The 57,485-nt window shown below is 58.4% G+C and carries 52 protein-coding genes and 1 pseudogene (1 of these 53 running past the window's edge); 26 read left to right on the forward strand and 27 right to left on the reverse strand.

Going from position 1 to position 57,485, the window contains the following annotated elements:
* Positions 1–155 precede the first annotated feature (155 nt).
* Entirely contained in the window at positions 156–896 is a 741-nt protein-coding gene (locus BSF44_RS03110; protein WP_095942236.1) for an SDR family oxidoreductase, read from the reverse strand.
* A 120-nt stretch (positions 897–1,016) separates the two neighbouring features.
* Here BSF44_RS03110 and BSF44_RS03115 point away from each other — a divergent pair, with 120 nt between their 5' ends.
* Together BSF44_RS03115 and mgrA are read left to right on the forward strand one after the other, a co-directional pair.
* Entirely contained in the window at positions 1,017–1,907 is an 891-nt protein-coding gene (locus tag BSF44_RS03115; RefSeq protein ID WP_095942237.1) for a LysR family transcriptional regulator, read from the forward strand.
* 134 nt (positions 1,908–2,041) lie between these two features.
* A complete protein-coding gene (gene mgrA / locus BSF44_RS03120; RefSeq protein WP_095942238.1) occupies positions 2,042–3,079 on the forward strand; it encodes an L-glyceraldehyde 3-phosphate reductase in 1,038 nt (345 codons plus the stop codon).
* Between the two features lie 129 nt (positions 3,080–3,208).
* On the opposite strand, the gene tauD is transcribed toward mgrA, so the two are convergent.
* The 7 genes from tauD to BSF44_RS03160 form a co-directional block, all read right to left on the reverse strand.
* Complete coding sequence (gene tauD, locus BSF44_RS03125) at positions 3,209–4,051, reverse strand: taurine dioxygenase (RefSeq protein WP_095942239.1); 843 nt, start codon at positions 4,049–4,051, stop codon at positions 3,209–3,211.
* Between the two features lie 144 nt (positions 4,052–4,195).
* Positions 4,196–5,029, reverse strand: a complete 834-nt coding sequence (tauC, locus tag BSF44_RS03130; RefSeq protein ID WP_095942240.1) for a taurine ABC transporter permease TauC — start codon at positions 5,027–5,029, stop codon at positions 4,196–4,198.
* Complete coding sequence (tauB, locus tag BSF44_RS03135; protein ID WP_095942241.1) at positions 5,026–5,820, reverse strand: taurine ABC transporter ATP-binding subunit; 795 nt, start codon at positions 5,818–5,820, stop codon at positions 5,026–5,028. The genes tauC and tauB overlap by 4 nt, the downstream gene beginning before the upstream one ends.
* Positions 5,821–5,835: 15 nt before the next feature.
* Entirely contained in the window at positions 5,836–6,813 is a 978-nt protein-coding gene (gene tauA / locus BSF44_RS03140; protein WP_095942242.1) for a taurine ABC transporter substrate-binding protein, read from the reverse strand.
* 247 nt (positions 6,814–7,060) lie between these two features.
* The gene (gshA, locus tag BSF44_RS03145) at positions 7,061–8,644 is read right to left on the reverse strand and encodes a glutamate--cysteine ligase (protein ID WP_095942243.1); all 1,584 of its coding nucleotides are present in this window, start codon (positions 8,642–8,644) and stop codon (positions 7,061–7,063) included.
* Between the two features lie 287 nt (positions 8,645–8,931).
* Positions 8,932–9,315 carry a PaaI family thioesterase gene (locus tag BSF44_RS03155; protein ID WP_056726920.1) on the reverse strand — a complete coding sequence of 128 codons (384 nt, stop codon included), beginning with the start codon at positions 9,313–9,315 and terminating at the stop codon, positions 8,932–8,934.
* Positions 9,315–11,639, reverse strand: a complete 2,325-nt coding sequence (locus BSF44_RS03160) for a Tex family protein (protein WP_095942245.1) — start codon at positions 11,637–11,639, stop codon at positions 9,315–9,317. Before BSF44_RS03160 ends, BSF44_RS03155 begins: the two co-directional genes overlap by 1 nt.
* A gap of 361 nt (positions 11,640–12,000) precedes the next feature.
* Here BSF44_RS03160 and ompR point away from each other — a divergent pair, with 361 nt between their 5' ends.
* Entirely contained in the window at positions 12,001–12,741 is a 741-nt protein-coding gene (ompR, locus tag BSF44_RS03165) for a two-component system response regulator OmpR (protein WP_046040787.1), read from the forward strand.
* 115 nt (positions 12,742–12,856) lie between these two features.
* Entirely contained in the window at positions 12,857–14,170 is a 1,314-nt protein-coding gene (locus BSF44_RS03170) for an ATP-binding protein (RefSeq protein WP_095942246.1), read from the forward strand.
* Between the two features lie 157 nt (positions 14,171–14,327).
* Here BSF44_RS03170 and rimK read toward each other — a convergent pair whose 3' ends face one another.
* Both rimK and BSF44_RS03180 read right to left on the reverse strand, forming a co-directional pair.
* On the reverse strand, positions 14,328–15,233 hold the full coding sequence (rimK, locus tag BSF44_RS03175; protein WP_007972871.1) for a 30S ribosomal protein S6--L-glutamate ligase: 906 nt from the start codon (positions 15,231–15,233) through the stop codon (positions 14,328–14,330).
* On the reverse strand, positions 15,230–15,691 hold the full coding sequence (locus tag BSF44_RS03180; protein WP_080925313.1) for an ATP-dependent zinc protease: 462 nt from the start codon (positions 15,689–15,691) through the stop codon (positions 15,230–15,232). The genes rimK and BSF44_RS03180 overlap by 4 nt, the downstream gene beginning before the upstream one ends.
* 234 nt (positions 15,692–15,925) lie before the next feature.
* On the opposite strand from BSF44_RS03180, the gene BSF44_RS03185 reads away from it, so the two are divergent.
* The 4 genes from BSF44_RS03185 to BSF44_RS03210 all read left to right on the forward strand — a co-directional run bounded on the left by BSF44_RS03185 (position 15,926) and on the right by BSF44_RS03210 (position 20,928).
* Positions 15,926–16,333, forward strand: a complete 408-nt coding sequence (locus BSF44_RS03185; protein ID WP_095942247.1) for an RNA-binding S4 domain-containing protein — start codon at positions 15,926–15,928, stop codon at positions 16,331–16,333.
* Positions 16,334–16,696: 363 nt separating this feature from the next.
* Positions 16,697–17,599, forward strand: coding sequence for an Hsp33 family molecular chaperone HslO (gene hslO, locus BSF44_RS03195; protein ID WP_095942248.1), 903 nt, complete (start codon positions 16,697–16,699; stop codon positions 17,597–17,599).
* 180 nt (positions 17,600–17,779) lie between these two features.
* The gene (locus BSF44_RS03205; RefSeq protein ID WP_095942249.1) at positions 17,780–19,321 is read left to right on the forward strand and encodes a phosphoenolpyruvate carboxykinase; all 1,542 of its coding nucleotides are present in this window, start codon (positions 17,780–17,782) and stop codon (positions 19,319–19,321) included.
* A gap of 314 nt (positions 19,322–19,635) precedes the next feature.
* Complete coding sequence (locus tag BSF44_RS03210) at positions 19,636–20,928, forward strand: hypothetical protein (protein ID WP_172435300.1); 1,293 nt, start codon at positions 19,636–19,638, stop codon at positions 20,926–20,928.
* Between the two features lie 156 nt (positions 20,929–21,084).
* On the opposite strand, the pseudogene BSF44_RS03215 reads toward BSF44_RS03210, so the two are convergent.
* From BSF44_RS03215 to BSF44_RS03240, 6 genes and pseudogenes are all read right to left on the reverse strand, one after another.
* Positions 21,085–21,959, reverse strand: a pseudogene (locus BSF44_RS03215) (EamA family transporter).
* A gap of 43 nt (positions 21,960–22,002) precedes the next feature.
* The gene (locus BSF44_RS03220; protein WP_095942251.1) at positions 22,003–22,356 is read right to left on the reverse strand and encodes a DUF1493 family protein; all 354 of its coding nucleotides are present in this window, start codon (positions 22,354–22,356) and stop codon (positions 22,003–22,005) included.
* Entirely contained in the window at positions 22,353–23,630 is a 1,278-nt protein-coding gene (locus BSF44_RS03225) for a type II toxin-antitoxin system HipA family toxin (RefSeq protein ID WP_095942252.1), read from the reverse strand. Before BSF44_RS03225 ends, BSF44_RS03220 begins: the two co-directional genes overlap by 4 nt.
* Entirely contained in the window at positions 23,627–24,118 is a 492-nt protein-coding gene (locus BSF44_RS03230) for a helix-turn-helix domain-containing protein (RefSeq protein WP_095942253.1), read from the reverse strand. The genes BSF44_RS03225 and BSF44_RS03230 overlap by 4 nt, the downstream gene beginning before the upstream one ends.
* Positions 24,119–24,322: 204 nt before the next feature.
* Positions 24,323–24,619: a hypothetical protein gene (locus tag BSF44_RS03235; RefSeq protein WP_095942254.1), complete on the reverse strand. Its 297-nt coding sequence runs from the start codon at positions 24,617–24,619 to the stop codon at positions 24,323–24,325.
* 403 nt (positions 24,620–25,022) lie between these two features.
* Positions 25,023–25,313, reverse strand: a complete 291-nt coding sequence (locus tag BSF44_RS03240; RefSeq protein ID WP_095942255.1) for a hypothetical protein — start codon at positions 25,311–25,313, stop codon at positions 25,023–25,025.
* A gap of 331 nt (positions 25,314–25,644) precedes the next feature.
* Between BSF44_RS03240 and BSF44_RS03245 the strand changes: the two genes are divergently transcribed.
* From BSF44_RS03245 to BSF44_RS03255, 3 genes are all read left to right on the forward strand, one after another.
* Complete coding sequence (locus BSF44_RS03245; protein ID WP_095942256.1) at positions 25,645–27,579, forward strand: ATP-dependent DNA helicase RecQ; 1,935 nt, start codon at positions 25,645–25,647, stop codon at positions 27,577–27,579.
* 232 nt (positions 27,580–27,811) lie between these two features.
* Complete coding sequence (locus tag BSF44_RS03250) at positions 27,812–29,038, forward strand: 3-hydroxyacyl-CoA dehydrogenase (protein ID WP_095942257.1); 1,227 nt, start codon at positions 27,812–27,814, stop codon at positions 29,036–29,038.
* Between the two features lie 170 nt (positions 29,039–29,208).
* On the forward strand, positions 29,209–29,631 hold the full coding sequence (locus BSF44_RS03255) for a thioesterase family protein (RefSeq protein WP_095942258.1): 423 nt from the start codon (positions 29,209–29,211) through the stop codon (positions 29,629–29,631).
* 67 nt (positions 29,632–29,698) lie between these two features.
* Here the strand turns inward: BSF44_RS03255 and BSF44_RS03260 are convergent, their stop codons facing one another.
* The 4 genes from BSF44_RS03260 to BSF44_RS03275 all read right to left on the reverse strand — a co-directional run bounded on the left by BSF44_RS03260 (position 29,699) and on the right by BSF44_RS03275 (position 34,678).
* Positions 29,699–30,187 (reverse strand): glycine zipper domain-containing protein, encoded by a 489-nt coding sequence (locus tag BSF44_RS03260; RefSeq protein ID WP_095942259.1) that lies wholly within the window; start codon positions 30,185–30,187, stop codon positions 29,699–29,701.
* A 326-nt stretch (positions 30,188–30,513) separates the two neighbouring features.
* On the reverse strand, positions 30,514–32,862 hold the full coding sequence (locus BSF44_RS03265) for an FdhF/YdeP family oxidoreductase (protein ID WP_095942260.1): 2,349 nt from the start codon (positions 32,860–32,862) through the stop codon (positions 30,514–30,516).
* The gene (gene fdhD / locus BSF44_RS03270) at positions 32,859–33,698 is read right to left on the reverse strand and encodes a formate dehydrogenase accessory sulfurtransferase FdhD (protein ID WP_095942261.1); all 840 of its coding nucleotides are present in this window, start codon (positions 33,696–33,698) and stop codon (positions 32,859–32,861) included. The genes BSF44_RS03265 and fdhD overlap by 4 nt, the downstream gene beginning before the upstream one ends.
* 92 nt (positions 33,699–33,790) lie before the next feature.
* On the reverse strand, positions 33,791–34,678 hold the full coding sequence (locus tag BSF44_RS03275) for a LysR family transcriptional regulator (RefSeq protein WP_095942262.1): 888 nt from the start codon (positions 34,676–34,678) through the stop codon (positions 33,791–33,793).
* A 128-nt stretch (positions 34,679–34,806) separates the two neighbouring features.
* Here BSF44_RS03275 and lysM point away from each other — a divergent pair, with 128 nt between their 5' ends.
* The gene (gene lysM, locus BSF44_RS03280) at positions 34,807–35,247 is read left to right on the forward strand and encodes a peptidoglycan-binding protein LysM (protein ID WP_095942263.1); all 441 of its coding nucleotides are present in this window, start codon (positions 34,807–34,809) and stop codon (positions 35,245–35,247) included.
* A gap of 121 nt (positions 35,248–35,368) precedes the next feature.
* On the opposite strand, the gene yrfG is transcribed toward lysM, so the two are convergent.
* Positions 35,369–36,031 (reverse strand): GMP/IMP nucleotidase, encoded by a 663-nt coding sequence (gene yrfG / locus BSF44_RS03285; protein ID WP_095942264.1) that lies wholly within the window; start codon positions 36,029–36,031, stop codon positions 35,369–35,371.
* A gap of 88 nt (positions 36,032–36,119) precedes the next feature.
* Here yrfG and nudE point away from each other — a divergent pair, with 88 nt between their 5' ends.
* Positions 36,120–36,686, forward strand: coding sequence for an ADP compounds hydrolase NudE (gene nudE, locus BSF44_RS03290; protein ID WP_095942265.1), 567 nt, complete (start codon positions 36,120–36,122; stop codon positions 36,684–36,686).
* A complete protein-coding gene (cysQ, locus tag BSF44_RS03295; RefSeq protein ID WP_095942266.1) occupies positions 36,683–37,510 on the forward strand; it encodes a 3'(2'),5'-bisphosphate nucleotidase CysQ in 828 nt (275 codons plus the stop codon). Before nudE ends, cysQ begins: the two co-directional genes overlap by 4 nt.
* A gap of 73 nt (positions 37,511–37,583) precedes the next feature.
* Here the strand turns inward: cysQ and BSF44_RS03300 are convergent, their stop codons facing one another.
* The 4 genes from BSF44_RS03300 to rfbC form a co-directional block, all read right to left on the reverse strand.
* Positions 37,584–38,039: a YiiD C-terminal domain-containing protein gene (locus BSF44_RS03300; RefSeq protein WP_008003181.1), complete on the reverse strand. Its 456-nt coding sequence runs from the start codon at positions 38,037–38,039 to the stop codon at positions 37,584–37,586.
* A gap of 40 nt (positions 38,040–38,079) precedes the next feature.
* A complete protein-coding gene (locus tag BSF44_RS03305; protein WP_095942267.1) occupies positions 38,080–39,474 on the reverse strand; it encodes a sigma-54 dependent transcriptional regulator in 1,395 nt (464 codons plus the stop codon).
* Positions 39,471–41,279, reverse strand: a complete 1,809-nt coding sequence (locus tag BSF44_RS03310; RefSeq protein ID WP_095942365.1) for an ATP-binding protein — start codon at positions 41,277–41,279, stop codon at positions 39,471–39,473. Before BSF44_RS03310 ends, BSF44_RS03305 begins: the two co-directional genes overlap by 4 nt.
* 106 nt (positions 41,280–41,385) lie before the next feature.
* Entirely contained in the window at positions 41,386–41,931 is a 546-nt protein-coding gene (rfbC, locus tag BSF44_RS03315) for a dTDP-4-dehydrorhamnose 3,5-epimerase (RefSeq protein ID WP_095942268.1), read from the reverse strand.
* 188 nt (positions 41,932–42,119) lie between these two features.
* On the opposite strand from rfbC, the gene BSF44_RS03320 reads away from it, so the two are divergent.
* The 12 genes from BSF44_RS03320 to BSF44_RS03375 all read left to right on the forward strand — a co-directional run bounded on the left by BSF44_RS03320 (position 42,120) and on the right by BSF44_RS03375 (position 55,206).
* Positions 42,120–45,032 carry an aminotransferase gene (locus BSF44_RS03320; RefSeq protein WP_095942269.1) on the forward strand — a complete coding sequence of 971 codons (2,913 nt, stop codon included), beginning with the start codon at positions 42,120–42,122 and terminating at the stop codon, positions 45,030–45,032.
* Positions 45,033–45,305: 273 nt separating this feature from the next.
* Positions 45,306–46,412: an agmatine deiminase gene (gene aguA / locus BSF44_RS03325; protein WP_095942270.1), complete on the forward strand. Its 1,107-nt coding sequence runs from the start codon at positions 45,306–45,308 to the stop codon at positions 46,410–46,412.
* A gap of 243 nt (positions 46,413–46,655) precedes the next feature.
* The gene (locus BSF44_RS03330) at positions 46,656–46,868 is read left to right on the forward strand and encodes a hypothetical protein (RefSeq protein WP_057712441.1); all 213 of its coding nucleotides are present in this window, start codon (positions 46,656–46,658) and stop codon (positions 46,866–46,868) included.
* 290 nt (positions 46,869–47,158) lie between these two features.
* Complete coding sequence (locus tag BSF44_RS03335) at positions 47,159–47,830, forward strand: DsbA family protein (RefSeq protein ID WP_095942271.1); 672 nt, start codon at positions 47,159–47,161, stop codon at positions 47,828–47,830.
* Between the two features lie 261 nt (positions 47,831–48,091).
* Positions 48,092–49,378 (forward strand): OprD family porin, encoded by a 1,287-nt coding sequence (locus tag BSF44_RS03340; RefSeq protein ID WP_095942272.1) that lies wholly within the window; start codon positions 48,092–48,094, stop codon positions 49,376–49,378.
* Positions 49,379–49,549: 171 nt separating this feature from the next.
* Positions 49,550–49,864 (forward strand): hypothetical protein, encoded by a 315-nt coding sequence (locus BSF44_RS03345; RefSeq protein WP_095942273.1) that lies wholly within the window; start codon positions 49,550–49,552, stop codon positions 49,862–49,864.
* Complete coding sequence (locus BSF44_RS03350) at positions 49,864–50,154, forward strand: DNA-binding transcriptional regulator (RefSeq protein WP_095942274.1); 291 nt, start codon at positions 49,864–49,866, stop codon at positions 50,152–50,154. The genes BSF44_RS03345 and BSF44_RS03350 overlap by 1 nt, the downstream gene beginning before the upstream one ends.
* Positions 50,155–50,421: 267 nt before the next feature.
* The gene (locus BSF44_RS03355) at positions 50,422–50,643 is read left to right on the forward strand and encodes a 4-oxalocrotonate tautomerase family protein (RefSeq protein WP_007972813.1); all 222 of its coding nucleotides are present in this window, start codon (positions 50,422–50,424) and stop codon (positions 50,641–50,643) included.
* A complete protein-coding gene (locus BSF44_RS03360; protein ID WP_095942275.1) occupies positions 50,640–51,284 on the forward strand; it encodes a DsbA family oxidoreductase in 645 nt (214 codons plus the stop codon). The genes BSF44_RS03355 and BSF44_RS03360 overlap by 4 nt, the downstream gene beginning before the upstream one ends.
* Before the next feature lie 44 nt (positions 51,285–51,328).
* A complete protein-coding gene (locus tag BSF44_RS03365; protein ID WP_095942276.1) occupies positions 51,329–52,039 on the forward strand; it encodes an SDR family NAD(P)-dependent oxidoreductase in 711 nt (236 codons plus the stop codon).
* A gap of 546 nt (positions 52,040–52,585) precedes the next feature.
* A complete protein-coding gene (locus BSF44_RS03370; protein WP_095942277.1) occupies positions 52,586–53,065 on the forward strand; it encodes a hypothetical protein in 480 nt (159 codons plus the stop codon).
* A 311-nt stretch (positions 53,066–53,376) separates the two neighbouring features.
* Positions 53,377–55,206 (forward strand): hypothetical protein, encoded by a 1,830-nt coding sequence (locus BSF44_RS03375; protein ID WP_095942278.1) that lies wholly within the window; start codon positions 53,377–53,379, stop codon positions 55,204–55,206.
* Between the two features lie 239 nt (positions 55,207–55,445).
* Here the strand turns inward: BSF44_RS03375 and BSF44_RS03380 are convergent, their stop codons facing one another.
* Positions 55,446–56,291, reverse strand: coding sequence for a TIR domain-containing protein (locus BSF44_RS03380; protein ID WP_095942279.1), 846 nt, complete (start codon positions 56,289–56,291; stop codon positions 55,446–55,448).
* A gap of 569 nt (positions 56,292–56,860) precedes the next feature.
* Positions 56,861–57,485 carry the 3' portion of a hypothetical protein gene (locus tag BSF44_RS03385; RefSeq protein ID WP_095942280.1) on the reverse strand. The gene runs 38 nt beyond the window's last position, so only the last 625 of its 663 coding nucleotides appear in the window; its start codon lies off the right edge, out of view; its stop codon occupies positions 56,861–56,863.

Below are 57,485 nucleotides of genomic sequence, written 5' to 3' on the forward strand. Positions count from 1 at the left end.
GTCAATGGTGGGTTGGTTTAACTATGCTCAGACAAATACCGCAGTGACCCTATCGCGAGCAGGCTCGCTCCCACAATGATCTGGTGTACACAAATCTACTTTGTAGGAGCGAGCCTGCTCGCGATAGGGTCACTGCGGTATTTGTCTGAGCATAGTTAAACCAACCCACCATTGACCCGCAAAATCTGCCCATTGACCCAAGTCGAATCCGGCCCGGCGAGGAAGGACACGACTCGGGCAATGTCTTCTGGCTGACCCAGGCGTTCCAGCGGCGCCATCTTCGCGAAACTCTGAATCTGCTCCTCACTCTTGCCGTGCAAAAACAGCTCAGTCGCTACCGGCCCCGGGGCCACCGCATTGACGGTGATGTTGCGCCCGCGCATTTCTTTGGCGAACACCTGGGTCAGGGATTCCACCGCCGCTTTGCTGGCGATGTACACCGCATAGCCCGGCAGGTTCATGCCGACGGTGCTGCTGGAGAAGTTGATGATCCGGCCACCGCTGTTCAGGCGGGTCGCCGCTTCGCGCAGGGTATTGAAGGTGCCGCGGGCGTGGATGTTGAAGGTCTGCTCGAATAGTTCGTCGCTGTGTTGCGCCAGCGGCAGGACCTTGAGGATGCCGGCGTTGTTCACCAGCACATCGACCTTGCCGAACTGGGTTTCAACCTCGTCGAACATCCGGCGCACGTCATCGGCATTGGCCACGTCAGCCTTGATCGCTATGGCTTGGTGACCGGCCTGACGCAGCTCCACCACCAGTCTCGAGGCTTCGGTGGCGCTGCTGGCGTAGTTGATGGCAACGGCGAAACCTTCGCTGGCCAGTTGTTTGGCGATGACCGCGCCGATGCCGCGGGAGGCACCGGTCACGATGGCAACTTTCGGAGTTTGATGAGTCATGTTGGTGTTCCTGTTGACGGGGTATGAAGCCAATTTCACATGTTTACTCAGGTCGATAAATGCACGAGAGTTGCCTTGACTATTCAATAACCGCCAACAATCGAGCGCCTGGAGTGAGCTGTGGACCAAGTCAAAGCGATGAAGGTTTTTGTGCGGATCTACGAGCGCAGCAGCTTCACGCAGGCTGCCGATGACCTGAACCTGCCACGCGCGACACTGACCCACACCTTGAATCAGTTCGAGGCCTGGCTGGGTACGCGTTTGCTGGAGCGCAGCACGCGTAAAGTGCGCCCGACGCTGGATGGCGAGGCGTACTACCTGCGTTGCGTGCAACTGCTGGCAGAGCTGGAAGAGGCGGAGTTGGCGTTTCGCGGCGTGGCGCCTAAGGGGCGGCTGCGGGTGGACTTGCATGGGACATTGGCCAAGCACTTCGTGATCCCGGCATTGCCGCAATTCATGGCGCGTTATCCCGACATTGAGCTGTCCATCAGCGAGGCTGACCGCCAGGTCGACCTGATCACCGAAGGTATCGATTGCGTGTTGCGCGCAGGAACATTGGGTGACTCCACGCTGATCGGCAAACGTGTCGCCAACCTGCGTCAGATCACCTGCGCCAGCCCCGCCTATTTGCGCCAATACGGCGAACCGAAAAGCCTTGCCGACCTGAGCCGGCACCGTGCGGTGAACTACGTTTCACGCACGACGGCCAAGTTGTTCCCGTTTGAATTCATGGTGGACGGTGAACTCAAGGAAGTGGCCATCGACGGCGCGGTCTCGGTGTTCGGCGCAGAAATCTACGCTGCCTCGGCGATTGCCGGGCTGGGCCTGATCCAGTGCCCGCACTACCGAATGGAAACGCAGATCTCCCAAGGCCTGGTGCAGGAAGTCCTCGTCGACACCCCTCCGCCATCAATGCCGGTATCGGTGTTGTACCCGCACAACCGACACATGTCGCCCAGGGTCCGGGTGTTTGTGGACTGGTTGGGAGAGGTGTTTGCGGGGGCACGGTAGCTTGTTGGCGGGGAAATACGTGAAACGTTTCAGTCATTAGTCGAATCAGGGGTTTTCTGGTGTTTGTCCGGGCGTATGCTGGGCGACTGGCAAAGCAGTCGATACCAGATTCAAGACCGACAAGAGAGGATTCGATGACCTACACCGCTGCCGAAAACCGCTACGACTCCATCCCCTACCGCCGCGTGGGCCGCAGCGGGCTGGTGCTGCCGGCGTTGTCATTGGGCCTGTGGCACAACTTCGGCGACAGTACGCCGATCGATACTCAGCGCGCGTTGTTGCGCACGGCGTTCGACCTGGGCATCAACCATTTCGACCTGGCCAACAACTACGGCCCGCCGTATGGCAGCGCCGAGATCAACTTCGGCCGTTTACTGCGTGAAGACTTCAAGCAGTACCGCGACGAGCTGATCATTTCCAGCAAGGCCGGTTGGGACATGTGGCCTGGTCCATACGGTCAGGGCGGCGGTTCGCGCAAGTACGTGCTGGCCAGCCTCGACCAGAGCCTGCAACGCCTGGGCGTGGACTACGTCGACATCTTTTACTCCCACCGTTTTGACCCGGACACCCCGCTGGAAGAAACCGCCAGCGCACTCGCCACCGCAGTGCAGCAGGGCAAGGCGCTGTACATCGGCATCTCGTCCTATTCCGGGGTGAAAACCCGCGAAATGGCGGCGTTGCTCAAAGAATGGAAGGTGCCGCTGCTGATTCACCAGCCGGCCTACAACCTGCTCAATCGCTGGGTGGAAAAAGACCTGCTCGATACCACTGACGAACTCGGCACCGGTGTGATTGCCTTCACGCCACTGGCCCAAGGTTTGCTGACCGACAAATACCTCAACGGCGTGCCGACGGATGCGCGGGTCAACCGTCCGGGCGGTGGTTCGTTGCAGGCGTCGCACTTGTCCGAGGCCAACATTGCCCAGGTGCGGGCACTCAACGAAATCGCCAGGCGTCGTGGCCAGAGCCTGGCGCAACTGGCGCTGGCCTGGACCCTGCGCGATCCTCGGGTCACTTCGGCCTTGATTGGCGCGAGCCGGCCGGAGCAGATCGTCGAGAACGTCGGGGCGCTGAAGAACCTGAGCTTCAGTGCGCAGGAACTGGCGGAGATTGACCGGTTTGCCCAAGAGGGCGGGATCAATCTTTGGGAGAAGCCTTCGACGGCTGAGTAATTTGCCGGCGTCTGTTCCGCCCCCATCGCGAGCAGGCTCGCTCCCACATTGGATCTGCGTCAAGCACATACCCTGTGAGAGCGAGCCTGCTCGCGAAGGGGCCGGATCGGCCAACAAAAAAATCAGAGTTCAGCGAAAAAACGGCACATCCCCCAACACCGTCGCCCGCTGCATCACCCGCCGCGCCGGTCGGTAATCGTTCACCGCGTAATGCTGGGTCACGCGGTTGTCCCAGAATGCAATATCGTCCTGCTGCCAGCGCCAGCGAATGGTGAACTCCGGCCGCGTTGAATGGGCGAACAGGAACTTCAGAATCGCCTCGCCTTCGGTTTCCGACAGCTCGTTGATCTTCGAGGTGAAACCTTCGTTGACGAACAGCGAGCGGCGCCCGCTCACCGGGTGTGTGCGGATCACCGGGTGTGACAACGGTGGATTCTTGCGCCGTGCTTCTTCCCACTGGGCCAGCGCCTCGGGCGTGTTGCCGTAGCGCTCCAGCGGGAACGAACGGGTGAAATCGTGGGTGGCGGTCAGCCCTTCAAGCAAGGCTTTGAGCGGCGTCGACAGGGCTTCATACGCCGCAATCCCGCTGGCCCACAACGTGTCGCCGCCAAACTCCGGCAGCAGCTTGGCACTGAGCACCGCGCCCATGGCCGGGGTCGGCAGGAAGGTGACGTCGGTGTGCCAGATCGCGTTATCGCGCACGTCGGTGACGGCGGTGTCGAGGATCAGCACTTCGGGTTGCTCCGGCACATTCGGGTAGATCGGATGAATGTGCAGGTCGCCGAAATTGGCGGCGAATCGCGCCTGTTGCTGCGGCGTGATCGGCTGGTTGCGGAAGAACAGCACCTGATGCTTGAGCAGGGCCTGTTCGATAGCATCGCGCTGTTCAAGGTTCAGCGGCTGGCTGATGTCGACGCCGCTGATCTGTGCGCCGAGGGCGGAGCTTAGGGGGACGATGGTCAGGTGGCTCATGGTGGTTCTCTTAAATCCGGAGGTGCCAACTGTAGGAGCGAGCTTGCTCGCGATGGTCGTTAACGATAACGCGTGTTTACTGGCTAAACGCGGCGCTCTTGAGTCCATCGCGAGCAAGCTCGCTCCTACAGGGGTGTTCAATATTCAGTGGGTCTGGCCATGCCATGGCACCAGCTTGCGTTGCAATGTGCGCAGACTCATCTCCATCGCGAAGGCGATCAGTGCGATCACCAGAATCCCCAGCACCATCACATCGGTGACCAAAAACTGCGCGGCCGATTGCACCATGAAGCCCAAACCGCTGGTGGCCGCGATCAGTTCGGCGGCGACCAGTGTCGACCAACCCACGCCGAGGCCAATGCGCACACCGGTCAGAATGTCCGGTAAGGCACTCGGCAAAATGACGTGGCGAATCAACTGCACACGCGTTGCGCCCAGCGACTGCGCGGCACGCAATTTGGCCGGGTCGACCGTGCGCACGCCGGTGGCGGTGGCGATGGCAATCGGGGCGAAGATCGCCAGGTAGATCAGCAGCACTTTGGACAATTCACCGATGCCGCACCAGATCACGATCAGTGGCAGATAAGCCAGCGGCGGAATCGGTCGGTAGAACTCGATCAGCGGGTCGAGCACACCACGGGCGATACGGTTGGCACCGATGGCGATGCCCACCGGTACGGCGGTGAGAATCGCAAAGCCCAGGCCCAGGCCGATACGGCTCAGACTCGCGCCCAGGTGCTGCCACAGGGTTGAATCCATATAACCCGAGGTCGCCAGCAGCCAGCCTTTTTGCAGCACGGTGGAGGGCGGCGGCAGGAACAGCGGCTCGATCAAGCCGGTCGCCGTCACGGCCCACCAAATAGCAACGAGAACGACCAGCGTCAGCACACTGATCCAGCGAATGCTCAAACGCCGACTTGCCGGAATCACGGGTGAGCCTGGCGTTATCGCTGCGACGGGAATTTCGTAACTGCTCATGCGCGCTCCTGCCGCTGGGCGGCGCTGCGTTGGGAGAACACTTTGGCGAGTACGTGTTCGCGGGTTTCGATAAAACGCGGGTCCGACTTGATCGAGCGAGCCGATTCACCGGCGGCATAACGCTGACCGAAATCGAGGCTCAGGCGCTCAACGATTTGCCCAGGGTTGGGCGCCAACAGAATCAGGTCGGTGGCCAGGAACACGGCTTCTTCGATGTCGTGGGTAATCAGGAACACCGGTTTGGCGGTGCGTTGCCAGACCTGCAGCAACAGCTCCTGCATCTGCTCGCGGGTGAAGGCGTCGAGGGCACCGAAAGGTTCGTCCATCAGCAACACGCGCGGGTTGGCGGCGAGGGCGCGGGCCAGGCCGACACGCTGCTTCTGGCCGCCCGAAAGCTGCCAGATGCGGCGCTGTTCAAAACCGGAAAGATCAACCAGGGCGAGCATTTCCCTGGCGCGAGCTTCGCGTTTGTCCCGGGCGATACCGGCCAGCTCAAGGCCGAACCCGACGTTGGCCAGCACGTCTTGCCACGGCAGCAGCGCGTCGTCCTGGAACACCACGCCGCGCTCGGCGCTCGGGCCTTTGACGGGCACGCCGTCGAGGGTGATGCGCCCGGCGCTGGGTTCGACGAAACCGGCAATCAGGTTCAACAGCGAAGTCTTGCCACTGCCGGACGGGCCGAGGGCGACCAGCAATTGCCGGGGCCCCAGGTTCAGGGAGATATCCGCCAACACCGGTTCCGGGCTGCCGGGATACTGTGCGCTGATGCGCTCCAGCTGTAGCAAGGCCATCGCTTTGACTCCCGATCAGTGGGTGATGAATTTGGCGCTGACGTACGGCGCGTAGTCCGGCAGCACGGCTTCGACCTTGCCTTGTTCCTTGAGGAACGCCGCGGTGTCGGTGATGGCCTTGGTGGTCGGCGCGCCGAGGCTGAGCACTTGGTCAGCCGCCAGCGGGTAGACGTTGCCTTGTAGCAGCAGCGGAATGTCGCTGGCCTTGGCACCCGACAGTTTTACCAGCTTGTCGACGTTGCCCTGGTTGGCGAGCCAGGCTTGCGGGTCTTTGCGGTAATCGGCGTAGGCATCGAGGGTCACTTTGGCGAACGCGGTGACGATCTCCGGGTGCTTCTCGGCGAAATCCTTGCGCACGATCCAGGCGTCGAAGGTCGGTGCGCCGAACTTGGCCAGCTCGCCGGAGGTGATCAGTACCTTGCCATTTTCCTTGGCGACCCCGAGGGCCGGATCCCATACGTACGTGGCGTCGATGTCACCGCGCTTCCAGGCGGCAATGATCGCGGGTGGAGCCAGGTTGAGAACGGTGACTTTCGACGGGTCGATGTTCCAGTGTTTCAGCGCGGCGAGCAGGCTGTAGTGGCCGGTGGATACAAACGGCACGGCGATCTTCTTGCCGATCAGGTCTTGCGGGGTCTTGATCCCGGAACCGTCGCGGGCGACCAGGGCTTCGGCGGCGCCGATCTGGGTGGCGATGAGGAAAGTTTCCACTGGCACTTTACGGGTGATCGCAGCGGTCAGGGGGCTGGAGCCGAGATAGCCGATCTGCACGTCGCCCGAGGCGATGGCGGCGATGATGTCGGCACCGTTGTCGAATTTTCGCCAGCTGATATCGGCCTTGGTGGCCTTTTCGTAAGCGCCGTCAGCCTGGGCGACTTTCGCCGGGTCGACGGTGGTCTGGTAGGCGACGGTGAAGTCGGCCGCCTGGACAAAAAAGCTCGCGGTTGCCAAGGAAGCGGCCGCCAGCAAGCGAAGAGGGAAAGTCAGTTTCATCAGAAAGCTCCTTGTCAGGCGACCGAGCGTCGGCGTGAAAAAGAGACTAAATGATCTAAGAATTCGAAAATAAATAACTTTTTCGAATTAGCTTATGAGAGGAATATTCCAAGAGCGACTGCTTTGCGGTCAATCGCCAGCAGGCTGGCTCCCACAGGGTTCAAGGGTGTTCACACAATTGTGCGACACTGAAAATCCACTGTGGGCGCTAGCCTGCTAGCGATAAGGTCCGCAGGACCTTCGAGGATCAGTTGCTGATCGCCAGAATGCTCGCCTGGTACGCCCCGACAAACACATCGAAATCACCGACTTCGTTCTGCTCCAGTTCAGCCTGCTCAGCCAGCGACGAACGCGCCCGCTGTTCAAACTTCGCCTGTTCCTCAGCCGGCAACGGTTCGCTACGGAAGAACTCGGCGTGGACCTGGCTCTGGCGCAGGGAGAACTGGGCGAAGCTTTCATTGTGCTCGGCCATCGCCGCCAATACCTGGGCCGACGGTGTCAGGGACGGGTCCAGGACCTTGGCCATCTGGGTGTCCAGCGCCTTGCTGTGGGCATCACCGCCATGGCTCTGGTCGAGCATCGCCGCCAGAGGCGCGATTTTTTCCAGCAGCTCGCCGGCCCATTCCTTCAGGTCAACCGGCTGGCCGTCCCGTTGCAGTTGCAGGCCCGGGCGACGACCTTCCTTGACCACGCTAAGGAAGTTCGAGGTCGCATTGCCACAACTGGTGTTGGTCAGCAGCGGGCTGTCATTGAGCGCGCAGTACAGCAGGAACGCATCGAGGAAGCGCGACTCGGTAAGGTCGATGCCCATCGGCAGGAACGGGTTGATGTCCAGGCAACGCACTTCGACGTACTGGATGCCACGGGCCATCAGCGCCTGGATAGGGCGCTCGCCGGTGTAGGTCACGCGTTTCGGGCGGATGTTGGAGTAGTACTCGTTTTCGATCTGCAGGATGTTGGTGTTGAGCTGCACCCACTCGCCATCCTGGTGGGTGCCGACTTCGACGTACGGCGCATACGGCGTGGCCACCGCTTTGCGCAGGCTGTCGGTGTAGCTGTTCAGATCGTTGTAGCACGGCGTCAGGCCGGCCTGGGCGTTGCTCTGGTAACCCAGGTCGCTCATGCGCAGGCTGGTGGCGTACGGCAGGTACAAGGTCTGCGGGTCCAGTTGTTCCAACTGGTGTGAACGACCGCGCAGGAAGCCGGCGTCCAGTGCCGGTGAAGCACCGAACAGGTACATCAGCAGCCAGCTGTAGCGGCGGAAGTTGCGGATCAGCGCGATGTAGGACGACGACTGGAAATCGCGGTCGGTGCCGACAAAGCCTTCGGCCTGCTTGAGCAACGGCCAGAGTTTTTCCGGCAGGGAAAAGTTGTAGTGGATGCCGGCAATGCACTGCATGGTCTTGCCGTAACGCAGGGCCAGGCCCTTGCGGTACACGTACTTGAGCTGCCCGATATTGGACGTGCCGTAATAGGCGATCGGGATGTCTTCCTCGGCCGGCAACGGGCACGGCATCGATGGGCTCCACAGATACTCGTTGCCGAGCTTGCTGTAGGCAAAGCGGTGAATGCTGTCCAGGCTCGCCAACGTATCGGCAGGATCGGGCAGGGCCGGGGTGATGAACTCCAGCAGCGACTCGGAATAGTCGGTGGTGATCTGTTCATTGGTCAGCGCGGAACCCAATTCTTCCGGGTGCGGCGTTTGCGCCAGGCGACCTTCATCGGTCACGCGCAGGCATTCACGTTCGATGCCGTGAAGGCACTGTTCGAGCAGAGAGAGGTTAGCGCGCTCGCCGAGCAGAGCCAGGCGGCGGTTGAGAAGTTCGCTCAAGTTGGATTCCTTCACGCGTCAGTCGCCCCAATATGGGGGTGGGCAAGACGGTCTACAAGGGTGAAGTTAAAACTGGCGTTTTCGCCTGGTTTTGGCGCCGCACAGGCCTCATGCCGATCGGTCAGGAATTGCACAATCCCTGTGGGAGCGAGCCTGCTCGCGAAGAGGGAGTATCAGTCAGCATCGACCTCGACTGGCACATCGCCTTCGCGAGCAGGCTCGCTCCCACAGGAAACTCCGACGCTGCGGTCACAACGCCGAAATTAACTCAAAATGATGACGAGTAGCTACAGGACAGCGAACGTGCCTTGTGCTTTTGCGACCAGTTTGTCGCCCTGCACCACATCGGCCTCGACCACCAATGTGCGGCGACCCGGGTGGATCACCCGCGCCGTGCACATCACCTCGCCGTCTGAGACGGCGCGGATGTAGTTGATCTTGCACTCGATGGTTGCGCTCTGCTGGTCAAAGCCGTGGGTACTGGAGCAGGCCAGCCCCATGGCAATGTCCACCAGGCTGAACAAGGCCCCGCCGTGCAGCTTGCCGCCGCGATTGCGCAGTTCGGGCTCCAGCGCCAGGGCGACTTGCGCCACCCCGGTTTCCAGGCTGTGCAAGCGGCAGCCCAGCAGCTTGAAAAACGCGCTTTCGGTCAGCCCGGCGGGAATGTCCATCAGCGTTTCTTCAACTGCTTGGCGTTGGCGAAAAGCGAAGCCATGGCGTTGTTGCTCGGAGCCGCTGCGGTGGTTTCCTTGCGTGGTGCGGTGTTCTGGGACTGGCGCGGCGCCGACCCCGGACGCGCACCACGAGCGCCGTCGATTTTCTCGCCCGGTGTGTCGCTCATGCGCATCGACAGGCCCACGCGTTTACGCGGGATGTCGACTTCCATGACCTTCACTTTCACCACGTCACCGGCCTTCACCGCTTCGCGAGGATCCTTGATGAATTTCTCCGAAAGCGCGGAGATGTGCACCAAGCCGTCCTGATGCACGCCGATATCGACGAAGGCACCGAAGTTGGTCACGTTGGTCACCACGCCTTCGAGGATCATGCCCAGCTGCAGGTCCTTGAGGTCTTCGACGCCTTCCTGGAACTCGGCGGTCTTGAACTCGGGACGCGGGTCACGTCCAGGCTTTTCAAGCTCTTGCAGGATATCGGTGACCGTCGGCAGGCCGAAGGTTTCATCGGTGTACTTCTTCGGGTCGAGACGCTTGAGGAACGTGGCATCGCCAATCAGCGAGCGGATGTCACGGTCGGTTTCGGCGGCGATGCGCTGAACCAGCGGATAGGCTTCCGGGTGAACGGCCGACGAGTCCAGCGGGTTTTCGCCGTTCATGACGCGCAGGAATCCGGCGGCCTGTTCGAAGGTTTTCTCGCCCAGGCGCGCGACTTTCTTCAGCGCCGCGCGAGTCTTGAACGCACCGTGCTCGTCGCGGTGGCTGACGATGTTCTGCGCCAGGGTCGCGTTGAGGCCGGAGATCCGTGCCAGCAGCGCTACGGACGCGGTGTTCACATCCACGCCGACGGCGTTCACGCAGTCCTCGACCACCGCATCCAGGCCACGGGCCAGTTTCAGTTGCGACACGTCGTGCTGGTACTGGCCGACACCGATGGATTTCGGATCGATCTTCACAAGCTCAGCCAGCGGGTCTTGCAGGCGACGGGCAATCGACACGGCGCCACGGATCGACACGTCGAGGTCCGGGAATTCCTTGGAAGCCAGCTCCGATGCCGAGTAAACCGATGCACCGGCCTCGGAAACCATGACCTTGGTCATCTTCATGGCCGGGTATTTTTTGATCAGTTCAGCGGCCAGCTTGTCGGTCTCGCGGCTGGCAGTACCGTTGCCGATGGCGATCAGGTCCACCGAGTGCTTGGCGCACAGGGCGGCGAGCACGGCGAGGGTCTGGTCCCATTTGTTGTGCGGCACGTGCGGGTAAACCGTGGCGTGATCCAGCAGCTTGCCGGTGGAGTCGACCACGGCGACTTTGCAACCGGTACGCAGGCCCGGGTCGAGGCCCAGCGTGGCGCGCGGGCCGGCCGGGGCCGACAGCAGCAGGTCGTGCAGGTTGTGGGCGAATACGTTGATCGCTTCGGTTTCCGCGCCATCGCGCAGCTCGCCCAGCAGATCGGTCTCCAGGTGGGTGTAGAGCTTGACCTTCCAGGTCCAGCGCACCACTTCGCCCAGCCATTTGTCGGCGGCGCGGTTCTGGTTCTGGATGCCGAATTGCTGGCCGATCATGCCTTCGCACGGGTGCATGGTGCCCGGCAGTTCGTCGCCGACTTTCAGCGCGGAGCTGAGGATGCCTTCGTTACGGCCACGGAAAATCGCCAGCGCGCGGTGCGACGGCATGCTTTTGAGCGGTTCGTCGTGTTCGAAGTAATCGCGGAACTTGGCGCCTTCTTCTTCCTTGCCGGCGATCACGCGGGCACTGAGGGTGGCTTCCTGTTTGAGGTAGTTGCGCAGCTTGTCCAAGAGGCCTGCGTCTTCGGCGAAGCGTTCCATCAGGATGTACTTGGCGCCTTCGAGGGCGGCCTTCACATCGGCCACGCCTTTTTGCGCATCGATGAAGCGTGCGGCTTCGGTTTCCGGGCTCAGGGACGGGTCGTTGAACAGGCCGTCGGCCAGCTCGCCGAGGCCGGCTTCCAGGGCGATCTGGCCCTTGGTGCGGCGCTTCTGCTTGTACGGCAGGTACAAGTCTTCGAGACGGGTCTTGGTGTCGGCGAGTTTGATGTCGCGTTCAAGTGCAGGGGTCAGCTTGCCCTGCTCCTGGATGCTGGCGAGGATGCTGGTACGCCGTTCGTCGAGTTCTCGCAGATAGCGCAGGCGCTCTTCCAGATGACGCAACTGGATGTCATCGAGGCTGCCGGTCACTTCTTTCCGGTAACGGGCGATGAAGGGAACGGTAGAGCCTTCATCGAGTAGCGCGACGGCCGCTTCGACCTGTTGTGGGCGTACACCGAGTTCCTCGGCGATGCGGCTGTTGATGCTGTCCATAAAACCACCTGACAAATTGTGAAAGCAGGCTCGCAGGCGCAGAGATAGGGCCTTGACGAGTCTGGTTGAGCGGCCTGGCCTGCGCCGCTACCTGGATCAAAAGGTATCCCGTTGACCCGTGAAATCGAACAATTACTGCCGACGCCATGAAAATAAATGGTGTCCGTCTGTAGTACCTGTCTGATGTTGCCTGACACAAAAGGCGGCGCATTATAACCAGCGTTCCGGCATTCGGGGACATCGCGGGTTGCAGGTGCAATGGCCGGTTTTCTGGCGCTAGAGGAAAAATCTGCTAACAATGCACACGGTGCGTATAACGGCAGCTACGCCATAATGCGTGCCGAGATCAAAGGAGCATCCAATGAGCAGCACTGCACAAACTGCTGAAGGCGAAAAAATTCTTATCGTTGACGACGATCCGGGGCTCAGCAGCCTGCTGGAGCGTTTTTTCGTCAGCAAGGGCTACCGCGCCCGCGCCGTACCGAACACTGAGCAAATGGATCGCCTGCTGGCGCGCGAAGTGTTCAACCTGGTCGTCCTCGACCTGATGTTGCCCGGCGAAGACGGCCTGACTGCCTGCCGCCGCCTGCGTAGCGCGAACAACCAGATTCCGATCATCATGCTCACCGCCAAGGGCGACGAACTGAGCCGTATCAAGGGCCTGGAGCTGGGCGCCGACGATTACCTGGCCAAGCCGTTCAACCCCGATGAGCTGATGGCTCGCGTCAAGGCGGTATTGCGTCGCCAGTCGGCTCCGGTGCCTGGCGCCCCGGGCAGCGAAGACGAAAGCGTGACCTTCGGTGACTACGAGTTGTCCCTGGCCACCCGCGAGCTCAAGCGCGGCGAAGAAGTGCACATGCTCACTACCGGTGAATTCGCTGTGCTCAAGGCCCTGGTAATGAACGCGCGTCAACCGCTGACCCGCGACAAGTTGATGAACCTGGCCCGTGGCCGCGAGTGGGATGCCCTGGAGCGCTCCATCGATGTGCAGATTTCCCGTCTGCGCCGGATGATCGAACCCGATCCGTCCAAACCGCGTTACATCCAGACTGTCTGGGGCGTGGGTTATGTGTTTGTACCGGATGGTACCGCCACCAAGTGATTGGCGATTTGTAGGAGCGGGTCATGCGGACAACGGATCAATCGATCCTGTCCGCAGACTCGCGATCCGCAATATGCGAGCATCGCTCGCTCCTGCAAGTGTTTAACGGTTATCCATGAAAACCCCCGTTTGGTTCCCCCAGAGCTTCTTCTCCCGCACCCTTTGGCTGGTGCTCATCGTCGTACTCTTCTCCAAGGCACTGACCCTGGTTTATCTGCTGATGAACGAAGACGTGCTGGTGGACCGCCAGTACAGCCACGGTGTCGCCCTGACGCTGCGTGCCTATTGGGCTGCCGATGAAGAAAACCGCGGCAAGATCGCCGAGGCCGCGACCCTGATCCGGGTGGTGGGTGCCGGCGTGCCGGAAGGTGAACAGCACTGGCCTTACAGCGAGATCTATCAGCGGCAGATGCAGGCGGAACTGGGTGCCGATACTGAAGTGCGGCTGCGCATGCATTCGCCACCGGCGCTGTGGGTCCGGGCGCCAAGCCTGGGCGATGGATGGTTGAAAGTACCGCTTTATCCCCATCCGTTGCGCGGCCAGAAAATCTGGAACGTGCTGGGCTGGTTCCTCGCAATTGGCCTGCTGTCCACCGCTTCGGCCTGGATCTTCGTCAGCCAGCTCAATCAACCTTTGAAGCGTCTGGTGTATGCCGCGCGGCAACTCGGCCAGGGCCGCAGCGTGCGCCTGCCAATCAGCGATACGCCGAGTGAGATGACTGAGGTTTACCGCGCCTTCAACCAGATGGCCGAAGACGTCGAGCAGGCCGGTCGCGAGCGTGAACTGATGCTGGCGGGGGTTTCCCACGACTTGCGCACGCCGCTGACCCGTTTGCGCCTGTCCCTGGAACTGATGGGCGATCACACCGACCTGACCGATGACATGGTGCGTGACATTGAAGACATGGACGCGATTCTCGATCAGTTCCTGGCGTTCATTCGTGACGGGCGCGACGAGTCGGTGGAAGAGGTTGACCTGAGCGACCTGGTCCGTGAAGTTGCTGCACCGTATAACCAGACCGAAGAAAAAGTGCGATTGCGTCTGGAACCCATCCAGCCGTTCCCATTGCGTCGTGTGTCGATGAAGCGACTGCTGAACAACCTGATCGGCAATGCGTTGCATCATGCCGGTAGCGGTGTGGAGGTAGCAGCGTATGTATCCGGGGACACCAGCGCGCCGTATGTGGTGCTGAGCGTCATGGACCGTGGCGCCGGGATCGATCCTTCGGAGCTGGAGGCGATTTTCAACCCGTTCACCCGGGGTGATCGTGCCCGGGGTGGCAAGGGAACCGGGTTGGGATTGGCAATCGTGAAGCGGATTGCTTCGATGCATGGCGGCAACGTTGAGCTGCGTAACCGCTCGGGCGGAGGGCTGGAAGCGCGGGTGCGGTTGCCGTTGGGGTTGATGCTGCCGCGGGATGCTGTTTAAGGCCGTAGTTCTTCGGTGAGGCAAAGGGCCTCTTCGCGAGCAGGCTCGCTCCCACACTGGTTGGCGTTGGATGCTAAATTTGCATCCGCCAACGATCCACTGTGGGAGCGAGCCTGCTCGCGATGGCGGCATCCCCTGCCGCCACAAAGCTTGAGGCTTAACCCTTCCCTTTGGTCCGCGTCATATTCGGCCCGCCATTCTTCTCCAGATGCTCGATGATGATCCCTGCCACATTCTTCCCGGTGGTGGTCTCAATCCCCTCAAGCCCCGGTGACGAATTCACTTCCATCACCAACGGCCCGTGATTGGAACGCAGGATATCCACACCCGCCACCGCCAATCCCATGACCTTCGCCGCACGCAACGCCGTCATGCGCTCTTCCGGTGTGATCTTGATCAGGCTCGCGCTGCCACCTCGATGCAGGTTTGAGCGGAATTCGCCGGGCTTGGCCTGGCGCTTCATCGCTGCAATCACCTTGTCGCCGACGACGAAGCAGCGAATGTCCGCACCACCGGCTTCCTTGATGTACTCCTGAACCATGATGTTCTGCTTGAGGCCCATGAACGCCTCGATTACCGACTCTGCCGCCGTCGCGGTTTCGCACAGCACCACGCCGATGCCCTGGGTGCCTTCCAGCACCTTGATCACCAACGGCGCGCCGTTGACCATTTCGATCAGGTCGGGAATGTCATCGGGGGAGTGGGCAAACCCGGTAACCGGCAAGCCGATCCCGCGCCGGGACAGCAATTGCAGCGAGCGCAGCTTGTCCCGCGAACGGGCAATGGCCACCGATTCGTTAAGCGGGAACACCCCCATCATTTCGAACTGACGCAGCACGGCGCAGCCATAAAAGGTCACGGATGCACCGATCCGTGGGATCACCGCATCGAAACCCTCCAGCGGTTTGCCGCGGTAGTGGATCTGCGGCTTGTGGCTGGCGATGTTCATGTAGGCGCGCAAGGTGTCGACCACCACCATTTCATGGCCACGCTCGGTACCGGCTTCGACCAGACGACGGGTGGAATACAGACGCGGATTCCGCGACAGCACAGCGATCTTCATGCAACACCTGTGGAGGAGGTAGATACCGGGAACACCGGCTTGTCTTGTACATACTTGATGCCCGGATTGACCACCAACTGGCCGTGGATCAGGGCTTTGGAACCGAGCAACAGGCGATAACGCATGGACTTGCGGCAGGCGAGCGTGAACTCGACCCGCCAGACCCGATCACCAAGGGCCAGGGTAGTGCTGATCACGTATCGCACCTGCGCGTGACCGTTTGAGCTTTTAATGGTTTTCATCGTCACCAACGGAGCTTCGCAGCGTCGGTGGCGCAGTTGTACGACGGAACCCAGGTGGGCGGTAAAGCGCACCCACTGCTCACCATCGCGCTCGAACGGCTCGATTTCGGTGGCGTGGAGGCTTGAGGTGCTGGCACCGGTGTCGATTTTTGCCCGAAGGCCGGCGACTCCCAAATCCGGGAGCGCCACCCACTCGCGCAGACCGACAACGGTCAAATGGTCAAATGTCTTCAATAGTGCTCAACCGGTAGAAACCGCTCGGGCCGCATGCGGCCGGATTCGCGGTATTCACGCAGAATAATGATTAAAAGGCGACAGATATCTACGGCCCGGATTTCCAGCCTCGCCAGGAGGTTATGGAATGTCAGCATTGTAATCCGAGCCGGTGAAATTCTTGGTACGTCAGAAACGGTAGTACAGTTCACCAATATTTCAGAATGAGGAAATTCCATGGCACAAAAAAACGAAGAGGACGACAAAGTCCGCCTCGATAAATGGTTGTGGGCTGCACGATTCTACAAAACCCGTGCCCTGGCCAAGGCGGCGATTGAAAGCGGCAAGGTGCATTGCCGGGGCGAACGCTGCAAGCCGGGTAAAGAGCCGCGTATTGGCGACGAATTTGTGATTCGCACCGGTTTCGAGGAGCGTACGGTGGTAGTCATGGCACTGTCGATCGTTCGTCGTGGCGCACCGCAGGCGCAAACCTTGTATGCCGAAACCCTGGCCAGCATCGCCAAGCGCGAAGAGGCCGCGGCGCAAAGAAAGGCCGGAGCCCTGGGCGTGAGCACCGACGGTAAGCCGAGCAAAAAACAGCGGCGGGATCTGTTCAAGTTTCGTGGCAGCAGTAACGACGACTGATACAGATATTTCTCGGGCGAGTGCCGCGCACTCGCCAGGTTTCACCGTGCCTTCAGGCCAAGACTTGCAATTGACCCGCTGCGCATCCATATCTGTGCCTGGCCAGCAGTGCATCGCATGGACGATATTGCCGCTCGTCGAAAATCACACACAGTCTCTGACCTGTAGGCCATAACCACATTGCCAGCAGTGCAGAGCGGGAAACGACCCGGAACCCATCAGCGCCTGTTCCACCTTGCTTGGATCAGGCCCGGATTGTTCATAAAATGCCTTTCATGGCTGAACGTTGCGCACCCGAGGGGTGGCGCAAGGTCAATTTCTTGTTTCCTGTAACCATTTTCACTACTTCAGATACCCAGACCTATGACCGATCACGCGGATAACGACTTCACCCAACGCTTCATCTTCGATGACAGCGACACCCGTGGCGAGCTGGTCTCGTTGGAGCTCAGCTACGCCGAAGTCCTGGCCAAACACGCCTACCCGCAGCCGGTCGCGCAACTGCTCGGCGAGCTGATGGCGGCCGCATCGTTGCTGGTCGGCACGTTGAAATTCGATGGCCTGCTGATTCTGCAGGCACGCTCCGAAGGCCCTATCCCGTTGCTGATGATCGAATGCTCCAGCGAGCGCGACATCCGTGGCCTGGCCCGTTACGAGGCCGACCGCATTGCCCCCGACGCTACCCTGGCTGACCTGATGCCGGACGGCTCGCTGACATTGACCGTCGACCCGAAACGGGGCCAACGCTACCAGGGCGTCGTCGACCTGGATGGCGAAACGTTGTCCGACTGCTTCACCAACTACTTCGTCATGTCCCAGCAGATTGGCACCCGCATCAAGCTCTGCGCCGATGGTCGTCGTGCCCGTGGCCTGTTGCTGCAGCAACTGCCGGCCGACCGTTTGAAAGACGAAGACGAACGCGCCGCCAGCTGGCAGCACATCACCACCCTGGGCGGTACGCTGACTGCCGACGAGCTGTTGAGCCTGGACAATGAAACCGTGCTGCATCGCCTGTACCACGACGAGCAGGTGCGTCTGTTCGATGTGCAGAAACTGCGCTTCCGTTGCAGCTGCTCGCGCGAACGTTCGGCCAATGCGCTGGTCAGTCTGGGTATGGAAGACGCGCAGCAATTGGTGGTCGAACACGGTGGCAACATCGAAATCGATTGCCAGTTCTGCAACCAGCGCTACCTGTTTGACGCGGCCGATGTCACTCAATTGTTCGCCGGCGCGGGTATCGAGACGCCGTCAGATACCCGTCACTAAAACGGTTCAGCGCAGGTAAATTCACTGCCTTGCGCCGGATTAACGCCGTTACGACAGGAGGGGCCTACTCTTTTTGGGCTTTTCTGGCATAATCCGGCCCACTTTTTTCGCGGTAGTAGTGCACGACTTTCTACTACAAAAACGTTTGGAGCACTCGGCCACTGGCCGACGGGGAACCTCATGACGCAAGCCAACAATGCCGTGTACACCGATCTGAGTGTTGATGATCTGGTTAAAGAAGCCCTCAACCGCGGTGAAGGCGAGCTTGCCGATACCGGCGCACTGGTTGTTCGTACCGGTCACCGTACCGGCCGTTCGCCAGTCGACCGTTTCATCGTTGAAGAGCCAAGCACCCAGGCCGCCATCGCCTGGGGCCCGATCAACCGCAAGTTCCCGGCCGACAAGTTCGACGCCCTGTGGGCTCGCGTTGAGGCATTCAACAACGCGCAAGAGCATTTCGTTTCCCACGTGCATGTAGGTGCGGCTTCCGAGCACTACCTGGCCGTGAAGATGACCACCCAGACTGCCTGGCAGAACCTGTTCGGCCGTTGCCTGTTCATCAACCCTGCTCAGTACAACCCGGCGGGTCGTGACGAGTGGCAGGTCCTCAACGTTGCCAACTTCGAGTGCGTGCCAGAGCGTGACGGCACCAACTCCGACGGCTGCGTGATCCTCAACTTCGCACAGAAGAAAGTGCTGATCGCCGGCATGCGTTACGCCGGTGAAATGAAGAAAGCCATGTTCTCGGTGCAGAACTTCCTGCTGCCGGCTGCCGACGTACTGCCAATGCACTGCGCCGCCAACATCGGCGAAGAAGGCGACGTGACCCTGTTCTTCGGTCTGTCCGGCACTGGTAAAACCACCCTGTCGGCCGACGAAAGCCGTTACCTGATCGGTGACGACGAACACGGCTGGGGCGAAGGCGTTGTGTTCAACATCGAAGGCGGTTGCTATGCCAAGTGCATCGACCTGTCCGAGAAGAACGAGCCGGTTATCTGGAAAGCCATCAAGCACGGCGCGGTATTGGAAAACGTCGTTATCGACGACGCCAAGCACGCCGACTACGCCGATGTCAGCCTGACCCAGAACAGCCGCGCCGCCTACCCGCTGGAGCACGTTGCCAAGCGTTCCGAGAAGAACCTCGGTGGCGAGCCGAACGCTGTGATCTTCCTGACCTGCGACCTGACCGGCGTGCTGCCGCCAGTGTCGATCCTCAACGAAGAACAAGCGGCCTACCACTTCCTGTCCGGTTACACCGCGCTGGTCGGTTCGACCGAAATGGGTTCGGGCAGCGGCATCAAGTCGACCTTCTCCACCTGCTTCGGCGCACCGTTCTTCCCGCGTCCGGCCGGCGAATACGCTGAGCTGCTGATCAAGCGCATCCGCGGCTTCGGCTCCAAGGTCTACCTGGTCAACACCGGCTGGACCGGCGGTGGCTACGGCGTCGGCAAACGCTTCAACATCCCGACCACCCGTGCGGTGATCGCAGCGATCCAGAGCGGCGCGCTGATCGGTGCCGAGACCGAGCACCTGGACACCATCAACCTCGACGTGCCAGTGGCCGTACCGGGCGTTGAGACTGGCCTGCTGAACCCACGCAACACCTGGGCCGACGTAGCCGCCTACGACGAAGCCGCCAAAGCACTGGCCGGCCTGTTCATCGAGAACTTCAAGAAGTTCGAAGTGAGCGACGCGATCAAGGCTGCGGGTCCAAAGTTGTAATTTGACTATAGTGCTACCTCGAATGAGGTAAATACTGAAAGTAATTAAGCGCCCAATGCTTGCATTGGGCGTTTTTTTTACTTGTATTTTTAACTTTCTCTGTGAGTTCCTGTTTTTTTTGATGTTTTTTTTGAACGAGGATTTCATCCGTCGTTATGCCAGAAGCTTATTACTTTTTGCACTTGTACTAATAGCAAAATGATCTTGTTTTTTGTTTTTTTACTGTAAGAACTGACAGTAGACGGTGTTCGGTAGTCCGCCTCTAATTCTATGGCGTCCCAATTTCGGGGCAATGTGAATTTGAGGTGATGGAAATGAGTGATTTAAAAGCTAATAGTTTTTTTAGATCTGGGGATATCGACAAGGATTATGGTGAGGATGGCATTTGTCGACTTCATACGGATGGTTTTTTTCAATCCATGGCAGAGGGCAAGAATGGCTATCAAAATTACTACTACGTTGCTGGTTTTACCGGGTATAGGCGGTACTTCTTAGCTCGGATTACAGCAGATGGCAAGGTTGATAGCACATTTGGCTCTGGCGGAATTATTGGTGAATTTACGCCGGGGTTGTCCGCGCAAGTTTTTAGCGTAGCGGTACAAAAAGATGGAAAAGTTCTTGTTTCGGGTACTGAAAATTCCACATCAGCAGCATTAGCAAGGTTCAATATGGATGGCACCCCTGATATTAGTTTCGGAGTAAACGGGGTGAAAGTATTGGATTATATTCAGGATCAACATGTTGACCAAAAACCATCCACTACCGAAAGCGAGGCCCGGTATGCTGGGGCGACTGGCCAATCGAATATGGTTTTGCTGCCGGATGGGAAAATACTGCTTGCTCATTCTAACAAGGTAGAAAAGCGTCACCAGCTCATTCGACTTGAAGCCAATGGAAATCTCGATCTCAGCTTTCAAGGTACAGGGTTCGCGGAAATTACTGTGCCGGAGCCTTGGAGAATGTTTCAAGTAACTGGTTTAGGTATACAAAAAACGGGGGAGTATGAAAGAGTGGTTGTTTGTGGGTGCTGCAATAGAACCAACGAGGAACAGACTGACCTGTTCAATGCGGGATTTTTTAAGCGCTTTTATTTGGATGGTAATGAGGATACGACATTTAATGGCAGTGGCCTTCTCTTGGCCGAGAAAAAAAATGTGGAAATCTGGGGGCTTACCATCCAGTCAGATGGAATGATTTTGGGGGTCGGCAGAACTCGACCCCCGGGTTTTCCTCCAGTTCCTAGTGATGCTCCGTCGGAAGGGGTAATTGTCAGGCTAAATGAAAATGGAGCTTTGGATATGGAGAAATATTATCCAAAGTCTTTTGAGTTAGAGTGGTATTCGGGGAGTGTACAAAAAGATGGAAAAATAGTTGTGGCTGGTATTTGGTATAGGGAACCAGGGGGGACCGACGGTGTTGTGGGACGCTTCCATGAAAACGGCGATGCAGATCCTGTGTTTGGCAGTGGTTTAGATGGGGTTGTGAGGTTCCCTTATCGTGGCCGAGGCGAGCGTCTTGCGATGCAAGATAAAGATTTTATTCTTGTTGGAGGGACAATTTATGACGGTACTGATAGTTATGCGGCTGTATTGCGATTTCGAACTTGAAACTCAGTGAATATAGAGGCTTATGCGTTTTACTCATTTAACTCTAGAAAGTCCGCGCCTTCAGAGCGCGGACTGCACTAATTTTCAGTTGATAATCTGCTGCGGGGCGCTGGCCTCGGTCCATTAAATACCGCAGGAAGCGAGTGGAGTTCCGTCTCAGGCCTTCAAGTGCAGCACAAACGCCCCGACCAACACCAGCACAACCCCCAGCACCTGCACCTTCGCCAACCGTTCCTTGAAAAACACATACCCCAGAATCGCCGCAATCCCGCCCGACAGTGTGTTGATCACCGTCACCGTCACCGTCACCGTCACCACCGACACCGAGCCGGCCACCGCACCCCAGGCAAACGATGAAACACCGCCGAGGTTCATCAGGCTCGTACCCGTCAACGTCAGGCAGTTTTTCAGCGGCGGAATTTTCAGGCCATCCTCGATCCTGAGGACGATCACCACCAACACCATCAAGCCGACTAGGTAAGCCAGCCAGAGCATCGTCACCGGCCCAAGCGCCGGCAGGACGAAGCGGCCCTGCAGCCAGAAACTGGCGCCGTAGAACAGCACTGCCAGCAAGGCGTAGGCAATGGAACTGCTCGCCTGCGTGGTGTGCAGGACTTTCGGGTCCGAGTGAATGCTCGACAGCACCACCCCAAGCACGCAGAGTGCGATACACAACAGCTGGATCAGGTTGATGTGCTCGCCACCGGCCCAAGACAGCAGCGTGGAGACCACGCCATAGGACGTCACCAAGGGAGCGACGATAGAAGCCTTGCCGAGGGCGAAAGCCTTGGACAACGCCAGGGCTCCGGATAACGGTCAACACAGCCGCGACAAGGCTGATCAACCAGACCTGAAGGGAGGTGGACATGGACCGCAGAATGAATGCAGGGACGGCGATCAGCAGCAGGCTCATGATGGCAAAGCCCAGCGCCTGACCGAAATAAACAGCGCGCTTGACCCCCACCGCTCGGGCATTGAGCCCCACCAGAAAATCCGTGCCCCTCCCACAGCAAGGCGGCCAACAACCCCATCAGTACGTCCACACGATGTCTTTATCGTTATGCGCCTTGGACGCTACAAGCCTTCCAGCTCCAGCGTGTCCCAGCGTTGGGCCTTGATGGCCTGGTAGAGCATACCAATGGTCAATGGCACCTTTTCGCCGCGACCCTTGGATTTTCGCTTTAGATTCACGTCAAAGCCGTCGGGCTGGAAATAGCGATAGCTGTCGAAATCCACGAAATCGATGGCGAAGTGGTCTTCCAGGGTTTCGATCAAATGCCGGGCGTCTGCACCGTTGCAGCCCAGGTCGAAATTGATCGAGGTGCTGAGGTTGATGGTTTTGCGTTCGGGGAAGCCGAGTTCTTCATGCAGCAATTGCATGAGTTGCTGCATCAAGTGGTCGTCGGGGAGGTTGGGGGCGAGGTTCATGACGTAGGCTCCGCTAATCGAAATGCAGGCGCCATATTATCCTGCTCACGTTTCGATAGCCCCAATGCCCCCGCTAGTGTTGGCCATTGGCTGACAACTTCTTTGAAGCTGTCGATGATGTTTTCTGCATCCGCACGACTGACCCGAAAATACTCTGCCACTTCCCGGGCCAGCTCCAGATCCAGTGCGTTATCGGTATCGGTGATGTTGAGCTTCAAGCCGTCGGCATAGGCCACCGGGTTCATGTCATAGGCGGCAGACAATCGCCATCCACGACCCGGATCAAGGATAAAGCCATGGTTACGCAGGTGATCGTCGCTGTTGGAGACCAGGATGTTGAACACAATCCGAGACCACAATTCCCGTAAGTCTGCTTTGGTTTCCGAGCCGTGCTCCATGAGCACTTCAGCCAACTCAAGGTAGCTCGCGCCGACTGAGGCATCGTCACCGTCAATGCGATCAGTCATGGTCATGCCTGAGGCAAAGTGCAGTCGGCCACCCCGTTCAGTGCGGTCGAAGCGCTTGACCATGAAGCAGTGATGATCACTGGCATAGCGTCGGGCGATACCGGTCGCGACTCGCAGACCACAATGATTGGCCAAGGCATTCACCACCAGTTCCCAAGCGCCAATGTCATAGTCATCGCGGGTGCTGGGGAACTTGGCAATCCACAAGTGACCCTGCTCGTCTGCAACGCTGGCCTTGGGGCGGGCGCCACCCAGTGAGCCTCCAGGTGCGATCAGCATTCTCAGCCACTCGCGGCCATCGAGTGAGGTGTTGTCCGGATCGTTTTCCAAAGCGCGGCTTGCTTGCTCCAATGCCCGCAACTCAATGAAGGGTGGGGCGGCCACGCCATCACGATCATCGAGAAAGTTGCCTTGGTCATTGAGTTTGTAGCGGATCGCACCGACCCGATAGAGATCATGTACGCCTAACAGGAAATCCGATTCGTGGAGCTTGCTGCCTTTGACAGCCAGTCCGTCGCGGATATCGCGCTCCAGCCGTCGCTTCATCAGCAATTGACCCCACCGATCCGGGCTTGAATCAGCGAACACGCCAAATCGGTTTTGATGTTGCCCCGGGAACTGACGACCTTCATAGAGCCCGATTCGAGGGTCCAGGGGTGTGAAGTTCAACTCGGGATCTGCCAGCGCAGCCTTGTCGTACTCAAATTCGAAGACTTCTGTGGAGCGGGCCTTTCGGGCATGCAGGAAGCCGAGACGTCTGGGTCCACTCAAGGACTCCCAATCGGCATACACCGCAATCTCAGTCATTTCTCACCTGTCGTGGACTTGGTTTTTTTCTTGGTCAATAGATTGGAAAGCGAGTGGGTGTTGAAGGGGTAGTCAGCGGATAGATCTGCTGTGGTGGCACTTTCAATCACTCCAGTGCCTTTTTCAGGTATTGGAGCATTTTTTTTCAATGCACTCGTTCTGCGTGCTCGCTGGCTTGAGCCTGTGGCGGAGGTGGTCCTGGATTTCAGTTGCGCGTCCTGCAGTTGACGGCCCACTTCATCGGATGCCGCGAGTTTGCTCAAGTCTTTTTCCAGACCCAGAACTTGCATGACAGACAGGTAGGCTCCGATGGTCACCCCTGACCCACCTGACTCCAGGGAGCGCAAAGTTGTCAGTGACATGCCCGCCCTCTCGGCGACTTGTTTAGCCGTGAGTTTGCGGCGCAGGCGAGCGAGTTTCAGTCGCTCGCCGAACTCGAAAAGTAGTCTGGAAGCGGCGGGCAAGAGCGGAGCTGTCTTCTTGGCCATATGCCAATATTCCTTCATTAAGGCGCTATAACTGCCAGAATAATAGCATTTAAAGGAAAAGGTGAGCTGCGGTTGGGACATTGAAAAAGACGCCATTTTCGTGACGCTGATTTCCTTAATAGAGGGATGCTAACTGCCATTATTCCAGCTGTTTTTGTGTTTAAACAGCCAGAATAATGCCACTTGGTACTCTGGTGAATGACGTCAGACTGGCGCTTTCCAGTTCAGCATGCGTTGCTGGGCAACCTTGAGCAGGTCGCAGCCGTCCTGGGTCAGCAGGTAGAGCGCATGGGTGATGTGCGGGATGTCTTCGAGGTCGCCGTGTTTGAAGCATTGGCAGTGCAGGGTTTGCAGCAATTCGCTGGAGGCCCGGATGCGCTGGAGGGCGGCTTCGAGGATGTCTTGGGGGTTGGCCTCTGTGTCGATGATCAGGGCCGGGGTGTCAGTGAGGTTGGTGTGGAGTGGGCGGTAGCGATTTGGAAACGGGTTCAGAGTTGACATGGCATGTACTCGGATTGTTGTTAATTAACCGCCAGCACCGTGACCAAACGATGGGAGGCGGACTGTGCGCAGGCTTGGTCAACCGAGAACAACAACCCGGCTCGCCCGAGGGCGTCCCGCACACAGCCGCCATAGCAATGCACTACGAGGACATAGATGTCCGCGGCGCGAATGATGGCACAACTATGTGCGTTGTTCTCAGGTGACCAAACCTGATCGCTGATTTTGCAGCGATGGGGAGACAGTAAATGTTCGTTGTTAGTCGCGATAGGCGACTGGGTGTCTTCTTTTGTAGGACCTTGCCGAAGCTTTGATAGGGCGTTGCTGACAGACTTATCCACAAGTGCACTGCGTTATCGTTCTTCGCGAGCAGGCTCGTTCCCACAGGCGGTTGTGGTGTTTTTCAGCCGGTGAGCTTCGGCAAGCGCTGTCGGGCGATGTCGAGCAGGTCGTTGCCGTCCTGGGTCAGCAGGTACAGGGCGCCGACGATCTTCGGGATGTCGCTCGCTTCGGCCTGTTTGAAACACGTGCAATAAAGTGTTTCTAGCAGGTCGCTGGCGGCGCGGATGCGTTGTCGGGCGGCGTCGAGGATCTCGAAGGGGTCGGCCTCGGTATCGATGACCAGCACAGGGGTTTCGCTGTAGCGGGTCTTGAGCGGGTGATAGCGGGCTGTCAGCGTGTCGGTTTTTTTCATCGAGTGGGTCCTGTGCGAAATCGGCAAGTGTTCCCGGCAGGCCGAGACACTGATTTCAGCCGCGCCGGAAACTATAGAAGGGCATGGCGTTGCGCGACAAGACGGCTGAAATGGACAGGCTTTGTAGGGGATTTATCGTGTTCCGAGGATAAGGCTTACACACTGTCGGAAGTTTGTGTGACGAAGCCGCTGGCGGTAAAAATGCCTACGGGGTTATCAGTGAATCATCCGCGGTATCATCCTGAATCGTTTTTGCCCCCGACCTTTTCTCGACTCGCTGTGATCGCCGGCTAGGCTTTTGACACCGCAGCGGTCAACGGAGTGACAGCTTATGCACAACACCCTGGAACAGGTTTTCGGTTATCCACAGTTTCGCCCCGGTCAAGAGGCGGCCGTCAGTGCCGTGCTGGCGGGGCGCTCGGCGGCGGCGATTTTCCCCACCGGTTCCGGCAAATCCCTTTGCTACCAATTGCCGGCGCTGTTGCTGCCGCACCTGACGCTGGTGGTCTCGCCATTGCTGGCGTTGATGCAGGATCAACTGGCGTTCCTGCAACGCCACGGCATCTCGGCGGGCAGTATCGATTCGGCCCAGAGCCGCGATGACGCCAGCGATGTCATGGCCCGGGCAAAATCCGGCGAACTGAAGATTTTGATGATCTCCGTGGAGCGCCTGAAGAACGAGCGCTTCCGGCATTTCTTGCAGCAAGTACCGATCTCGCTGCTGGTGGTGGACGAGGCGCACTGCATTTCCGAATGGGGGCATAACTTTCGCCCGGACTACCTCAAGCTTCCCGACTATCAACGCCAGTTCAACATCCCGCAGGTATTGCTGTTGACCGCAACGGCGACGCCGAAGGTCATCGACGATATGCAGGCGAAATTCGCCATTGCCGCCGACGATGTGGTGACCACCGGTTTCTATCGCCCGAACCTCAATTTGCTGGTGGAGCCGGTTCGCGGAGCGGACAAGCGTAGACGCCTGGTCGAGTGGATGAGCCAGCGTCCGGACCAGCCGAGCATTGTCTACGTCACTCTGCAGAAAACAGCGGAGCACATCGCCGAACACCTGAACCGTAATGGCATTCAGGCCGAGGCCTATCACGCCGGGTTGCCCCATGAGCAACGGGAAGCGATCCAGCGTCGCTTCATGGGCGGGCAGTCCAATTGCATCGTCGCCACCATCGCTTTCGGCATGGGCATCGACAAGAGTGACATCCGCAACGTGGTGCATTTCGACCTGCCCAAATCCATCGAAAACTACAGCCAGGAAATCGGCCGCGCCGGGCGTGACGGGCAGCCGTCGGACTGCCTGGTGTTGGCCAACCGCGACAGCCTCAACGTGCTGGAGAACTTCGTCTACGGCGATACGCCCGAGCTGGATGGCATCCGTTGCGTGCTTGACGAGATGCATGCCGCAGCCACTGAAGGGCAGTGGGAGTTTCTGCTGGGGCCGTTGGCCGATCAGAGCAACATTCGCCAGTTGCCGCTCAAGACCTTGTTGGTGCAACTCGAATTGCGCGGGTTGATCGCCCCGCGCTACGCCTACTACGCCGAGTACCGTTTCAAGTATGTGCAGGAGCCCGAGGCGCTATTGGCGCATTTTGAAGGCGAGCGCAGGGATTTTGTCGCGGCGATCATCGAGACTTCCAGCCGCGCCAGGACCTGGGCCACGGTGAATTTCGAGGCGTTGTACGAGCAGCATCAGGCCGAGCGCAGTCGGGTGGTCAAGGCACTGGATTATTTCCAGGAGAAGGGCTGGGTGGAGCTCGAAAGCAAGCAGATGACCGAGGTCTACAGCGTGCCGCAAAGCGGGATCGACAACGTCACGTTGAGCGAGGAACTGCACGGCTATTTCACTCGGCATGAGCGCACCGAGGTCGCGCGGATTCACGCGATGCTTGACCTGTTCGCCACCGACCGTTGCCTGGGTTATCGCCTGGCCGAGTATTTTGGCGACCACAATGCCCCGCAGCAATGCGGGCATTGTTCGGTGTGTCATGGGCAAGTGGCGCGGCTACCGGCACCACCGGAGTTGCCGGCGCTTGTGGATAAGAATTTCGAGTCGCTGTGTGGCGGTTTTATCCACAGGCACGAGCAGCACACGGGCAACGTCCCCTCGGCTGAACGCGTGACACGGTTCCTGTGCGGGATCAGCGTGCCGCTGTTCACCAAGCTCAAGGCGCGGTCGATTCCCGGGTTTGCGGCGCTGGAAGATTATCCGTATGCCGGGGTGCGGGAGTGGGCCGAGCAACATCTACCTGGTTGAAACACGGTCAGTGTAGGAGCGCGCCTGCTCGCGATGAAGCCGGCACATTCAACAGTGATGGCGACTGACACACCGCCATCGCGAGCAGGCTCGCTCCCACAGGGATTTGCGGTGCACTCAAAGGGGCACATCCATCCGCTGAATGTTGCTCATCACAGGAATAAATTTCAAAAAAACCCGGTGGCTGACTATGGTGGTGGCTGTCTTCGGATCGCCAACAAGAGAACAAAACATGAGCCAGACACCGTCGAATATTCAGCGCGCCGCCGTCATCGGCGCGGGCACCATGGGCCGTGGCATTGTCATGTGCCTGGCCAACGCCGGGGTGGCCGTGCAGTGGGTCGACAACAATCCGCAAATGCTGGAGCAAGCGCTGGCCACCGTAGCGGACACCTACGCCCACAACGTGCGTCAGGGGCGTATTGATCAGAGCGAAGCCGATGCCCGTGTCGCGCGCGTTACGGCGGCAGAGGGTTATACGGCCATCCGCGATGTCGACCTGGTCATTGAAGCGGTGTACGAAAACCTTGAGCTCAAGCAGAAGATCTTCCGTGAGCTTGATGGCCTGCTCAAGCCGGAAGCGATTCTGGCGAGCAATACTTCGGCGCTGGACATCGATGCCATCGCCGCGGCCACACGCCGGCCGCAGCAAGTGCTGGGCCTGCACTTCTTCAGCCCGGCGCACATCATGAAGCTGCTGGAAATCGTCCGTGGCGCGCAGACTGCACCGGCGGTGCTCGACGCGGCGCTGGCGCTCGGCCGGCGCATGGGCAAGGTCAGTGTGGTGGCGGGAAATTGCGACGGTTTCATCGGCAACCGCATGCTCAACACCTATGTGCTCGAAGCGCGAAAAATGCTGCTGGAGGGCGCTTATCCTTACCAGGTGGACGCAGCGCTGCAAGGCTTCGGTTTCGCCATGGGGCCGTTCCGTATGTTCGACGTGGTGGGTGTCGACCTGCAATGGCGCTCGCGCCAGTTATCCGGGATCGGGCAGGACGCACCGGAGGTTCAGGTGGATAACCGTTTGTGTGAGCAGGGACGTTTCGGCCAGAAGAGTGGCAACGGCTTTTATCACTATGAACCGGGCAGTCGTCAGGCCGAACACGATCCGCTGGTCGACGCACTGGTGCTTCAGGTCAGTGAGGAACTGGGGTTCCAGCGCCGCGAGATCGGCCCGGAAGAAATTCTCGAGCGCTGCTTGCTGGCACTGGTCAACGAAGGCGCGAAGATCCTGCAGGAAGGCATCGCCGGGTCGGCTCACGATATCGATCTGGTCTACCTCAACGGTTACGGTTTTCCGGCGGACAAGGGCGGGCCGATGGCCTGGGCGGATCAGCAAGGGCTGGCGGACATTCACCGGCGCTTGATGGACCTTGAGACGCGTCAGGGCGATCACTGGCAACCGGCGCGGTTGATTGGTGAGCTGGCGGCGGCTGGCAAGGGCTTTGCTGACAAGTGATTGAAGCGGCGCCTGTGAGGGCGCCTTCGCGAGCAGGCTCGCTCCCACAGGTGATCGGGTGAAGACAGCTAGTGCGCCTGGTCGAGATCCAATGTAGGAGCGAGCCTGCTCGCGATGAATACAACGCGGTTTCGCCTTAGACTGGCGAACCCACTCAGGAATCAACGCCAATGCCCCAACGCACCGACTACCCCCACTTCCAGCCCATCACCACCCGCTGGCACGACAACGACGCCTACGGTCACGTGAACAACGTTACCTACTACAGCTTCTTCGATACGGCGGTGAACACTTACCTGATCGAAGTCGGCGGCCTGGATATCCATGACGGTGAGGTGGTGGGGTTCGTGGTGAGCTCGGCTTGTGATTACTTTGCTTCCATTGCTTTCCCGGACCGCATCGAGATCGGCCTGCGGGTAGGCAAGTTGGGCAACAGTTCGGTGCAATACGAACTGGCCGTGTTCAAGCAAGGGGAGGACGAGGCCTGCGCAGCGGGGCGCTTCGTGCATGTGTTTGTCGATCGTGTGTCGAATCAGCCCGTGGCGATTCCTGCAGGATTGCGCGGGGCGCTGGAGCGTCTGGTGGTTCAGTAAGGCAAAAAAAATCGCAGCCCTTGGGCTGCGATTTTTTGTAGTACTTACCAGCGAGGCGCTCGAGGCCTTAGTCGCGGTAGTACTTGTGGTGCTTGCGATGGCCATAGGCATGGCCACGGCCCGGATGGCCGCCACGGTAGTAACGACGATCATCACGACCACCATAGTAACGACGATCACCGTCATCATCATGATCGTACTCTTTGCCCATGTAGTTACCCAGCGCGCCACCGGCACCGCCGCCTGCTGCGGCGCCGATCAGGCTACCGGTGGTGCCGCCCACGCTGCGGCCGACTACGTTACCGCCGGCTGCACCCAACGCACCGCCAAGGGCTGCTTCGCCACGGCTGTGCTTGTTTGCGCCGACGGCGCTACCACCCGCGCCACCCAGGGCCGCGCCGATGGTGGAACCTGTACTGCCGCCTAACGACTGACCGACGACCGAGCCTAAAACCCCGCCCAATGCGCCGCCTACACCGGCTTCGGTGGTGCCGCCAGCAGACGCGATACCGCTGACCAGGCCAAGGGACAACAAGAGAATCGAGGAGAACTTCATGGAGGAACCTCTAGGGGATGACGGCGCGATCCTGAGGCTCTGGAATGGGCGTGACAATCGAAATCCGACGAATAACACGACCTGTATACAATATTGCAAGTTACTGTTTTTTGGGCGGAACTTAACGTTTTTTTGCAGGTCTTTTACTACTTCGCAAAGGCCGTTTTCATAAGAAAGCGGCCTTTTTTGTGGGCGAAAGGAAAGTGCAGGGGCCGGAGTTTTTGGTGATTGGTCTGGCCCCATCGCGAGCAGGCTCGCTCCTACATTGGAATGCGGTCTCCTGTAGGAGCGAGCCTGCTCGCGATGAGGCCGACACAGACGAAGCGTTACGCAGACCTGGCCATGATCAACCCGGTCTCACTCGCCGCTTCCAACCGGATCGCCACAAACTTCGATGTCGGCGTATGGCTGCCATCACCGGTGCTTTCCAGCGGCACCAAGGGGTTCACTTCCGGATAGTAGGCCGCCGCCTGCCCGGCCGGGATATCAAACGCCAGCAGTGTGAAGCCTTTCACCCGACGTTCAACACCATCGTCCCAGAGCGAAACGATGTCGGCCTTTTGCCCCGGCTTGAAGCCCAGACGAATGATGTCGGCTTCGTTGACGAACAACACGTCCCGCTGTCCCTTCACGCCGCGATAACGGTCGTTGAGGCCATAGATGGTGGTGTTGTACTGATCGTGGGAACGCATCGATTGCATGATCAGGTCCGGCAGTACCCCGGTGGCGCGGGTGCGTTCGTGCACCAGGTCTTTGGGCAGTGCGTTCGAGCGGAAATTGGCCCGGCCCGAAGCGGTGCTCCACTTGCGTGCACCGGCACTGTTGCCCAGGTAGAAACCGCCCGGGTTTTTGATCTTCTCGTTGAAGTCCTTGAAGCCGGGAATGGTCTCGGCGATCAGGTCGCGGATGCGGCTGTAGTCGGCCACCAGCCAGCTCCAGTCCACCGGGTGGCTGCCCAGGGTCGCGGCGGCGATGCCGGCCAGGATCGCCGGCTCCGAGCGCATCTGGTTCGACAGCGCCTGCAGTTGGCCATTGGAGGCGTGGACCATGCTGAACGAGTCTTCGACGGTGATCGCTTGCGGGCCTTCGGCCTGGATATCGATGTCGGTGCGGCCCAGGCACGGCAGGATCAGCGCGTCCTTGCCGTGGGTCAAATGGCTGCGGTTGAGCTTGGTGCTGATCTGCACGGTCAGGTCGCAGTTTTGCAGAGCCTGGAACGTGCGCGGGCTGTCCGGCGTGGCCTGGGCGAAATTGCCGCCCAGACCGATGAAGACTTTCGCCCGCCCTTCAGCCATGGCGTGAATCGCCTCGACCACGTTGTGGCCGTTTTCGCGTGGCACCTTGAACTGGAAGCGCCGCTCCAGGGCATCGAGGAACGCGACAGGAGGGCGTTCGTTGATGCCCATGGTCCGGTCGCCCTGCACGTTGCTGTGACCACGGACCGGGCATAGGCCTGCACCCGGTCGGCCGATGTTGCCGCGCAGCAGCATCAGGTTGGCGATTTCCTGGATGGTCGCCACCGAATGGCGATGCTGGGTGATGCCCATGGCCCAACACATGATCACGTTCTTGCCCTTGGCGTACATGCGCGCCGCCTGCTCGATTTCTATCAGGCTCAGGCCGGACTGCTCGACGATCTGCTCCCACGGGGTGTCGTCGATGACGGCCAGGTAATCCAGCACGTTGACGCTGTGCTCATTGAGGAAGTCGTGGTCGAACACCGCCGGGGCACCGGTTTTCTGCGCATCGCGCTCCCACAGCAGGAGGAATTTCGCCATGCCGCGCATGATCGCCATGTCGCCGCCCAGTGCCGGGCGGAAGAACGCGGTGTTGGTCGGTTTGTCGCCGTTGGTGAGCATTTCGAACGCGTGCTGCGGGTGCTGGAAACGCTCCAGGCCACGCTCTTTCAGCGGGTTGATGCACACCACTTGCGCGCCGCGCTTCACCGCTTCGCGCAATGGTTCGAGCATCCGTGGGTGGTTGGTACCGGGGTTCTGGCCCCAGACGAAAATCGCATCGGCGTGTTCGAAGTCGTCGAAGGTCACGGTGCCTTTGCCGACCCCGACACTTTGCGACATCGCGACACCGCTGGCCTCGTGGCACATGTTCGAGCAGTCGGGGAAGTTGTTGGTGCCGTAGGCGCGCACGAACAGCTGATAGAGGTACGCCGCTTCATTGCTGGCCCGGCCCGAGGTGTAGAACTCGGCCTGATCCGGGCTCGACAGGCCGTTCAGGTGTTTGGCGATCAGCGCGAACGCGGCGTCCCAACTGATCGGCTTGTAGCGATCGGTCTCGGCGTCATAGCTCATCGGCTCGGTCAGGCGGCCCTGATATTCGAGCCAGTAGTCGCTTTGCTCCAGCAAGGACGTGACGCTGTGTTTGGCGAAAAATTTGGCATCGACACGGCGTTTGGTCGCTTCCCAGTTCACCGCCTTGGCGCCGTTCTCGCAGAACATCACCATGCCGCCTTCCCTGGAGTCACCCCAGGCGCAACCAGGGCAGTCGAAGCCGCCGTTCTTGTTGGTCTTGAGCATCATGCGCAGGTTTTTCAGCGCGTTGTCGCTGGTCAGCCAGGCCTGAGCGACGCTAATCAGTGCGCCCCATCCACCGGCCGGGCCTTTGTAGGGCTTATAGCGAGGGACAGGTGTCTGGTCGGCTTGACGGTGTTGACTCACGCTTGTTTCTCCAACGTTGGGCTATAGACCCGCGGTGCATTCTTCTGTGGCAGATGGATGAGATTGAGGTTGTGGCGACGGGCCCATTGCACGGCAAGGCCCGTGGGTGACGACAGGCTGACCAGGGTCTGGATGCCGGCGCGCAAGACTTTCTGGATCAATTCGAGGCTGCAGCGGCTGGTGACAATCGCCAGGCCGCCAGCGGTCGGGATTTTTTGCCGGATCAATCCGCCGATCAGTTTGTCGAGGGCGTTGTGCCGGCCGATGTCTTCGCGGCCGAGCAACAACTCACCTTTGTCGTTCATGAACACCGCGGCATGCACCGCACCGCAATGTTGGCCCAAGGGCTGAAAGGCGCCGATGCGCTCGCGCAGGCCATCAAGCCATTCGACCGGTGGCAACGGGGCGCCGGGCAATACCTGAAGGTCTGGCAACGCCTGCTCGACCGCTTCCACACCGCACAACCCGCAACCGCTGGTGCCGGCCAGTTGCCGACGCTGCTGCTTGAGGTTCCAGAAGGCGCGGTTGGCGATGGTCACTTGCGCGTATTGCGCCGACCCCGAGCCGCTCAGTTGCAGGTCGTAGATGTCCGTGGCGTCCTGGATGATGCCGCTGCCCAGGCTGAAGCCGACGATGAAATCTTCCAGGTCCGTGGGCGTCACCAGCATGACCGCCTGGCTGATGCCGTTGAAGGCAATCGCCAGCGCGACTTCCTCGGCCAGCGCGGTGCTGGCCGATTCGGAGTATTCGAGATTGCTATAGCTGTACGTCTGGCTGGCGGCGGGCGCGGGCGTTTCTAGGGCAGGCGCCGCGCATGCAGGGCGCTTGGTGTTCATGGCATCACCGACGGTTTGATCAGCTTTAAGACTAGGCGCGGCAAGTTGTCACGTCTAATCGCTAATACTGATCTACCGATAGATGCTGTCGATCAAGTACCGATCAGCGATTGCTGATAGAGGGCAAAACAGGCTTCTGCCAACGCCGAGCGTGGCGCGCTGCGACGCATGATCAGCCCCAGGCGGCCAAGGGTCTGGGCGTTCTCGATCGGTTGCAGGCGCAAGTGTTCGGTCAGGCCTTCGAGGCCGCCGTCCAATGGCATCACGGCGCAACACAAGCCGCCGTGCACGGCTTGTAACAGTTGATGCACGGCATCGGTCTGCAACAACGGCTGCGGGGTCAGGCCACGGCTGTGGAAGTTGTGGTCGATGGACTGGCGAAAGTGCATGCCGCTGGTGAGCATGCCCAGCGGCAGTTCGATCAAGGATTCCCAGCTCAGCGGCACCTCGCCAAAGGTGAAGAAGCGTTGGTCGTAGAGCAGACCCATGTGGGTTTCGCTGAAGGCCAGAGAATCGAAGTGTTCGGCATCCAGGCGTTCCAGGTATGACACGCCGAGATCCAGGCGATTGTTCGCCAATTGCTCAAGGATCTGCTCCGAACTCAGGGCCGAGAGTTCGAAGCGCAGGTTCGGGTGTTCGGCGTGCAAGCGTTGCAGCAGTGGCAGCGGATCGAAGCTCGACAACGGCACTACGCCCAGACGCAAGGTGCCGACCAGATTGCCGCGACAGGCGGCCGCCTCGGCGTACAAGCCATCATAGGCCGCCAGTACGGTGCGCGCCCAGGCCAGCACCCGCTCGCCCGGAGCGGTGAAGCTCTCGAAGCGCTGGCCGCGATTGACCAGCGGCAAGTCGAGTTCCTCTTCGAGGCTGCGCAGGCGCATGGACAGGGTCGGCTGAGTGATGTGGCAGCGTGCGGCGGCCTGGCCGAAATGACGGGTTTCGTCGAGCGCGATGAGGAATTTCAGCTGCTTGATGTCCATCTGCGCTCCTGGGGTTGGGAAGGTGCGGATTCTATCGCAAGCGGGGTCATTGGTCGGGTTGGATTCGCAGGTGACGACCGTGGTCTAGGCTTTGACGTCTGGAACCCGAAACCCAAGGAGAGTGCACTATGAGTCTTTTGAGCTTTGTGAAGGAAGCAGGCGAAAAATTGCTGGATTTGCTGACGCCAGGTAACGCCAACGCCAGTGAGCAATTGAAGGCGCACATCAGCAAGGTCGGCCTGGGCAACCCGAATGTGCAGGCCACGGTCGATGGCGACAAGGTCACGGTGACCGGTGAAGTGGCGAGTCAGGAAGAGAAGGAAAAGATCCTGCTGGCGGTGGGCAATATCGCCGGGGTTGGCAGTGTGGATGATCAGATTACTGTGACCGGGCCTGTCGTTGCTGCCGCAGTGTTTGTCACCGTCGTGAAGGGTGACACCCTCAGCGCGATTTCCAAGCGCGTGTACGGCGATGCCAACAAGTACAACAAAATCTTCGAGGCCAACAAACCAATGCTGTCGCACCCGGACAAGATCTATCCGGGGCAGTCGTTGCGGATTCCTGAGTAAGCCTCAAGACCGCTATCGCGAGCAGGCTCGCTCCCACAATGCATCTCCCGTGAACACGGGATTTGTATACGACCAAGATCAAATGTGGGAGCGAGCCTGCTCGCGATGCAGGCAACTCGGTCTAGAGTCCTGCAATCAAATCCCGATAATCCCCGACCGCTGCAAACTCTGCCGTGTCCTTCGGCCCCTTGCGGCTGTCCGGCTCACGCACGGCCAGCAAATGCGCCACGCCAAAGTCCCGTGCGCTGCGCAGGATCGGCAAGGTGTCGTCGATGAACAGGCTGCGCGCAGGATCGAAATCGATATCGGCTTGCAGCGCATCCCAGAATTGCGGGTTTTCCTTGGGGAAGCCGTAGTCATGGGAACTGATCAAACGCTCGAAGTAGGGCGCCAGTTCGATTTTTTCCAGCTTCAACGACAGCGCATCCCGATGGGCATTGGTGATCAGCACCACACGCTTGCCGGCCTGTTTGATCGCCGCCAGAAAGGTGTCGGCATCCGGGCGCAGGGCGATCAGGTGCGCGGTTTCCAGTTTCAGCTCGCGCACTGACAGGTTCAGTTCGGCGCTCCAGAAGTCCAGGCAGTACCACTGCAACTGGCCGGCATTGCGCTCGAACAACGGCTGCAGTTCCATCTCGGCCATGGCCCGACTGACCCCGTGCAGTTCGGCGTAACGCTGGGGCAGGTGCTCCATCCAGAAGTGGTTGTCGAAATGCAGGTCCAGCAGCGTGCCGTCCATGTCCAGCAGAACGGTATCGATGTCGGACCAGGGTAATGAAGGCATGGCAACGTCTCGGGCAGTAGAAAGATTTCTGGCGTAAACAATCGGGAAAGCCGCGTTATAGTAGCGCGTTCACGCCAAGGAGCTTTGCATGCGCCAGAAACCCACCATACTCGCCCGCGAAATTGTCGCCACCAGTCGATTGTTCTGCGTGGAAGAGATGAAGTTGCGCTTTTCCAACGGCGTGGAGCGCACGTATGAACGCCTGGTCGGCAAGGGTGCCGGGTACGGCGCGGTGATGATCGTGGCGATGCTCGATGCCGAGCATGCGGTGCTGGTCGAGGAGTATTGCGGCGGCACGGATGCATATGAAATGTCATTGCCCAAGGGTTTGATCGAGCCGGGCGAAGACGTGCTGGCGGCGGCCGAGCGCGAGCTCAAGGAAGAGGCCGGTTTTGGCGCGCGGCAACTGGAACACCTGACCGAGTTATCGCTGTCCCCTGGCTACATGAGCCAGAAGATTCAAGTAGTGCTGGCTACCGACCTCTACGAAGAGCGTCTGGAAGGCGACGAGCCAGAGCCGATGCGGGTGGACAAGGTCAATCTGCGTGAGCTCTCGGCGCTTGCACAAAACCCACAATTTACCGAAGGCCGTGCCTTGGCGGCGCTGTACCTGGCCCGAGACCTTTTGACTCAGCGCGGAGCGTTCCAGCAATGAATTTCCCACATCCGATGATGGCATCGGTGATTGAACTGGCCTTGCAGGCCGGTGATGCGATCCTGCCGTTCTGGCGCACAGGCACCGCCGTCACGGCAAAGGCTGATGATTCGCCGGTGACCGCTGCCGACCTGGCCGCTCACCACGTGATTCTGGCCGGGCTGACGGCGCTCGATCCGAGCATCCCGGTGCTCTCCGAGGAAGACGCCAACATTCCCCAGGACGTGCGTGCCGGATGGCAGCGCTGGTGGCTGGTCGATCCGCTGGATGGCACCAAGGAATTCATCAGCGGCAGCGAGGAGTTCACCGTCAACATCGCTCTGATCGAAAACGGTCAGGTGGTGTTCGGTGTGGTGTCGATGCCGACCAACGGGCGTTTTTACGTCGGTGGTACGGGGCTCGGCGCATGGCGTGGTGATAAAGGTGGCTCGCCCGTGGCGATCAAGGTGCGTGAGGCGTTAGCGCCCGGCGAGTCGTTCACCGTGGTGGCCAGCCGTCGCCATTCGAGCCCTGAGCAAGAGCGATTGCTGGCCGGGTTGAGCGCCAGCCTTGGCGAGCTGCAACTGACCAGTATTGGCAGTTCGTTGAAGTTTTGCCTGGTGGCCGAAGGGGCGGCGGATTGCTATCCGCGCCTGGCACTGACTTCCCAGTGGGACACGGCGGCAGCGCAAGGTGTGCTGGAAGGCGCGGGCGGTGAGGTGCTGGAGTTGAGCGGCGAGCCGTTCAGCTATCCGGCGCGGGAGTCGTTGTTGAATACGTTCTTCCTGGCGTTGCCGGCGAAGGCGGCCTGGCGGGAGAAGCTGCTGGAACTGGCACGCGCATAAGATCGTTCCCGCGCGCTGATGCAAATCCTTGTGGGAGCGAGCTTGCTCCCACAGGTTTTGCGGTCGTCCTGGTTCAGCGGTGCAACACGTACTGCCCGACAAACCTCACCGCATCCTCGTCACGGCCTTCATTGACGACCCGTGTATGCAGCGTCAACCGCGCTCGGCTGTAGCGCTGGAAGGTGGTCAGGAATTTCTTCCAGATCACCGGGTCCGGCGCCTGGCAAATGGCGTTGGCATCCCCCGTCACCGGCAGTGGATAGCTGATCTGCCCTTCCTGAATCACGATGTGCCCGTCGGTAATGCCTTCTTCCTTGAGGCGCAGATGCAGCCAGCCCCAACCGGCCAGGACTGCGCCGCAATACAGGCTGCCGCCGAACATGGTGCTCTTGTGGTTGACGTTGGCTTCCAGCGGCAAGTGCAGGCGCAGTTGCTGGTCATGCCAGTCGAGCACTTTGAGGCCCATGTCCCGGGTGAGGGGAATGTCGTGATGGAGAACGGATTCCAGTTGTCGACTGTCGCGGCTCATTCAGGGGCCTCTGGCGTGAAGTGGATGATTGGACGGTAACTCAGTCGAGATCGTCAGGGTGGGCCGGGGCACCACTGTCGGCGAAACTCAGACCGTGCTTGCGTAGTTTGTCGTGCAGGGTCTTGCGCGGAATGCCGAGGGCTTCGGCGACGCTGCGCACGGAGCTGTGCGAGCGTGCCAGTTCGGCGGCGATAAGTGTTTTTTCGAAGTTCTCCACTTGTTCACTCAAACCGCCGCTGACGACCTCGACCCTGTTGCCGGCGTCGCCTTCCGTTGTGCTGTTATCGAGGGCCAGTTCGAGCCCGAGGGCAAAACGCTCGGCGGCATTTTGCAGCTCGCGCACGTTGCCGGGCCAGGCGTGGCGCAGCAGCAAGGCACGTTGCCCCGGTTGCAGCTCATGGGGCGGCAAGCCATGGCGAGCACTGGCTTCATCGGCAAAATGCTGGAACAGCATCAGCGCATCTTCGCCCCGTTCGCGCAGCGGTGGAATCCGTAGCGGCGCGACGTTCAGGCGGTAATACAGGTCGGCACGGAAGCGCCCTTGATCCGCCGCCTGGCGCAGGTCTTCCTTGGTGGCGGCGATGATGCGGATGTCCAGCGGGATCAGTTGATTGCCGCCCAGGCGTTCGACCACCCGCTCTTGCAGCAAACGCAGCAATTTGACCTGCACATCCAGGCTCATGCTTTCGATTTCATCGAGGAACAGCGTGCCGCCATTGGCGAATTCGAATTTGCCGATGCGGCGTTTCTGCGCGCCGGTGAAGGCGCCGGGCTCGTGTCCGAACAACTCGCTTTCGACCACTGATTCGGCCAGGGCGCCAGCGTTGATGGCTACGAACGGTCCATTACGGCGACTCGATAAATCGTGCAGCGCCCGAGCCACGACTTCTTTGCCCGCGCCGGTTTCGCCGAGGATCAGCACATCGGCCTTGGTCGCCGCCAGGGCACCGATCTGCTCGCGCAGGCGCAGCATCGAAGGTGAGTGGCCAACCAGGCGGGTGCTTAATTCATTGCGGTCGCTCAAGGCCAGCCGCAGGCTGCGGTTGTCCAGTACCAGCCGACGCAGGGCCAGCGCTCGGCGCACACTGTCGAGCAGGGCGTCGCTGGCGAAGGGCTTTTCCAGAAAATCATAGGCCCCGGCGCGCATGGCCTGCACCGCCAGCGGCACATCTCCGTGGCCGGTGATCAGCAGCACCGGCAGCTCAGGGTCCTGGGCATGCAGTTCGCTCAACAGTTCGAGACCGTCCATGCCGGGCATGCGGATGTCGCTGACCACCACCCCCGGCCAATCACGTTCAAGTTGCGCGGCCAGGCCCTTGGCTTCAGCCAGCGGCAGGATTTTCAGGCCCGCCAGATCCAGCGTCTGGCTCAAGGCCTGGCGCAAGTGGGGATCGTCGTCGATCAACACGACCTGAATGCGGTTGTCGATGGTCATGCACTTCGGTCCTCGGACGGTTGCAGGCTCACGCCCGGTGCGCCTGCGCGCAGCTTCAGGGTAATCAGGGCGCCGCCCTCCTTGTGGTTGGCGAACGACAGTTCACCGCCGAAGGCGCGCATCAGGGTTTCGCAAATTGCCAGCCCCAAGCCAAGGCCCTGGGTACGGGTCTTGGTGGTGTAGAACGGCTCGCTGGCGCGCCCAAGGGCTTCCATGCAAAAGCCGGGACCGTTGTCGCGAATGTACAGGTTGACGCCATCGGCCGTGGATTGGGCACTGAGCCAGAGTTTACGTGGCGGGCCTTTTTCGGTCAGGGCATCCAGGGCGTTTGCCAGCAGATTGCCGAGAACCTGGCGCAGGCGGGTTTCCCCGGCCTCGACCCACAGGGTGGCGGCGGGCAAGTCGCGGATCAGCTCGACTTCCATGCTGCGTCGACGTTTGGCCAGCAAGGCCAGGGCATCGTCCAGCGCCGGTTGCAGGGCGACGCTTTCCGGGGCATGCCGGTCGCGGCGGGCAAAGGCGCGCAGGTGGGCGATGATCGAGGCCATGCGCCCGGTCAATTCGCTGATCAGCTTGAGGTTGCCGCGGGCATCGTCGGTGCGCTGGTGGTCGAGCAACACTTCGGCGTTTTCCGCGTAGCTGCGAATCGCTGCCAGCGGTTGATTGAGTTCGTGGCTGATGCTCGCCGACATGGTGCCCAGTGCCGACAATTTGCCGGCCTGCACCAGATCATCCTGGGCGCGGACCAGCTCTTGTTGGGCCTGTTCGCGTTCCAGCACTTCCTGTTTCAGGCGCCGGTTCAGGCCTTCGAGATCGCTGGTGCGCTCGGCGACCCGGCCTTCCAGCTCGCGGCGGGCCTTGGCTTCGAAAGCAATGCGCTCGAGATAATGGCGGCGGCGCTGCATCATCAGGCCAAGCAGCAGCATCAACACCAGCAACGCTGCACCACCGATGGCCACCACCGTGCGCACCGGGCGGTCGATCAAGGTGCGCGGGGCGAGGATGCTGACGTCCCAGCCGGTTTCGGCGATCTGTTGGGTTTGGGTCAGCCAGGCATTGGGATTGAGCTTCAGCGGTTTTGGATCGCGGGTTGGATAGGGCTGGATCGCCGTGATGGCTTTGCTTTCGTCCTCGCTCAACGGGCGGGTCGAGCGGAATCGCCACTCCGGTCGCGAGGTGAGAATGACCACGCCGTTGTGGTCGGTCAGCAGCAGTTGTTCCGGGGTTTTGCCCCACAGGCTTTCGGTGTGGTCGAGGTCGACCTTGACCACCAGCACACCGACGATTTTTTCGCCGTTACGCACGCCGGCGGCGAAGAAGTAACCGCGCTTGGCGGAGGTCGTGCCCAGGCCGAAAAAGCGCCCGAGCCGCCCGGCCATGGCTTCGCTGAAATACGGCCGGAAGGAAAAATTGCGCCCGACGAAACTGTCGTGTTTGTCCCAGTTGGAGGCGGCCAGGGTCTTGCCCGTGGCGTCCATCAGGTACATGACTTCGGCACCGGTCTGGGTGGCGATGTTTTTCAGCAGGCGGTTGGCGTTGCCTTGGGTGACGCCATCGTCCGGTGCGCCGAGCACGGCGCGCAGGGCCGGCAGGTCGCCGAGGATCTGCGGCAACACTTCATAGCGGTGCAGGGTACCCAGCAGGTTGGCGACGTAGAGGTCGAGGGTCTGACGATTCTGACTGGCCAGCTCGCTGCGGTAGTAACGCTCGGCGAGATGCTCCAGCGGCCACAGCAACGGCGCCAGGCACAGTGCCAGCAGGGCCAGGCTGCGCCAACGGGGTCTGGGAGGGAGAGTCGGTTTCATGAGCAGCATGCGCCTGTGGGTACAGGCGCATTATGCCTAGGCTTGCGGGCGCAGTCTGCGGACTGTGGGCCAGGCGTGTTTTTGCGCTGAAACGTGCGCCGGGTTTTCAGGCGAAGACTTCGGCGTCCTTGAGGAATGCAGCGGCCTGGTCCTTTGCCGACAGCTGCGGCGGGCCTTCCAGTTGCCAATCGATAGCCAGGTCCGGGTCGTCCCAGCGAATGCTGCGCTCGGCGGACGGGGTGTAGTAATCGGTGGTTTTGTAGAGGAACTCGGCAAAATCGCTCAGCACCACGAAACCGTGGGCAAAGCCTTCCGGAATCCAGATCTGGCGGTGGTTCTCGGCGGACAGGACCACCGCCACCGATTTGCCGAAATGTGGCGAACTGCGGCGGATGTCCACGGCAACGTCGAGTACTTCACCGGCCGTGACGCGAACCAGTTTGCCTTGAGTGTTCGTCAGTTGGTAATGCAAGCCACGCAACACGCCTTTTTGCGAGCGGGAATGGTTGTCCTGAACGAACTGAGTGTCCAGGCCGGTGGCTTCTTCGAAAGCCCTGGCGTTGAAGCTCTCATAAAAGAAACCACGTTCGTCGCCAAAGACCTTGGGTTCAAGGATCAGAACACCGGGCAGGTCGGTGGTCACTACATTCATGGTGGCTCTCCAGAGTGTGCGTTTGATGGTCGCCATTCTTGCGCAAAGCGCTGGTCGGGGCGAGTACCAAAACAAAACCTGTGGGAGCAAGCCCGCCCCCACAAATGCCTTCATACCGGCCCGGGGGGTTGCGTATCGCCCGAACCAGTGGCGATATAGGCGCCTAATAAAATTTCAGGGGTCGTTGTATGCCGCTCGCCACGTTGATTCATCGCGCCAGTTTGCCCAGCCCGCAGGTGTCTGCGGAGCAAGCGCTAGAGCTGCTGGAAGAACATTACGGGTTCAGCGGAAAACTGCACGCCCTTGGCAGCCAGCAAGACCTGAACTACCGCGTCGACAGCGAACGCGGACGTTTCGTCCTGAAAATCTGCCGTGGCGACTACTCGGTACTGGAACTTCAGGCACAACATGCCGGGCTCAAGCATCTGGGAGAGCACCCGGATGTTCAGGTGCCGCGTGTTATCGCGGCGAAAAACGGTGCAGACCTGCTGTCTCTGGACCTGGGGGGCCAGGCAGTGCACGTTCGCCTGCTCGACTACATCGAAGGCCAGCCCCTGACGAGCCTCGGTCATTTCAACCCGACGGTGGTGTCCGGTTTCGGTCGCCTGTGCGGTGAAATGGACCTGGCCCTGGCGGATTTCGACCATCCGGGTCTGGTGCGAACCCTGCAGTGGGATGCCCGTCATGCTCACGCCCTGATCGCGCACTTGCTGCCGGTGATCAAGGATGAGGCCCGGCGCAAACTGATCATTGACGCGTCCGGGCAAGCCGAGCGGCATTTGCAGCCACTGCGGGACAAACTGCCGGTGCAGGCCATTCACATGGACATCACCGACGACAACGTGGTGTGGCAGCGCGACGCGCAGCGCCATTGGCAGCTGCAAGGCGTGATCGATTTCGGCGACCTGGTGCGCACCTGGCGCATTACCGATCTGTCGGTGACCTGCGCCGCGCTGCTGCATCATGGCGAGGGCGATCCGTTCTGCATTTTGCCGGCCATCCAGGCGTATCACGCAGTCAATCCGTTGCAGCACGAAGAACTGCTGGCGCTGTGGCCGCTGATCGTCGCCCGCGCGGCGGTGTTGGTGCTCAGCGGCGAACAGCAGGTCAGCATCGATCCGGGCAATGCCTACAGCCGCGACAACCTGGTCCATGAATGGGAAATCTTCCGTGTGGCCACGTCGGTGCCGTTGGCGCTGATGGAAGCGGCGATCCTCACCGCCGTCGGCCAGAACCTGCCCACCATCGGCAGTGAAGGGTTCGCGCCGCTGTTGCCGAGCCTGGTAGGGCGTGAGTTCGCGCTGATCGACCTGGGCGTGCTTAGTCCGCATTTCGAGGCCGGTAACTGGGAGCAGGAAGGCGTCGATCAACGCCTGCTGGATGAAGCGGCCGCGGCACATGGCTTGGCGGCCAGTCGTTACGGGCAATACCGGCTGTCCCACACCCGCCCGGACAGCGCCGCCGAACCGGACACTTGCCCGTTGCATGTCGAGTTGCGTGTGCCTCAGGGCACGGCGGTCGAAGCGCCGTTTGCCGGAGTGGTGCATCACCCATCGGCGGACGTGCTGCAACTGGACGGCCCGCAACTGAGTGTGCGGCTTTGGGGCGTCACGCCGTCGCTGCACAGCGGCGCGGCACTGGTCAAAGGCCAGGTACTGGGATCGGTCAGCGGGCCATTGATCGTGCAGTTGTGCCGTGGCGCGTCGATCAATGCGCCGTTGTTCTGCACGCCTTCGCGCGCGGCGGCCTGGCAAGCGCTGTGCCCATCGCCGGCAGCGTTGCTGGGGCTGGCCTGTGACGCCGAAGCCGAGCTCGACGGACCGACCTTGCTGGCTCGGCGCGATGCCAGCTTCGCCCGCACGCAAAAACACTATTACGTTGATCCGCCGCGCATCGAGCGCGGCTGGCGCAACCATTTGATCGACATGCAGGGCCGCTCTTACCTCGACATGCTCAACAACGTCGCGGTGCTGGGTCACGGCCATCCGCGCATGGCCGCCGTCGCCAGTCGTCAGTGGTCGTTGCTAAACACCAACTCGCGTTTCAACTACGCGGCCGTGGCCGAGTTTTCCGAACGGTTGCTGAAGCTGTCACCGGATGGCATGGACCGGGTGTTCCTGGTCAACAGCGGCAGCGAGGCCAACGACCTGGCGATTCGCCTGGCGTGGGCCTACAGCGGCGGCCGCGACATGCTCAGTGTGCTGGAGGCCTATCACGGCTGGACGGTGGGCGCGGACTCGGTGTCGACCTCGATCGCCGACAACCCCAAGGCGCTGAGCAGCCGCCCGGACTGGGTGCACCCGGTGACCGCGCCAAACACCTATCGCGGTGAATTCCGTGGCCCCGACAGTGCGCCGGATTATGTGCGCAGCGTCGAGCACAACCTGGCGAAAATCGCCGAGCAGAAACGCCAACTGGCCGGTTTCATCTGCGAGCCGGTGTATGGCAATGCCGGTGGAATCTCGCTGCCCCCAGGTTATTTGAAACAAGTCTATGCCATGGTCCGGGCCAGAGGCGGCGTGTGCATCGCCGATGAAGTGCAGGTGGGCTACGGGCGCATGGGCGATTTCTTCTGGGGCTTCGAAGAGCAGGGCGTGGTGCCGGATATCATCACCATGGCCAAGGGCATGGGCAACGGCCAGCCACTGGGCGCGGTCATCACCCGTCGGGAAATCGCCGAGGCGCTGGAGGCCGAGGGCTACTTCTTCTCCTCCGCCGGCGGTAGCCCCGTCAGCTGCCAGGTCGGCATGGCCGTGCTGGATGTGATGCAAGAGGAAAAACTCTGGGAGAACGCCCAGATCGTAGGCGGGCACTTCAAGACGCGCCTCGAAGCGTTGATCGATATTCATCCGTTAGTGGGCGCGGTGCACGGTTCCGGTTTCTACCTGGGCGTCGAGTTGATTCGCAACCGCGAAACCCTGGAGCCGGCCACCGAAGAAACCACCGCTCTGTGCGATCGCTTGCGTGAGTTGGGGATTTTCATGCAGCCGACCGGCGATTACCTGAACATCCTCAAGATCAAGCCGCCGATGGTCACTTCGCGCCAGAGCGTGGATTTCTTCGTGGACATGCTGTCGAAGGTGCTCGCGGAAGGGTTGTAAACACATCCCCTGCAGGAGCGAGCCTGCTCGCGATAGCGGTCTTTCAGTCGAAAAAACTGTGACTGACATGGCCCCATCGCGAGCAGGCTCGCTCCCACATGGATCGCGGTATTAGTTCGATTGATATCGGCTTTTTATCGATTGTTTTTGTAACGCTGGATGTAAGGTGCTTTAAAAGCCGATATTTATCGGATATAAAGTGGCCAGTCCACGGCGTGTACCAATGCGCTTCCATTTCTGTCAGGCATCAATGCCACTCCGGAGTCCTGAGCCATGACCACGTTGAACAGCACCCCTCGCGCCGACGGCTTCTACATGCCAGCCGAATGGGCACCGCAAACCCAGACCTGGATGATCTGGCCCGAGCGCCCGGACAACTGGCGCCTGGGGGGCAAACCGGCACAAGCCGCCCACGTGGCAGTGGCCAAGGCCATCGCCCGTTTCGAGCCAGTGACCGTGGCGGTTTCCGCCGGTCAGTACGAAAACGCCCGTGCCCGTCTGGACGTGCCGAATATTCGCGTGGTTGAAATGTCCAGTGACGACGCCTGGGTTCGCGACACCGGCCCGACTTTCGTCATCAACAACAGTGGCGAAGTTCGTGGCGTGAACTGGGACTTCAACGCCTGGGGCGGTTTTGACGGCGGTTTATATTCGCCATGGAACCGCGACTCGCAGGTCGGCGGCAAGATCCTCGAGATCGAGCGCAGCCCACGCTACCGCACCGAAGGCTTTGTGCTGGAAGGCGGTTCGATCCACGTCGACGGCGAAGGCACCCTGATCACCACCGAAGAATGCCTGCTCAACCGCAATCGCAACCCGCACATGAACCGCGCAGAAATCGAAGCGCTGCTGAGCGCGAACCTGGCTGTGGATAAAATCATCTGGTTGCCGGATGGCTTGTTCAACGATGAAACCGATGGCCATGTGGATAACTTCTGCTGCTACGTGCGCCCGGGCGAAGTGCTGCTGGCCTGGACCGATGATCCACAGGACCCGAACTACCCGCGCTGCCAGGCGGCGATGAAAGTGCTGCAAAGCAGCACCGACGCCAAGGGCCGCCCGTTCACGGTGCACAAGATGCCGATCCCGGGTCCGCTGTTTGCGACCGAGGAAGAATGCGCCGGTGTCGATCCGGTGGATGGTACGCAGGAGCGTAATCCGACTGTTCGTCTGGCCGGTTCCTACGTGAACTTCCTGATCGTCAACGGCGGCATCATCGCACCGTGCTTTGACGACCCGCAGGATGGCCCGGCGAAAGAGATCTTGCAGAACCTGTTTCCACAGCATGAAGTGGTGATGGTGCCTGGTCGTGAACTGTTACTGGGGGGCGGCAATATTCACTGCCTTACCCAGCAACAACCCGCGCCGCACAAGGAGTGAGTTAGGTCGTAACAGCTTGAGTTGATTGCGAAATCCCTCGGGCTGTCAATCTGCCTCCAGGATTGCACGGAGCCCGCGGCCCTACAGGCCTGCGGGCTTTTTTGTAACTATAAGGACACACTTCAGACACCTTGGCACAGCTCTTGTATCTCTGCTGGTGTAACTCGGGGGAGGGAGGACTTCTATGTTCTGTCATAAACCTTGGATAAGTTAGCCGCTCACAAACCGGGAGAGAGCGCTGAAATGAACGCCGAAGTGAACGTAGTGAGCGACAAGGCGTTGCATCCCCTGGCAGTAAATAGCGAATCGCTCCAGATCCTGGCGCACTGGTTCAAGTCCAATGGAATGCGTCAGATCAGCGATACTGATCCGCGCCGGACGATGATCGAGCGTTACCCTGCTGGTTTATTCAGCGAAGCGGAACTGGATGCGTTGTGGGATGTAATGGAAGGATAAGAAGAACTACAACGGATTGAACAAAAAAGAGCGCTGCCGGGATGGCAGCGCTTTTTTTTGCGCAGATTCATGTAATCACCGCGATCCCTTGTGGGAGCGAGCCTGCTCGCGAAGACGTCCGACCAGTCAGCATCTATATCGACTGACCCACCCCTATTGCAGGGTTTTGTGGCACAACCATTCGACCGATTCAAGCAACAGACTGAAAGCCAATCCGGCGTTTTTCCGGGGCCGCCGCCGCACTAACCTGCCGACATCGAATTTTCCTGAATTTCTGTCGGAGCTTTCCCATGATCCTGCATTACATCTACGACCCCTTGTGCGGTTGGTGCTACGGCGCCAAGCCGCTGGTGCAGGCCGCCCAAGCTGTGCTGCCCGTGATTGCCCACGGCGGCGGCATGATGACCGGGGCCAATCGGCAAAAGGTTTCACCACAACTGCGCAGTTACCTCATGCCCCACGATCGGCGCATTGCGGAATACAGCGGGCAGCCGTTCGGCGAAGCCTATTTCGAAGGTTTGCTGCGTGATCACAGCGCCGTGTTCGACTCGGCGCCACCTATCGCTGCGGTGCTGGCTGGCGAGCAAATGGCCGGTCGCGGGCTGGAGTTGTTGGGGCGATTGCAAAGTGCTCACTACGTGGAGGGGCGCCGTATTGCCGATGAGTCGGTATTGTTTGAACTTGCCCACGGCATGGGGCTGGACCGCGAAGCCTTCGAAAGGGCCTTCAGGGCGGCCGACACCGAAGGCCATGTCAGGAACAGTCGGGCTCTTCTGGCCAAGGTCGGCGGGCAGGGCTTTCCGACCCTGGCGCTTGAGCACGATGACCAGTTCACCCTGATCGACATCGGGCCATGGCTGGGTAAACCCCAGGCATTTGCGCAGTGGCTGGGTCAGTCGCTGCCCGATCACGGATCATCCGAATCCGTTGCAGCCTGTGGCCTCGATGGTTGCGCAGATTGAATATTCCTGCCGCGTAAAGCAATTTCTTAGACGATTTTCGCCTGTTTTTAGACGATTCATGAAATTGACACATCGTTAAGGGCGCGGCTACGATTCGGCCCAACGCCTGTGGCCGACCGCCACGATCAAAAATTATAAAAAGGCCCGCCGCGAGAAATCGTGGGCGGGCCTTTTTGTTTTCGCATTGAAATAAGAGCGCGATAGCGCCGTTTCGGCCGTTCGACACAGCGCGTATCAACCGCAAATAAGGAAAAGAACAAAATGTTGAACAAGCGAATCAGCCTGATCGCTCTGGGGATGTTGAGTGCGACACAGGCCATGGCGAACGACCAGGCCGAATCCAAGGGTTTTGTTGAAGACAGCAGCCTCAAAGTGCTGCTGCGCAACGCCTACATCAATCGTGACTTCAAAGACGGCAACCCGGATAAATCCGAGTGGGGCCAGGCGGCCATCGGCACGTTCTCGTCCGGCTTCACCCAGGGTACCGTCGGTGTGGGTGTGGATGCTTTCGGGTTGTACGCACTGAACCTGGAGCGCAGCGAAGACCGCAGCGGCGCGCAAGGCATCGATTTCTTCAAGAAGGGCGACAGCGGCCAGCCGGCGGACGACCTGTCCAAGGGCGGCGCGGCGATCAAGTTCCGCCTGTCCAGCACCACCCTGACCTACGGCGACCAGATGCCGGCCCTGCCGGTGCTGAGCTACGACAACTCGCGCCTGCTGCCGGAAAGCTACACCGGCACCCTGATCACCTCCAAAGAGATCAAAGGCCTGCAACTGGACGCCGGCCGCTTCACCGCCGAATCGCGCAAAAGCGCCGAAGGCCGTGACAGCGGTGGCTTGAAGTCGATCAACGTATTGGGCGGTAGCTACCAGTTCACCGAGCAATTCAAGGCCGCGCTGTACGCTTCCGACGTCGAAGACGTGCTGAAGAAGCAATACGTGAACGCCAACTACGTGTTCCCGATCGACAAGGATCAGTCCCTGACCCTGGACTTCAACGGCTACCGCACCAAGCTGGACGATTCCTACGTCCGCGAAAACGGTATCACCGGCGACGACAACAAGATCTGGAGCCTGGCCGCCACCTTCATCACCGGCCCGCACTCGTTCACCCTCGCGCACCAGCGCAGCACCGGCGACAGCAACCTGGGCTACGCCTACGGCGGCTACCAGAAAGACCAGGGCCGCATCGGCGACGGCGGCAACACCATCTACCTGGCGAACTCCTACTGGTCCGACTTCAACGCCGAAGACGAACGCAGCTGGCAACTGGGCTACGGCCTGGACTTCAGCACCTTCGGTGTACCGGGCCTGAGCTACAACGTGGCCTACGTGCGCGGCGACAACATCACCACGTCCACCAGCGAAGGCGGCACCGAGCGCGAGATCTTCAACCAGATCAAATACGTCGTCCAAAGCGGCCCGGCCAAAGACCTCAGCGTGAAACTGCGCAGCTCGGTCCTGCGCGTGTCGCAGAAGTCGAGCGAGTACAACGTCAGCGGCAACGAAGTGCGTGTGTTTGTGGATTACCCGGTCAATATTTTCTGATGACGGGTTGTGGTATCGAGGCCTGATCAAAGGCTGAGAATGAAGGAAGAAGCCCCGACTGGATCGGGGTTTTTTTTGAATAAAAACGCTGAAACGAAAGACTAATTGCCCCTTATCTATCCTGGCACCTAAAATTCATGCTATACGCCATTGACGCATAGCAGGGATTGCATGATCTTCATCGAGACGCCGATTTTTACCGCTGACCTACCAAGTCATCTGGGCGATCACGAATATGGAGAATTCCAGCAGCATCTCGCCGAACATCCCGAGGCTGGCGCTTTGATCGAGGGTACTGGCGGGCTTAGAAAAATCCGCTGGGCCGCGCATGGCAGGGGCAAAAGCGGTGGCGTAAGGGTGATCTACTATCACGTAACCTCTGCTTTTCAGATACGTTTGCTACTGATTTACCGGAAAGGGATTCAAGACACCCTTTCGGATAGAGAAAAAGCAGTTCTTTGTGCCATCAATAAAGGATGGAAATAATGGAAAAAAATCTCTTCGATCGTCTTGTTGAAAGCATGACGCAGATGGATGAGATCGACCGTGGTGAGCGGCAGCCATCGCGTGAATTCCATGTCGATGCTGCACAGGTCAAAAAAATTCGTCTCGCCACCGGACTTTCACAGGCCGCGTTTGCCAAGCGAATTGATGTTCCCGTGGGAACGTTACGCAATTGGGAGCAAGGACGTCGTGATCCTGAGGGACCGGCCCGTGCACTGTTACGAGCGATTCATAACGACCCGAAGCATGTACTTGCAGCGTTGGGTTACTGATCAGTCGATTTCAGCTTAATGATTGCGGCGTTTTCAGCCCCGATCACAAAAAAGCGCGGCCTCCCAAGGCTGCGTTTTTTTGTTGGACGCGGATTGCATTGATCCGGATGAGTCTTGCAGTCTTGCCTTCCTAGGTATGCCCTACTCATTACGCCGCGTAATGAATGAAGTTCCCGCCCCCACCTTTATCCCCTCCCGCCAACCCCATACATTCATCTCCAACGCCTCTCCCATCATCCCGACGGGAAGGTCACTGGAGTTCCCCTCATGCCTTTCGTAACCGTACGCATCACCCGCGATGGCGTTACCACTGAGCAGAAAGCTCAGGTGATTGCCGAGATCACTGAAACACTGGAGCGCGTGCTCAATAAACGCCCTGACCTGACCCACATCGTGATCGAAGAAGTCGACACTGATAACTGGGGTTACGCCGGCATCACCACCACCCAGTACCGCAAGCAGCTGGCCGAGGCGGAGGGGAAGTCATGACGTCCTCCGTCACCATCGATTTCATTTCCGATGTGGTGTGCCCCTGGTGCGCACTGGGGGCTACGGCGCTGGAGCAGGCGATCGAGAACGTGGCCGGGGAAGTCTCGGTCGAGCTGACCTACAAGCCGTTCGAGTTGAACCCGAACATGCCGGCCGAAGGTGAGCAAGCGGTCGAGCACTTGATGCGCAAGTACGGGAGAACGGCCGACGACGTCGCCGCCGGCAAGGCCATGCAGATCGCACGCGGCGAGGCCATCGGCTTCACGTTCGATCTGGAGAAGCGCACGCACTTCTACAACACCTTCGATGCGCACCGTTTATTGCTGTGGGCGTTGCAGGAAGGGCGGCAGGTCGAGCTGAAGAAGGTGCTGCTACAGGCCTACTTCAGCGAAGGCCAGAACCCGAGTGATCAATCGACGCTGGTGCGTCTGGCGACTGAAGCGGGGCTGGATGGGGCAAGTGCACAAGAGGTGCTGGCGTCCGGTGCATTCGCCGATGAGGTGCGGGAGCTTGAAACGTACTACCAGCAGCGCGGCATCAATTCGGTCCCTGCCATGGTGCTCAACGGTCACCACCTGGTGTCCGGTTCGCAATCGGTCGAGTACTACGAGCAGATGTTGCGACAAATGGCGAACGCCTGATTACAGATTTTCTACCCCATTCTTTATTGTCAGAGGTCTTCATCATGAGCATTTCGAAAAAAGTCATCGTCATCACCGGCGCGTCCCAGGGTCTCGGCGACGGTATTGTCAAAGCCTTCCGTGAACTCGGTTACCGGATCGTCGCCACTTCGCGCTCGATCAAGCCGTCCAGCGATCCAGACATCCTCACCGTGGCCGGTGACATCGGCGAGCCGGAAACCGCCCAGCGCGTCATCCGTGAAGCGATGTCCCGTTTCGGTCGCATCGACACCCTGGTCAACAACGCCGGGATCTTCATCGCCAAACCGTTCACCGCGTACACCGCAGAAGACTACGCCAATGTGCTGTCGGTGAACGTCAATGGCTTCTTCTACATCACCCAACTCGCCATCGCCGAGATGGAAAAGCAAGGCAGCGGCCACGTCGTCAACATCACCACCAGCTTGGTGGACCACGCCATCGACGGCGTGCCTTCGGTACTGGCTTCGCTGACCAAGGGCGGCCTCAACGCGGCAACCAAATCCCTGGCCATCGAATACGCCAAGCGCGGGATCCGGGTTAACGCAGTCAGCCCGGGCATCATCAAGACCCCGATGCACGGCGAAGAAACCCACGCTGCGCTGGGCAATCTGCACCCGGTCGGGCACATGGGCGAGATCGATGATATTGCGCAAGCGGTCGTGTATCTGGATGGTGCCAAGTTCGTCACTGGCGAAATCCTGCATGTGGATGGTGGGCAGAGCGCGGGGCACTGAAAGCGGTTTTTCAAAGCTCGGAAACGAGAAAGCCCCTGCATTTCTGCAGGGGCTTTGTTTTGTATGGTGCGGCACCAGACGAACGGTATGTTTCTGCGGGGCTAGGTTTTTCGGGCGTCTGGAGTTCGCTGGAAAATTCGGCGTACCCCAACTAGTAACTATAAATAAATCAGCTAGTTATGGCGCTAGGTGGAATCGAATTCGGGATTTTTTAGATGTGAGCACATTGTCGGTCTGTAAGTAATTCAGAGCCGCATACGAATGGTAAACCCCCCTGAATTTGAACGTTGTCAATCATCTCTTTCGTAGAGAATAGGCAGAAATCCGCCAAAAGCTGCCGTGGCGACAGGCAGCAGACGGCCAATAACGGACGTTCACCGATGTTCCGTTTGGGTTGATCGCCGCCCTTCATTTTAGGCGGTAATCATGGCTCTCGGAATTCACTAACATGTTGAATCCCTTCCCGCTCGGGCCTAAGTCCAGGCTCAGGCCCGAAGATGACCTACTTTCACAAAAACCGAATTTCAACATTGATGGAACTGAATAATGACAAGGATTAAATTTTCCACCCTCGCACTGACGTTGCTCTTCGCACTTTCAAACGGAGTGTCCGCTGAAACGCGCTCACATCGGGACGCCCAGATTTTCGTCAACCAGGCACAGATTGGTCGAAACCTTCCCGGAATAGCACTATCGGTCGCGAAGCAGTCGGTGACCTTTACGACGATCGCCGCCAAGCTGGGACGTGTAGATGCGTCTACAGCGGTATCGAAAGAGATCAACGCATTGCTGCCGAAGTATCAATCCAAGTGGGATGAAAACATCGCGCAAGCATTTGAAAAATTGTTCTCTCAAGAGGAATTGTCTTCGCTCGCATCGGAAGGTCGAGCATCAAAGTACGCGGCGAAAGTCAGAGAGCAACAAGACAAAATTGGTTTGGAGATGGAGTCGAGTTCCAAACCAATCCTGAACGACCTGGTCTCCGAAGCCCTCAACGCTGTGTTGTCCAAGCCCCCCTTGGAATAAGCGTTCTGTAATTGAAACTATCGACTGGCCTTTCAAACGACGGGCAGCTTTGGGTCGGTATCTGCCCTTCGCGACAGACAGCAACCGGCCAGGAGCAGACTGCCTGCTCTATAAATAAATGCGTCCCCTTTTCGGTCCAAGGATTGGGCGAATGGAGTGGAGGTCGATGACGCAGCTGGTGAGCGCAGCAGTGATAATTTCAGATAGCCATTATTGATAGGTATCGCTACGCTCAACCTATCTTACGGACTCACAACCAACCTAGACAACAGCTGATAGCCCCCCACAAAAACCCACGCATGGAAAACCATATGTCAGAACTTTCAGGAAACCCATCATCCAGAGCTATTGGAAGCGTTTACAAAGAGAATAAAAGATTTGTTGTAATTGGTTTGACGGGAAGAACTGGTTCAGGCTGCTCTACATCAGCAGAAATTCTTTGTAGTGCCTCCATTGAGCTCCCAGAGAATGCCTATTCCGGAATCACAAATAATGAGCTCAGAAAACATCGAATAATCAAAAAATTTATTGAGCACCGATGGCAGCCGTTTAAGTGTCTTCAAGTTAGAACGGTCATAACCAGATACATTCTTGCACTAAATTTTCCAGAATTTTGCCGCTTTATTTCTGACGTAATGTCTAGAGATATACATAAAACTTCCGAAATCATGAGAGAAATAAAAGAAGAATACGACGATCTTCATATCGAAATATCGGAGTATCTTAGGAGCCCTGAAAACACACTTGACGAAATAGAAGCTAAGCAAGAATTTGCTTTCGATCTTTACTTCAAAAGATTACCAATTTTCTCAAACAAAATACGAGAAGCCCTAAAAAATATCTCGATAGATGCATACACAAAAATATACCAGAGTGCAGGCGACAACATTCGAGCATCAGGGCAGGTAAACAGCTCTAAATTTGACGACTCAAAAGTATTTCATTTTCCAAGAACTATAAACAAAATAATAAAATCCGCACACCATGTAGCCCGAAAAAATAATGAGTCCTGCTTCATTGTGATTGACGCCATTAGAAATCCATACGAAGCAATATTTTTCAAAGAGCGTTACGCTGGTTTTTATCTAGTATCAATAAACACAGAAAATGACAACAGACTAGCCCACCTCCGCAGCACACACAAATTTTCTGAATCCCAAATAAAAGAGCTTGATGAAAAAGAGTACCCAAGCAAACTTGCCGGGTATAGCAAATTTATCTCACAAAACATACAAAAATGCATAGAAATATCCGACATACACATACACAATCCTAGAAAAGAACAGTTCAATAACGTTGAGCTTAAATGCCAGCTTGCCTGGTATATTTCTTTAATACAGCACCCAGGCTTGGTGATGCCAACATCTTTAGAAAGCTGCATGCAAATTGCTTACACGGTGAAGCAAAGTTCTGGCTGCATATCAAGACAGGTGGGGGCAGCTGTAACTGACGAGGAATTCTCTGTCAAGTCAGTTGGATGGAACAACACGCCACAAGGGCAAGTACCATGCCTTCTCAGAAATGCCGAAGACTTACTGCTTGGCCAGGACACTTATGCATACAGCGAGTATGAAAGAAATGATAGTAAATTCAGGGAGGTTTTACATGGGAAATTTGACAAGCTAAGAAAATCACCCCTATTGGAAGGTCGCAATTTATCTTTTTGCTTTAAAGACATGCAAAATGAAATAGACGGGGAAAAAAACCAAGTTCACACACGCTCACTACACGCGGAAGAGAATGCATTCCTTCAGATTTCAAAACATGGCGGAATGAAGCTTAGGAACGGGATACTATTTACTACAGCCAGCCCATGCGAACTCTGCTCCAAGAAAGCCTACCAACTTGGAATCAGCAAAATTGTATTCATTGATCCATACCCTGGAATTGCCACCCGACATACTCTATTAGTAGGGGACAACAGTCCAGAATTACAACTTTACAGGGGCGCAGTTGGCAGAGCATACCACCAGCTTTACCAGCCAATAATGCCCTACAAGGATGAGCTTGAAACGCTGTTGTCAATTCCCGGCAACGCAAACAAAAAAGCTATTCGGACAAAGATGCTAGAAAAAGAAAACCTAGAATTACGAGAGGAGCTTGAGCGACTAAAAATCCAACTAGATAGCCTTAGTAAATAAAAATAATCCCCATATAACCATGAGTGAGGTGGGGAAAACGAGCCGGTAAAGAGCGGTAAAGACCGAAAGGGGACGGATTTATTAATAGGGCAGGCAGTCCGCTTTTGGCCGAATAGCTGCCTGTCATCATGGCAGCCTTTGGACTAATCAGCGCCAGGCGCTCGGCGTTGGAGTCTGTCCTGGCAGCGCTTCACCGCGCTTTTACTATACGGCTCGCGCGGTGCCCGACAGACGTAGATCTAGAAGCTTGTTGATATCTCTATATTGTGAATTCCAATATATTCAATGAGCTTGCGGTAAGACTTCAGGAGGGTAGCCCTGTTGGACCAGTTATTTTCCTCATCCCGCACTTTCGGATTAATAAAGGTTCCATTGCCATTGATGAGGTGCTCGCTATTTTCCAAGCATAATTTGGTATGATCCCAATCATCTTCAAATACTGCGTTGAAGGAGGATAGAAAATCAGATATTAATTGATTTAGTTCTGTATGTGTTTTAAATCCACCAGATTTTTGGATCGCTAGCGCTCGTGATAAATTCAATATTTCTTCGAGCACTTCACGCTCGGTGCGAACATCGGATTTGTTTTCACTGGCTGATGATTCCTGCTTGATTATCTCTCTAACCTGCTCTTCTAGTGCGGGCCAGAATGTTTCAAATACGGTATGCAGAACTGTCTCTTCTAGTTTGTTTTCCTTGTTTGCCTTATTGAGATCAGAAACAAGCCGCTTAAAGTCTGATTTGTTGAAGAGTGTGGTCTGAAACTGCGTCAAGGGACCATTGATGTCAGAATTATCGAGCCCAATCAAAATAGGGCATACCAATGACTGTTCAACCTTCTTTGAAATCGCTCCCGCTTCAAACATAAGCCATTGGCTGAATAAATTCTCTCTGGTTACGCAAAAAATCCCAGCCATAGAATCGTCTAGCTCCCTAGCTATGTCCGATGACCACCGCGTACCTTTTTCAATGTCGCTCGGTGTGAAATATGGCTTTACCGTTTGCAACACTGTCGGTAGCCAATTCCTAATGGCTTCTGCTACTTTTTTACTCGTGTCACCCGACCAACTTATAAATACTTTCATAGCGACTCATCTTCGAAGTAAAAAATCTAAAAATAGTTGTAATAGCAACATGTGAAAACTCACGGCTGCTCAGCCGAGCTGGATTTTGCGTGGAAATGGGACTTTCAGTCCAGCACTTGGCTCCAATCGCGCTTAAAAACGTTTGCAAAGCTTTGGCCGGAAGCCGCCGGAGGCACAAAACTGTGCCGAGGTGGCGCGCTACAATTGCCGCGTGAGCAATGCAAGTTTGTCCTTTACTGGCCGACGAGCCGAGAAGCTGATTCTAACCGCGGCTTTTTTGGCCGATTTCTGTCAGTCGCGATGGGCAGCAACTAGCCGATTGCTGCCTGCTATGAAAGTCCCAAAAAGATTCATAACTGCCAGTCAGTTGCGTTTGCAGAGCCAGAGGCGATTCTAGGCCTGCCGTAGTCGCATAATTGCGTCTGTAATCGCTTTTGCATTTGTGTCCAGGGTTTCCATGGCCGCGACCGCGTTATCTGCAACACTCTCTACGCCATTCTCTGAAAGCCACTTAGTGATCTCTTCTATCGCCGCATTGCATCCTGACCCATCGCCCTACGTGAGGGGGATCAAAGCTTCTTGGCTGCCATCATGATCTTGTAATTGTGCTTCCATTCTTTTTCGATCATGAGGTTTTCAAAACCGCCGGTACGGAATAGGTCGAGTGATGCGTCATCCAGGCAGGCGGGCCAGTTTTCGAAGGTTACCTGTTTTGCCTCACCCTCTGTCCAGATATCGACCAGTACGATGGCGTACCGGTGTTCAATTTTCAACTTGCCTAATCCTAGCTCCAGTGTGGCGTGATGGGCCTGATATGACATCCGCTGGATATCATGTATGGTTTCAGCGATTTTTTTGTTGAGGTTGGAAAATCTCTTGGCTTCAATTAGAAAGCAGCTTTTCGTGGTGGGGTCAAAAACGATTGCATCAAGGTGCAGTTTTTCCTCGGAGCACAATGGAGCCTCAAACCACGCAAATGCGTCCTTGCCTAATACGTTCTCCAATGCCCTTACGAAATTATTGGTCAGGTTTCTCTCGGTGAAACCGGTGCTTTTATGCGCAGGGTAATAGTTGTTCAGGATTTGGCGATATTTGCACATGGTTTGATCGAATGCCGCCATCAGCGAATTTTCAATTTCGCGAATCATATTTTTTCTACTCAACGCATTGTGGGATTGCTGCAAAGCAAGTCTG

This window comes from Pseudomonas sp. ACN8, from assembly GCF_002303925.1.
GTDB lineage: Bacteria > Pseudomonadota > Gammaproteobacteria > Pseudomonadales > Pseudomonadaceae > Aquipseudomonas.

Coding starts and splice junctions, on each gene's coding strand:
- BSF44_RS03110 (WP_095942236.1), bottom strand. CDS start 896: ATGACTCATCAAACTCCGAAAGTTGCCATCGTGACCGGTGCCTCCCGC.
- BSF44_RS03345 (WP_095942273.1), top strand. CDS start 49,550: ATGATCTTCATCGAGACGCCGATTTTTACCGCTGACCTACCAAGTCAT.
- BSF44_RS03275 (WP_095942262.1), bottom strand. CDS start 34,678: ATGGACATCAAGCAGCTGAAATTCCTCATCGCGCTCGACGAAACCCGT.
- BSF44_RS03250 (WP_095942257.1), top strand. CDS start 27,812: ATGAGCCAGACACCGTCGAATATTCAGCGCGCCGCCGTCATCGGCGCG.
- BSF44_RS03170 (WP_095942246.1), top strand. CDS start 12,857: ATGAAAACCCCCGTTTGGTTCCCCCAGAGCTTCTTCTCCCGCACCCTT.
- BSF44_RS03335 (WP_095942271.1), top strand. CDS start 47,159: ATGATCCTGCATTACATCTACGACCCCTTGTGCGGTTGGTGCTACGGC.
- BSF44_RS03255 (WP_095942258.1), top strand. CDS start 29,209: ATGCCCCAACGCACCGACTACCCCCACTTCCAGCCCATCACCACCCGC.
- BSF44_RS03355 (WP_007972813.1), top strand. CDS start 50,422: ATGCCTTTCGTAACCGTACGCATCACCCGCGATGGCGTTACCACTGAG.
- hslO (WP_095942248.1), top strand. CDS start 16,697: ATGACCGATCACGCGGATAACGACTTCACCCAACGCTTCATCTTCGAT.
- BSF44_RS03310 (WP_095942365.1), bottom strand. CDS start 41,279: ATGAAACCGACTCTCCCTCCCAGACCCCGTTGGCGCAGCCTGGCCCTG.
- BSF44_RS03225 (WP_095942252.1), bottom strand. CDS start 23,630: ATGACTGAGATTGCGGTGTATGCCGATTGGGAGTCCTTGAGTGGACCC.
- BSF44_RS03235 (WP_095942254.1), bottom strand. CDS start 24,619: ATGTCAACTCTGAACCCGTTTCCAAATCGCTACCGCCCACTCCACACC.
- rfbC (WP_095942268.1), bottom strand. CDS start 41,931: ATGAATGTAGTGACCACCGACCTGCCCGGTGTTCTGATCCTTGAACCC.
- BSF44_RS03330 (WP_057712441.1), top strand. CDS start 46,656: ATGAACGCCGAAGTGAACGTAGTGAGCGACAAGGCGTTGCATCCCCTG.
- cysQ (WP_095942266.1), top strand. CDS start 36,683: ATGAATTTCCCACATCCGATGATGGCATCGGTGATTGAACTGGCCTTG.
- BSF44_RS03375 (WP_095942278.1), top strand. CDS start 53,377: ATGTCAGAACTTTCAGGAAACCCATCATCCAGAGCTATTGGAAGCGTT.
- tauA (WP_095942242.1), bottom strand. CDS start 6,813: ATGAAACTGACTTTCCCTCTTCGCTTGCTGGCGGCCGCTTCCTTGGCA.
- BSF44_RS03245 (WP_095942256.1), top strand. CDS start 25,645: ATGCACAACACCCTGGAACAGGTTTTCGGTTATCCACAGTTTCGCCCC.
- BSF44_RS03340 (WP_095942272.1), top strand. CDS start 48,092: ATGTTGAACAAGCGAATCAGCCTGATCGCTCTGGGGATGTTGAGTGCG.
- BSF44_RS03205 (WP_095942249.1), top strand. CDS start 17,780: ATGACGCAAGCCAACAATGCCGTGTACACCGATCTGAGTGTTGATGAT.
- BSF44_RS03320 (WP_095942269.1), top strand. CDS start 42,120: ATGCCGCTCGCCACGTTGATTCATCGCGCCAGTTTGCCCAGCCCGCAG.
- BSF44_RS03365 (WP_095942276.1), top strand. CDS start 51,329: ATGAGCATTTCGAAAAAAGTCATCGTCATCACCGGCGCGTCCCAGGGT.
- aguA (WP_095942270.1), top strand. CDS start 45,306: ATGACCACGTTGAACAGCACCCCTCGCGCCGACGGCTTCTACATGCCA.
- fdhD (WP_095942261.1), bottom strand. CDS start 33,698: ATGAACACCAAGCGCCCTGCATGCGCGGCGCCTGCCCTAGAAACGCCC.
- BSF44_RS03210 (WP_172435300.1), top strand. CDS start 19,636: ATGAGTGATTTAAAAGCTAATAGTTTTTTTAGATCTGGGGATATCGAC.
- BSF44_RS03185 (WP_095942247.1), top strand. CDS start 15,926: ATGGCACAAAAAAACGAAGAGGACGACAAAGTCCGCCTCGATAAATGG.
- tauD (WP_095942239.1), bottom strand. CDS start 4,051: ATGAGCCACCTGACCATCGTCCCCCTAAGCTCCGCCCTCGGCGCACAG.
- BSF44_RS03155 (WP_056726920.1), bottom strand. CDS start 9,315: ATGGACATTCCCGCCGGGCTGACCGAAAGCGCGTTTTTCAAGCTGCTG.
- BSF44_RS03300 (WP_008003181.1), bottom strand. CDS start 38,039: ATGAGCCGCGACAGTCGACAACTGGAATCCGTTCTCCATCACGACATT.
- tauC (WP_095942240.1), bottom strand. CDS start 5,029: ATGAGCAGTTACGAAATTCCCGTCGCAGCGATAACGCCAGGCTCACCC.
- mgrA (WP_095942238.1), top strand. CDS start 2,042: ATGACCTACACCGCTGCCGAAAACCGCTACGACTCCATCCCCTACCGC.
- lysM (WP_095942263.1), top strand. CDS start 34,807: ATGAGTCTTTTGAGCTTTGTGAAGGAAGCAGGCGAAAAATTGCTGGAT.
- BSF44_RS03350 (WP_095942274.1), top strand. CDS start 49,864: ATGGAAAAAAATCTCTTCGATCGTCTTGTTGAAAGCATGACGCAGATG.
- BSF44_RS03230 (WP_095942253.1), bottom strand. CDS start 24,118: ATGGCCAAGAAGACAGCTCCGCTCTTGCCCGCCGCTTCCAGACTACTT.
- BSF44_RS03220 (WP_095942251.1), bottom strand. CDS start 22,356: ATGAACCTCGCCCCCAACCTCCCCGACGACCACTTGATGCAGCAACTC.
- rimK (WP_007972871.1), bottom strand. CDS start 15,233: ATGAAGATCGCTGTGCTGTCGCGGAATCCGCGTCTGTATTCCACCCGT.
- yrfG (WP_095942264.1), bottom strand. CDS start 36,031: ATGCCTTCATTACCCTGGTCCGACATCGATACCGTTCTGCTGGACATG.
- BSF44_RS03260 (WP_095942259.1), bottom strand. CDS start 30,187: ATGAAGTTCTCCTCGATTCTCTTGTTGTCCCTTGGCCTGGTCAGCGGT.
- BSF44_RS03305 (WP_095942267.1), bottom strand. CDS start 39,474: ATGACCATCGACAACCGCATTCAGGTCGTGTTGATCGACGACGATCCC.
- tauB (WP_095942241.1), bottom strand. CDS start 5,820: ATGGCCTTGCTACAGCTGGAGCGCATCAGCGCACAGTATCCCGGCAGC.
- BSF44_RS03380 (WP_095942279.1), bottom strand. CDS start 56,291: ATGAAAGTATTTATAAGTTGGTCGGGTGACACGAGTAAAAAAGTAGCA.
- BSF44_RS03160 (WP_095942245.1), bottom strand. CDS start 11,639: ATGGACAGCATCAACAGCCGCATCGCCGAGGAACTCGGTGTACGCCCA.
- nudE (WP_095942265.1), top strand. CDS start 36,120: ATGCGCCAGAAACCCACCATACTCGCCCGCGAAATTGTCGCCACCAGT.
- BSF44_RS03360 (WP_095942275.1), top strand. CDS start 50,640: ATGACGTCCTCCGTCACCATCGATTTCATTTCCGATGTGGTGTGCCCC.
- BSF44_RS03240 (WP_095942255.1), bottom strand. CDS start 25,313: ATGAAAAAAACCGACACGCTGACAGCCCGCTATCACCCGCTCAAGACC.
- ompR (WP_046040787.1), top strand. CDS start 12,001: ATGAGCAGCACTGCACAAACTGCTGAAGGCGAAAAAATTCTTATCGTT.
- BSF44_RS03370 (WP_095942277.1), top strand. CDS start 52,586: ATGACAAGGATTAAATTTTCCACCCTCGCACTGACGTTGCTCTTCGCA.